The 56718-nt window shown below is 70.3% G+C and carries 53 protein-coding genes (1 of these 53 only partly in view); 24 read left to right on the top strand and 29 right to left on the bottom strand.

Annotated features, from left to right (window positions below):
• A protein-coding gene (locus QC180_RS07835; RefSeq protein ID WP_278261960.1) for an anti-sigma factor crosses the window boundary here: on the bottom strand, positions 1-370 show its 5' portion. Its footprint begins 68 nt before the window's first position; 370 of the gene's 438 nt are visible here — the first part of the coding sequence; its start codon is at positions 368-370; its stop codon lies off the left edge, out of view.
• A gap of 131 nt (positions 371-501) precedes the next feature.
• Here QC180_RS07835 and QC180_RS07830 point away from each other — a divergent pair, with 131 nt between their 5' ends.
• From QC180_RS07830 to QC180_RS07815, 4 genes are all read left to right on the top strand, one after another.
• A complete protein-coding gene (locus tag QC180_RS07830) occupies positions 502-963 on the top strand; it encodes a VOC family protein (protein WP_278261959.1) in 462 nt (153 codons plus the stop codon).
• A 39-nt stretch (positions 964-1002) separates the two neighbouring features.
• A complete protein-coding gene (locus QC180_RS07825; protein WP_278261958.1) occupies positions 1003-1593 on the top strand; it encodes a DUF4822 domain-containing protein in 591 nt (196 codons plus the stop codon).
• Between the two features lie 234 nt (positions 1594-1827).
• Positions 1828-3036 carry an LLM class flavin-dependent oxidoreductase gene (locus QC180_RS07820; protein ID WP_278261957.1) on the top strand — a complete coding sequence of 403 codons (1209 nt, stop codon included), beginning with the start codon at positions 1828-1830 and terminating at the stop codon, positions 3034-3036.
• Between the two features lie 10 nt (positions 3037-3046).
• The gene (locus QC180_RS07815; protein WP_278261956.1) at positions 3047-4405 is read left to right on the top strand and encodes an NtaA/DmoA family FMN-dependent monooxygenase; all 1359 of its coding nucleotides are present in this window, start codon (positions 3047-3049) and stop codon (positions 4403-4405) included.
• Positions 4406-4466: 61 nt separating this feature from the next.
• Here QC180_RS07815 and QC180_RS07810 read toward each other — a convergent pair whose 3' ends face one another.
• Together QC180_RS07810 and QC180_RS07805 are read right to left on the bottom strand one after the other, a co-directional pair.
• A complete protein-coding gene (locus QC180_RS07810) occupies positions 4467-5234 on the bottom strand; it encodes a class I SAM-dependent methyltransferase (protein WP_278261955.1) in 768 nt (255 codons plus the stop codon).
• Between the two features lie 43 nt (positions 5235-5277).
• The gene (locus tag QC180_RS07805; RefSeq protein ID WP_278261954.1) at positions 5278-6312 is read right to left on the bottom strand and encodes an LLM class flavin-dependent oxidoreductase; all 1035 of its coding nucleotides are present in this window, start codon (positions 6310-6312) and stop codon (positions 5278-5280) included.
• Positions 6313-6443: 131 nt separating this feature from the next.
• Here QC180_RS07805 and QC180_RS07800 point away from each other — a divergent pair, with 131 nt between their 5' ends.
• The gene (locus QC180_RS07800; protein WP_278261953.1) at positions 6444-7997 is read left to right on the top strand and encodes an FAD-binding oxidoreductase; all 1554 of its coding nucleotides are present in this window, start codon (positions 6444-6446) and stop codon (positions 7995-7997) included.
• Positions 7998-8003: 6 nt separating this feature from the next.
• On the opposite strand, the gene QC180_RS07795 is transcribed toward QC180_RS07800, so the two are convergent.
• From QC180_RS07795 to QC180_RS07755, 9 genes are all read right to left on the bottom strand, one after another.
• Positions 8004-8822, bottom strand: a complete 819-nt coding sequence (locus tag QC180_RS07795; RefSeq protein ID WP_278261952.1) for a cyclase family protein — start codon at positions 8820-8822, stop codon at positions 8004-8006.
• A gap of 29 nt (positions 8823-8851) precedes the next feature.
• A complete protein-coding gene (locus QC180_RS07790) occupies positions 8852-10537 on the bottom strand; it encodes an alpha/beta hydrolase (RefSeq protein WP_278261951.1) in 1686 nt (561 codons plus the stop codon).
• Between the two features lie 131 nt (positions 10538-10668).
• Positions 10669-11664 (bottom strand): ABC transporter permease, encoded by a 996-nt coding sequence (locus QC180_RS07785; RefSeq protein ID WP_278261950.1) that lies wholly within the window; start codon positions 11662-11664, stop codon positions 10669-10671.
• A 65-nt stretch (positions 11665-11729) separates the two neighbouring features.
• Positions 11730-11897 carry a hypothetical protein gene (locus tag QC180_RS07780; protein ID WP_278261949.1) on the bottom strand — a complete coding sequence of 56 codons (168 nt, stop codon included), beginning with the start codon at positions 11895-11897 and terminating at the stop codon, positions 11730-11732.
• Positions 11894-12160, bottom strand: a complete 267-nt coding sequence (locus tag QC180_RS07775) for a hypothetical protein (RefSeq protein ID WP_278261948.1) — start codon at positions 12158-12160, stop codon at positions 11894-11896. Before QC180_RS07775 ends, QC180_RS07780 begins: the two co-directional genes overlap by 4 nt.
• Before the next feature lie 117 nt (positions 12161-12277).
• A complete protein-coding gene (locus tag QC180_RS07770) occupies positions 12278-13243 on the bottom strand; it encodes an ABC transporter substrate-binding protein (protein ID WP_278261947.1) in 966 nt (321 codons plus the stop codon).
• Positions 13244-13268: 25 nt separating this feature from the next.
• Entirely contained in the window at positions 13269-14027 is a 759-nt protein-coding gene (locus QC180_RS07765; RefSeq protein ID WP_278261946.1) for an ABC transporter ATP-binding protein, read from the bottom strand.
• Between the two features lies 1 nt (position 14028).
• Positions 14029-14853, bottom strand: coding sequence for an ABC transporter permease (locus QC180_RS07760; RefSeq protein ID WP_278261945.1), 825 nt, complete (start codon positions 14851-14853; stop codon positions 14029-14031).
• Positions 14850-16124: an arylsulfotransferase family protein gene (locus QC180_RS07755; protein ID WP_278261944.1), complete on the bottom strand. Its 1275-nt coding sequence runs from the start codon at positions 16122-16124 to the stop codon at positions 14850-14852. Before QC180_RS07755 ends, QC180_RS07760 begins: the two co-directional genes overlap by 4 nt.
• A gap of 157 nt (positions 16125-16281) precedes the next feature.
• Between QC180_RS07755 and QC180_RS07750 the strand changes: the two genes are divergently transcribed.
• Positions 16282-17319, top strand: a complete 1038-nt coding sequence (locus tag QC180_RS07750; protein WP_278261943.1) for a LacI family DNA-binding transcriptional regulator — start codon at positions 16282-16284, stop codon at positions 17317-17319.
• Positions 17320-17326: 7 nt separating this feature from the next.
• On the opposite strand, the gene QC180_RS07745 is transcribed toward QC180_RS07750, so the two are convergent.
• A complete protein-coding gene (locus QC180_RS07745) occupies positions 17327-18598 on the bottom strand; it encodes a PucR family transcriptional regulator (RefSeq protein ID WP_278261942.1) in 1272 nt (423 codons plus the stop codon).
• 221 nt (positions 18599-18819) lie between these two features.
• Complete coding sequence (locus QC180_RS07740) at positions 18820-18987, bottom strand: hypothetical protein (RefSeq protein ID WP_278261941.1); 168 nt, start codon at positions 18985-18987, stop codon at positions 18820-18822.
• 260 nt (positions 18988-19247) lie between these two features.
• On the opposite strand from QC180_RS07740, the gene rph reads away from it, so the two are divergent.
• The 3 genes from rph to QC180_RS07725 all read left to right on the top strand — a co-directional run bounded on the left by rph (position 19248) and on the right by QC180_RS07725 (position 25537).
• On the top strand, positions 19248-21857 hold the full coding sequence (gene rph / locus QC180_RS07735) for a rifamycin-inactivating phosphotransferase (RefSeq protein ID WP_278261940.1): 2610 nt from the start codon (positions 19248-19250) through the stop codon (positions 21855-21857).
• Between the two features lie 71 nt (positions 21858-21928).
• Positions 21929-23212: an MFS transporter gene (locus QC180_RS07730; protein ID WP_278261939.1), complete on the top strand. Its 1284-nt coding sequence runs from the start codon at positions 21929-21931 to the stop codon at positions 23210-23212.
• A 33-nt stretch (positions 23213-23245) separates the two neighbouring features.
• Complete coding sequence (locus QC180_RS07725; protein WP_278261938.1) at positions 23246-25537, top strand: FdhF/YdeP family oxidoreductase; 2292 nt, start codon at positions 23246-23248, stop codon at positions 25535-25537.
• Positions 25538-25549: 12 nt separating this feature from the next.
• Here the strand turns inward: QC180_RS07725 and QC180_RS07720 are convergent, their stop codons facing one another.
• The gene (locus QC180_RS07720) at positions 25550-26164 is read right to left on the bottom strand and encodes a DUF1345 domain-containing protein (RefSeq protein WP_278261937.1); all 615 of its coding nucleotides are present in this window, start codon (positions 26162-26164) and stop codon (positions 25550-25552) included.
• Between the two features lie 55 nt (positions 26165-26219).
• Positions 26220-26954 carry a flavin monoamine oxidase family protein gene (locus QC180_RS07715; protein ID WP_347567309.1) on the bottom strand — a complete coding sequence of 245 codons (735 nt, stop codon included), beginning with the start codon at positions 26952-26954 and terminating at the stop codon, positions 26220-26222.
• Between the two features lie 376 nt (positions 26955-27330).
• On the opposite strand from QC180_RS07715, the gene QC180_RS07710 reads away from it, so the two are divergent.
• Both QC180_RS07710 and QC180_RS07705 read left to right on the top strand, forming a co-directional pair.
• Positions 27331-27969: a TetR/AcrR family transcriptional regulator gene (locus QC180_RS07710; protein WP_278261936.1), complete on the top strand. Its 639-nt coding sequence runs from the start codon at positions 27331-27333 to the stop codon at positions 27967-27969.
• Positions 27970-28079: 110 nt separating this feature from the next.
• On the top strand, positions 28080-29405 hold the full coding sequence (locus QC180_RS07705) for a flavin monoamine oxidase family protein (protein WP_278261935.1): 1326 nt from the start codon (positions 28080-28082) through the stop codon (positions 29403-29405).
• 2 nt (positions 29406-29407) lie between these two features.
• Here the strand turns inward: QC180_RS07705 and QC180_RS07700 are convergent, their stop codons facing one another.
• Entirely contained in the window at positions 29408-30196 is a 789-nt protein-coding gene (locus QC180_RS07700) for an SDR family NAD(P)-dependent oxidoreductase (RefSeq protein WP_278261934.1), read from the bottom strand.
• A gap of 181 nt (positions 30197-30377) precedes the next feature.
• Here QC180_RS07700 and QC180_RS07695 point away from each other — a divergent pair, with 181 nt between their 5' ends.
• Together QC180_RS07695 and QC180_RS07690 are read left to right on the top strand one after the other, a co-directional pair.
• Positions 30378-31700 carry a hypothetical protein gene (locus QC180_RS07695; protein ID WP_278261933.1) on the top strand — a complete coding sequence of 441 codons (1323 nt, stop codon included), beginning with the start codon at positions 30378-30380 and terminating at the stop codon, positions 31698-31700.
• Entirely contained in the window at positions 31697-33100 is a 1404-nt protein-coding gene (locus tag QC180_RS07690) for an outer membrane protein assembly factor BamB family protein (RefSeq protein ID WP_278261932.1), read from the top strand. The genes QC180_RS07695 and QC180_RS07690 overlap by 4 nt, the downstream gene beginning before the upstream one ends.
• Before the next feature lie 133 nt (positions 33101-33233).
• On the opposite strand, the gene QC180_RS07685 is transcribed toward QC180_RS07690, so the two are convergent.
• Positions 33234-34832 carry a GMC family oxidoreductase gene (locus QC180_RS07685; protein WP_278261931.1) on the bottom strand — a complete coding sequence of 533 codons (1599 nt, stop codon included), beginning with the start codon at positions 34830-34832 and terminating at the stop codon, positions 33234-33236.
• Between the two features lie 15 nt (positions 34833-34847).
• On the bottom strand, positions 34848-36515 hold the full coding sequence (locus QC180_RS07680) for an aldehyde dehydrogenase family protein (protein ID WP_278262554.1): 1668 nt from the start codon (positions 36513-36515) through the stop codon (positions 34848-34850).
• Between the two features lie 216 nt (positions 36516-36731).
• On the opposite strand from QC180_RS07680, the gene QC180_RS07675 reads away from it, so the two are divergent.
• Positions 36732-37928: a PucR family transcriptional regulator gene (locus QC180_RS07675; protein ID WP_278261930.1), complete on the top strand. Its 1197-nt coding sequence runs from the start codon at positions 36732-36734 to the stop codon at positions 37926-37928.
• A 221-nt stretch (positions 37929-38149) separates the two neighbouring features.
• Complete coding sequence (locus tag QC180_RS07670) at positions 38150-38641, top strand: DinB family protein (RefSeq protein WP_278262553.1); 492 nt, start codon at positions 38150-38152, stop codon at positions 38639-38641.
• Between the two features lie 6 nt (positions 38642-38647).
• Here the strand turns inward: QC180_RS07670 and ligA are convergent, their stop codons facing one another.
• The gene (gene ligA, locus QC180_RS07665) at positions 38648-40639 is read right to left on the bottom strand and encodes an NAD-dependent DNA ligase LigA (protein WP_278261929.1); all 1992 of its coding nucleotides are present in this window, start codon (positions 40637-40639) and stop codon (positions 38648-38650) included.
• A 122-nt stretch (positions 40640-40761) separates the two neighbouring features.
• Here ligA and QC180_RS07660 point away from each other — a divergent pair, with 122 nt between their 5' ends.
• Positions 40762-41139 (top strand): DoxX family protein, encoded by a 378-nt coding sequence (locus QC180_RS07660; protein ID WP_278261928.1) that lies wholly within the window; start codon positions 40762-40764, stop codon positions 41137-41139.
• Positions 41140-41152: 13 nt separating this feature from the next.
• Here QC180_RS07660 and QC180_RS07655 read toward each other — a convergent pair whose 3' ends face one another.
• The 3 genes from QC180_RS07655 to QC180_RS07645 all read right to left on the bottom strand — a co-directional run bounded on the left by QC180_RS07655 (position 41153) and on the right by QC180_RS07645 (position 43056).
• Positions 41153-41566, bottom strand: coding sequence for a low affinity iron permease family protein (locus QC180_RS07655; protein ID WP_278261927.1), 414 nt, complete (start codon positions 41564-41566; stop codon positions 41153-41155).
• Positions 41567-41660: 94 nt separating this feature from the next.
• The gene (locus QC180_RS07650) at positions 41661-42674 is read right to left on the bottom strand and encodes a DNA topoisomerase IB (protein ID WP_278261926.1); all 1014 of its coding nucleotides are present in this window, start codon (positions 42672-42674) and stop codon (positions 41661-41663) included.
• Positions 42675-42684: 10 nt separating this feature from the next.
• A complete protein-coding gene (locus tag QC180_RS07645; protein ID WP_278261925.1) occupies positions 42685-43056 on the bottom strand; it encodes a hypothetical protein in 372 nt (123 codons plus the stop codon).
• Between the two features lie 142 nt (positions 43057-43198).
• Between QC180_RS07645 and QC180_RS07640 the strand changes: the two genes are divergently transcribed.
• Together QC180_RS07640 and QC180_RS07635 are read left to right on the top strand one after the other, a co-directional pair.
• Positions 43199-43432 (top strand): hypothetical protein, encoded by a 234-nt coding sequence (locus QC180_RS07640; protein WP_278261924.1) that lies wholly within the window; start codon positions 43199-43201, stop codon positions 43430-43432.
• A 19-nt stretch (positions 43433-43451) separates the two neighbouring features.
• The gene (locus tag QC180_RS07635; protein ID WP_278261923.1) at positions 43452-43898 is read left to right on the top strand and encodes an SRPBCC family protein; all 447 of its coding nucleotides are present in this window, start codon (positions 43452-43454) and stop codon (positions 43896-43898) included.
• Positions 43899-43901: 3 nt separating this feature from the next.
• Here the strand turns inward: QC180_RS07635 and QC180_RS07630 are convergent, their stop codons facing one another.
• Positions 43902-44192 (bottom strand): hypothetical protein, encoded by a 291-nt coding sequence (locus QC180_RS07630; RefSeq protein ID WP_278262552.1) that lies wholly within the window; start codon positions 44190-44192, stop codon positions 43902-43904.
• 444 nt (positions 44193-44636) lie between these two features.
• Positions 44637-46124, bottom strand: a complete 1488-nt coding sequence (locus QC180_RS07625) for an FAD-dependent oxidoreductase (RefSeq protein ID WP_278261922.1) — start codon at positions 46122-46124, stop codon at positions 44637-44639.
• Between the two features lie 89 nt (positions 46125-46213).
• Here QC180_RS07625 and QC180_RS07620 point away from each other — a divergent pair, with 89 nt between their 5' ends.
• Complete coding sequence (locus QC180_RS07620) at positions 46214-47578, top strand: WS/DGAT/MGAT family O-acyltransferase (RefSeq protein WP_278261921.1); 1365 nt, start codon at positions 46214-46216, stop codon at positions 47576-47578.
• Positions 47579-47613: 35 nt separating this feature from the next.
• On the opposite strand, the gene QC180_RS07615 is transcribed toward QC180_RS07620, so the two are convergent.
• On the bottom strand, positions 47614-49005 hold the full coding sequence (locus QC180_RS07615; RefSeq protein WP_278261920.1) for a DUF1254 domain-containing protein: 1392 nt from the start codon (positions 49003-49005) through the stop codon (positions 47614-47616).
• Between the two features lie 147 nt (positions 49006-49152).
• Here QC180_RS07615 and QC180_RS07610 point away from each other — a divergent pair, with 147 nt between their 5' ends.
• From QC180_RS07610 to QC180_RS07600, 3 genes are all read left to right on the top strand, one after another.
• On the top strand, positions 49153-50064 hold the full coding sequence (locus QC180_RS07610; protein ID WP_278261919.1) for a helix-turn-helix domain-containing protein: 912 nt from the start codon (positions 49153-49155) through the stop codon (positions 50062-50064).
• A 63-nt stretch (positions 50065-50127) separates the two neighbouring features.
• Entirely contained in the window at positions 50128-50511 is a 384-nt protein-coding gene (locus QC180_RS07605) for a limonene-1,2-epoxide hydrolase family protein (protein ID WP_278261918.1), read from the top strand.
• Between the two features lie 129 nt (positions 50512-50640).
• On the top strand, positions 50641-52311 hold the full coding sequence (locus QC180_RS07600; protein ID WP_278261917.1) for an FAD-binding dehydrogenase: 1671 nt from the start codon (positions 50641-50643) through the stop codon (positions 52309-52311).
• A gap of 9 nt (positions 52312-52320) precedes the next feature.
• Here QC180_RS07600 and QC180_RS07595 read toward each other — a convergent pair whose 3' ends face one another.
• Positions 52321-52941, bottom strand: coding sequence for a TetR/AcrR family transcriptional regulator (locus tag QC180_RS07595; RefSeq protein WP_278261916.1), 621 nt, complete (start codon positions 52939-52941; stop codon positions 52321-52323).
• Positions 52942-53061: 120 nt separating this feature from the next.
• On the opposite strand from QC180_RS07595, the gene QC180_RS07590 reads away from it, so the two are divergent.
• Both QC180_RS07590 and QC180_RS07585 read left to right on the top strand, forming a co-directional pair.
• Entirely contained in the window at positions 53062-53373 is a 312-nt protein-coding gene (locus QC180_RS07590) for a hypothetical protein (RefSeq protein ID WP_278261915.1), read from the top strand.
• Positions 53373-53735, top strand: a complete 363-nt coding sequence (locus QC180_RS07585; RefSeq protein WP_278261914.1) for a M20/M25/M40 family metallo-hydrolase — start codon at positions 53373-53375, stop codon at positions 53733-53735. Before QC180_RS07590 ends, QC180_RS07585 begins: the two co-directional genes overlap by 1 nt.
• A gap of 7 nt (positions 53736-53742) precedes the next feature.
• Here QC180_RS07585 and QC180_RS07580 read toward each other — a convergent pair whose 3' ends face one another.
• Positions 53743-55542, bottom strand: a complete 1800-nt coding sequence (locus tag QC180_RS07580; RefSeq protein ID WP_278261913.1) for an acyl-CoA dehydrogenase — start codon at positions 55540-55542, stop codon at positions 53743-53745.
• Between the two features lie 73 nt (positions 55543-55615).
• Entirely contained in the window at positions 55616-56569 is a 954-nt protein-coding gene (locus QC180_RS07575) for a methylenetetrahydrofolate reductase (RefSeq protein ID WP_278261912.1), read from the bottom strand.
• Positions 56570-56718: the final 149 nt, after the last annotated feature.

The following is a 56718-nucleotide window of genomic DNA, read 5'->3' as shown; positions in this document are numbered from 1 at the left end:
AGGCCGAGTCGTAATCTCCGTAGTCGGTGCGCAGGGCATCGGTCAGCGTCGCCACCACATGCCAGCCGAAAGCGTCCTCGTCGATCGATCCGGGCGCGCGGGCCACCGTCGTCACGCGGGCGCCGAGCACCCCGTCGCCGCCGGTGAAGGCGCAATCGATGCGGGCGCCGGGCACCGCGGCCAGCACCAGGGCCGTGGCCACTTCGTCCAGGGCCAACAGCAGGTCGGTGACCTCGTCGAGGGCGAAGCCACCCACCAGCAGCACGGTCTCCGCGATCGCGTGCGCCATCGTCAATTGGTCGAGGTCGGCGGGAACCTGGAATCCGACCGTCCACTGCCGGGGTACGGGGTCGCGCTGTTGCTCGTGCACGCCTCCTCCCTTCCCCGGTCACCGGGGAGTACCCGGCGGCCGTCGTCGCTACTCCCGCTGCGCTTACCCCATGGGAGACGCGTCAATCCGGATGATATTCCGACGACGTCGATCGCGCCTAGGGTGGTGCCATGAGCCGTCACGTCCAGATCACGTTCGACGCCCACGACCCCCGCGCGCTCTCCCGCTTCTGGGCCGCCGCGCTCGGCTACGTCCATCCGGCACCGCCGGGAGTGGAACTGCCCGAAGGCGCCGATCCGCTCGCCGCCTGGGACGAATTCCTCACCCGCCTCGGCGTACCCGAAGATCAACACAATTCGAATTCCGCCATCGAAGATCCGGACGAACAGGGCCCTCGGGTGTTCTTCCAGCAGGTACCCGAGGACAAGATCGCGAAGAATCGCGTCCATCTCGATATTCGCGCCGCACCCGGATTGTCGGGCGCCGACCGCATGGCGGCGCTGGAAACAGAAGGCGAACGCCTGGTCGCGTTGGGGGCGACAAGGGTCCGCCGATTCGAGCCGAGTCCACCGATGAGCGCGGGATTCCTGGTGATGGCCGATCCGGAAGGCAACGAATTCTGTCTGGATTGACACCGGAAATCCGATCTCGGCCGCATTAGGCTGACGGCCATGACGGAGCAGCGAAAACTCAGCAGAAAGATTGCGCCCGTGATTCTCGCCGTGACCGCCGCCGCCCTCGTGGGGGCCTGCGGCAGTGACGACGACACCGATTCCGCCGCGACGTCGACCTCGGTCGCCGCCACGACGACGGGTTCGATGACCACCACCTCGCCGACGGCGACCACCTCGGGTTCGGCGGCCACGTCCGTCCAACCGGGGACACCGTCGGCCATCCTCTCCGAGACCGCATGGGAGACCACCTCGGCGACCGACGCCACGGGCACCACGGTGTCCCTGGACGACGACGCCGTCGAGAACTACGTCGGCTACGCCTATTACGAGCCCGACGGCACCTTCACCATGTACACCCTCGAGGACGCCCCGAAGATGCAGGGCGACTGGGTGGTGTCCGCGGACGGCAAGACCCGCACCCTCGTCGCGAAGAACGACGCGGGCGAAGAGCAGTCGCGCCGCGATGTGGAGATCGTGACGTTGACCGATCAGGAGTTCACCTACCGGGTCTACCCGAATCCGGACGACAAGACGGTGTACTACGACATCGTCCACACCCCGACCACCCACCAGAAGCCCGCCAACTGACCCTCCCCCGGCCATCCTGTTCCGGCGAACAGGGTGGCCGGGTGCTATTTCCGGTCGATCGAGCTGAACGCAACAGTTGACATTCCCGCCGTCGCCGCCGTTTCCGCCGCCGACCAGGCCCGATGCCACCGGGCCCGCTGTCGCGCCGATCCCCCGAATCCGCTGTCGCCGTATGCCGATGGCGGCGCCGTGTTGTACGGGAGACCATTCACCGCAGCACAGAAACGGCACACGATGGCACCGAATCCCCTGCATCTGGGTGTGGCGCTCGACGGGGCGGGCTGGCACCCGGCCGCGTGGCGCGCCCCGCACGCACGCCCCACCGAATTGTTCAGCGCCGCCTACTGGATCGATCTGGTCACCACCGCTCAGCGCGGCCTGCTCGACTTCGTCACCATCGAGGACAGCCTGCGCGTCCCCGGTGACGCGCACACCCCCACCGACGACGCGATCGACCGGGTGCGGGCCCGGCTCGACGCGCACCTGATCGCCGCGCGGGTCGCGCCGTTGACCCGGCACATCGGCCTGATCCCCACGGTGACCACCACCCACACCGAGCCGTTCCACGTGGCCGCCGCGCTGGCCACCCTCGACTACACCTCGCGCGGGCGGGCGGGTTGGCAGGCCAGGGTGTCGGGCAGCGCGGAGGAGGCCGCGCACTTCGGTCGACGCGAGATCACCGACCTGAGCCCCGCCGAGATCGCCGAGGTGCTCGCCACGGGAACCGTCCCGCCGCACGCGCGGGAGTTGTTCGCGGAGGCCACCGATGTGGTCGAGGTGGTGCGGCGGCTGTGGGACAGCTGGGAGGACGGCGCGGAGATCCGCGATGTGGCGACCCGCCGATTCATCGACCGCGACAAGCTGCACTACGTCGATTTCGAGGGCTCGCACTTCTCGGTGCGCGGTCCGTCGATCACTCCGCGGCCGCCGCAGGGTCAGCCCGTCGTCACGGCGCTGGCCCACGCGCCGCTGGTCTACGAATTCGCCGCCGCCGGTGCGGATCTGGTGTTCGTCACCCCCTCGCGTGACGCGGGCCCCACACCGATCCTGGCGCAGGTGGCCACCGCGAGCGCGGCGCGCACGGGTGAACCGTTGCGGGTCTACGCCGATGTGGTGGTCTTCCTCGACACCGAGGAGGGCACCGGTCAGCAGCGCCTGGAGCAGTTGAACGAGCTCTCCGGTGCCGAATTCGCCTCCGATGCCGCGATTTTCGCGGGCAGCGCCGAGGATCTCGCCGATCTGCTCGCCGCCTGGAGCGAGCAGGGCGTGCACGGGTTCCGGCTGCGGCCAGGTGTCGCCGTCGACGATCTGGCCGCGATCGCCGACCGGCTGGTCCCGGTTCTGCAGAGCCGCAACCTGTTCCGCACCGGCTATCCCGACGGCTCACTGCGTGAGCTGCTCGGACTGCCCGCCACCGTTCCCAACCGCTACGCGACAGTGTGAGGTCCCGTCGATGAGTACATCCCGTAAGCAGGTCATCCTGGGCGCCTACCTCGGCGGCGTCAACCACCACACCGCGTGGTGGCATCCCGAGGCGGGCAGCCAGATCGATTTCAGCACCTTCGAACACACCGCGCGCACCGCCGAACGCGGCAAGTTCGACTTCTTCTTCCTGGCCGAGGGCCTGGCGCTGCGCGAACGCGCCGGGCGGATCTTCGATCAGGACATCATCGGCCGTCCCGACACCTTCGGTGTGCTGGCCGCGATCGCGGCGGTCACCGAGCATCTCGGTCTGGCGGGCACCATCAACGCCACCTTCAACGAGCCCTATGAGTTGGCCCGCCAGTTCGCCACCCTCGATCACCTCTCCGGCGGTCGGGCGGCGTGGAATGTGGTGACCTCCTTCGACGCGTTCACCGGACAGAACTTCCGCCGCGGCGGATTCCTCGACCCCGCCGACCGCTATGTGCGCGCCGAGGAGACATTGAATGCCGTGCGTGCCCTGTGGGATTCGTGGCGTGCCGACGACATCGTCGCCGACAAGCAGAGCGGGCGGTTCCTGGCCCGTCCCGACGCGGGCGAGTTCGCCTTCCGTGGACAGCAATTCGACATCGCGGGCCGGTTCACCGTGCCGCGCAGCCCGCAGGGCAGGCCGGTGATCCTGCAGGCCGGGGTCTCCCCGCAGGGCCGCGATTTCGCCGCCGCGAACGCCGACGCCATCTTCTCCCCCTACGGCAAACTGCCCGAGGCGGCCGAGTTCTACCGCGACGTCAAGGCGCGCGCGGTGGCGGCGGGCCGTGCGGCCGAGGACATCAAGATCCTGCCGTCGGCGAGTTTCGTACTCGGCGACACCGAGGCCGAGGCGATCGAGAAGTACCACGCGATCCGTGACGAGCAGGTCACCGGGCAGACCGCTCTGATCCTGCTCGAGCAGATCTGGAACCGCGATCTGTCGGCCTACGACCCCGAGGGCCCGATCCCCGATATCGAACCCGATCCCGACGGGCCGCCGATCATCCAGGGACGCGCCTTCCTGCACCAGGACCGATTCGCCACCGTCCGCAAGCTGCGCGAGGTGTCCGAGGCGAAGAAGCTGACACTGCGCGAGACGGTGATCGACCAGTTCGAACGCGGCCCGATCGTCGGCACACCCGCGCAGGTCGCGGAGAAGATCGACACCTTCGTCCAGCAGGACGGTTCCGACGGTTTCATTCTCGGCTCCCACCTGGTCCCCACCGGCCTGGACGAATTCGTCGACCACGTGGTCCCGCTCCTGCAGGACCGCGGCGCCCTGCGCGCCGACTACACCGGCACCACCCTGCGCGACAACCTGGGCCTGCCCGACGTCCGCTCGTCCACCGTCCCCGCCTGAATCCCTTGCCGCGGTGGGCATCTGCTCCGATGCCCACCGCGCCCCTCCCTTCTCCGTCGGCCTAGCGAGGCGACTCTTCGGTGACTGGCAGGCGTCGGAGGACGATCAGTGGGGTGCGGTAGTGCTCGACCACGGTCCCGCCGAGGGCGTCGACGGCTCGGGCGGCCTCGTCGACCTCGAGGGTGGTCCAGTCGCTGAACGTGGTGAACAGGTCGCGGATCTGGCTGGTGTCCAGTTCGATCGACCACGCGAATTCGGCGGTGTGGACGGGGTGGAAGTGGCCGGTGCGGGTGAGTTCGCGGACCCAGGCGGCGGTGTCGGATTCGGCGGGTGTGGGTCGTGTCGACCCGGGGCCGCGTCGTGCGGTGATGGCCGCGACCCGGCGGCGGAAGGGTGTGACCGGTACCGAAGAGTCACCGAATACGGTGCGCCACACCGCGAAACGACCGTCGGGGACGAGCGCGCGATGCACCGTCGGGAGGACCGTGTCGAGGTCGAACCAGTGCACGGCGGTCGCCGCGACGGCCAGGTCGAAGGCCACGGGTTCCAGCGGGACCGTCTCCGCGGTGGCGACGTGGACGGTGACCGAGGGCAGGCGCTGCCGCAACCGATGGGCCAGGGTGGCGCCGGGTTCGACGGCGGTGACGGTCGCGCCTTCCCGCACGAGCGGCGCGGTCGCCAGCCCGGAGCCCGCACCGAGGTCGAGCACGCGCAGGCCGGGGCGCAGCACGCCCAGGGACCGCAGTCGCTGCCATAGTTGTTCCGGGTAGGGCGGGCGGGCACGGTCGTACACCTCGGCGTGCGTGTCGAAATGGCGCGGGCCGAGCATCGAAGCCTTCCTGGTCCGGTCGCGGTGTCGGGGCGCTCGGAGCTCAGGCGGCTTCGTCGACGGTCGCCGGTGTCCAGCCCAGTTCGGGGCCGATCAGGGTGGCGGTGTCGTGCAGGATCTGCTCGTAGTCCTCGCGGTGGAATTCGTAGGGCAGTTCCAGGCGCAGCTCGCTGGTGTGGGCCAGTACGGGGTCGGCGTGCAGCTGCTCGAGGATCTGCTCGGCCGTGCCGACGACATCGCGGGCGAACAGCACCCGACGCTCGCCCTGGGGGCCGAGAGTGCGGTCGTGGCGGCTCGCGGCGTAGGCGCGGTAGCGCTCGCGGGTGGCGCGATCGGCGCTGTCGAACGGCACGATCACCCGGCCGATGGCGACGCGCGCGGGGCGGTCGGGGGCGATGCGGCGGCGGTAGTCCTCGATCAGCGTCCGCTGGGCGGTGCCGAAATCGTCGCTGGGCGTGCCGTGCAGGATATTGCCGCTGAGCAGGTTCAGCCCGTTCTCCGCCGCCCAGCGCACCGACCGGGTGCTCGCGCCGCCGTACCAGACGCGGTCGGCCAGCCCGGGGCTGTGCGGTTGCAGGCGGGGACGTTGGACATTGCCCGGCGAGTGGATGACGGTGTCGTCGTCGCCGAGGTACTCGCCGCGCAGGTTCTCGATCAGCCTGCTCACCCGACCGTAGGACAGGTCGAAATCGCGCCAGTCGCCGTCGAAGACGAGGTGCCCGATCAGGTCGGCGTGCGGGGGCACACCCGCGCTGAAGCCGGGTTGCAGCCTGCCCTGGGAGAGCACGTCGGCCAGCGAGAGGTCCTCGGCCAGCCGGAACGGGCTCTCGTAGCCGATCGGGATGACCGCGGTCCCCAATTCCACCCGGCGGGTGCGCTGGGCGGCCGCGGCCAGGAAGACCGCCGCCGACCCCACACCGTGTTCGAGGTGGCGCTGCCGGATCCAGGCGCCGTCGAAACCGATCCGCTCACCGAACTCGAACAGCCGCAGCGTGTCCTCGAGCCCGTGGTAGGGGTCTTCGTCGAGGTAGTTTCCCGGCGTCAGGAACGCCAGACCGCTGATCCGCGGAGTGCTCATCGCCGCCACCCTCGCACTGTCCGCATCGCCATCCCTCGATGGAACCCCAGGGCCGGGCCGACGACCAGAATTGCGCTCACCCCGAACACAAGTGGGCTAGTGTCCGATCCGATTCGGCTGAAAGGATTCCGGTGACCCTGTCCCGTCGACGATTGATCACCGCGGCCGCCGCGGGCGGTGCGCTCGCCGCGCTCGGCATACCCCGTGCCCGCGCCGGTGACCAGGTGCTGGGCGCGGGCGACACCGACTACCTCCCGCTGAGCCTGCGCGGCTACAACCGCCGGTTCCAGGCCAGGCCGGACCGGATCTACGTGCCGACCACCGCCGAGGAGGTGCGCACCGCGGTCGCCCGCGCCGTCGCGGAGAACTCGACGATCGCGGCCCGCTCGGGCGGGCACTGCTTCGACGACTTCGTCGACCATGCCGCGACCCGCTCACTCATCGACCTCGGCAAGCTCACCGCCGTGGACTGGGACGAGCGGCACCGCGCCTTCTCGGTGGGCGCGGGCGCCGATCTGGGCAGCGTCTACGACGCGCTGCACCGCTGGGGTGTGACGGTGCCGGGCGGGATCTGTCTGGGTGTGGGTATGGGCGGGCACGTCACCGGCGGCGGCTACGGCCCGCTGTCGCGGCGATTCGGGCTGGTCGCCGATCATCTGGCGGGGGTGGAGGTCGTCACCGTCGACGCCGACGGCTCGGCGCGCACGGTGACGGCCGTCAAGGACGGGCCCGAGCACGATCTGTGGTGGGCGCACACCGGCGGCGGTGGCGGCAATTTCGGTGTGGTGACGCGCTTCCTGCTGCGCTCCCCGGACTCCGACGGCTCCGATCCCGCGCACGCCCTGCCCGTGCCGCCGCGCCGGATGCTCAACGCGCGGCTGACCCTGCCGATCGCCACGGAGGACTCCTTCGTCCGGTTCCTGAGCAACTATCTCGGATTCTTCGCCCGTCATCGCGCGCCCGGTGACGATTTCGCCGGGCTGTACGCGCCGCTGATGTTCCACACCACCGGCACCGCGGCGGCGGAGATGCTGATCCTGCTCGACGCCGACGCGCCCGACGCCCGTGCGCGTTTCGACGAGTTCGTCGCGGCGGTGTGCGAGGGCGTGCAGCCCGGCGCGATCGTCCTGCCGGTCACCGAGCTGTCCTACTCCGACACCGTGCGCCAGGTGTATTACGCGAAGGGCGTGAACTCCACGCGCGTGAAGGTCAAAGCCGCCTACCTGCGCAATCCCTACACCCCCGACCAGCTGCGGATCTTCTACCGCTATCTCACCGATCCGGCCTTCCTCGGCGAATCCCAGCTGGAGTTCCTGCCGTTCGGTGGCGCGATCAACGCGGTGTCCGCCGACGCGACGGCCATGCCCGCACGGGATTCGTTCATGAAGATGCTCATCCACGCGTCCTGGCGGCTGCCGCACGACGACGAGCGCTACCTGCGCTGGGCCCGCGAGATGTATCGCGAGGTGCACGCCGGGACCGGCGGTGTGCCGGTGCCGAACGAGAACTACGGCGGCAGCTACATCAACTATCCGGATCCCGATCTGGCCGACCCGGCCTGGAACACCTCCGGATTGCCCTGGCACGCTTTCTATTACGGTGAGAACTACCCGCGTCTCCAGCGGATCAAGGCGACCTGGGATCCGCGTGACACCTTCCGGCACGCCCTGTCCATCGGCAGCTGACGACGCTCAGGTGAGCGCGAGCACCCGGCACGGCCCGCCCGTGCCGCCCACGTGTTTGGGCGCGCCCACGACCACGGTCGCGCCCGACGGCGGCACCGAGCCGAGAGCGGCCAGCATCTCCACGCCGTAGCGGCCCGCGCCGAGCAGGGCGGTGTGCGCGCCGTAGTCGGGATCGGCGCCGCAGTCGAGGCTGAGCGTGTCGACGCCAGCGCCGACGATGTCGCATTGCGTCACCAGGTATTCGACGGCCTCGCCGGAGAATCCGGGGGCGTGCGGTCGGCCCCGGCCGTCGAGGTTGAGGAAGGTCGCCGGGTCGGCCAGGCGGTGCTCCCAGCCGGAATACAGGGCGACGAACGCCCGTTCGGGGATCTCGCCGTGGGTGGCGCGCCAGGTGTCGATGTCGGCGACGGTCACCACCGCGTCGGCGTCGGCGGCCGCCTTGGCGCTGATGTCGAGGACGACCAGCGGGGCGACCAGGTCGGTGGCGGCCAGCGCGTCGGTGGTGGCGGCGCCGGGGATGCGGTGCACCGGGGCGTCGAGGTGGGTGCCGGTGTGCTCCCAGTAGCCGAGGGCCAGCTGGCCGAAACCGCCGGAGGCGTGCCAGGCCACCGGCACCATGGTGATCGGCGGATTACCCGGCCAGACCGGCAGTTCCGGCGTGAGCGTGTGGGTCAGGTCGACGACACCGCCGGTGCGGGGCGCGGCCGCGGCGGGCGCGGGCACCACCGCGGCGGCCGCGGCCAGACCCGCCAGCCCGAACAGGGCGCGGCGGTTCGGGCGCGGCGCGGCCTCGTGGACGTGACGGACGATCTCCGGGGCGCACATCGGCTCAAGATAGCCGAGCGGGCCGATGTTCAGTCCTCGTTCCGCAGCACGCCGCGCAGCCGTTCGGTGTCGGCGGGGGTCCAGCCGGGGGGTTGCAGGATCGCGGCCCAGGCATCGGCGATGGCGGCGTGGAAGGTGTGGCCGTGGCCGTCGGGGACATCGGTGGACACCGCCATGTCGGCCGACACCTGCAGGAACGTGATCACCGGAATCCAGCGGGTGCCCGCGAGCACGTCGGGTCCGCGCGGTTCGCGCAGCCAGTCGGGTTCCTGGAACAGCAGCCGCGGGGTCCACCAGGTGATCGGATCGGAGGCGTGTTGCAGGTAGACCACCCGGGGAGCGGGCCACGGCCGGTCCGGACGCGCCAGATCGGGTGCGTCGGCGACGAATCGGACCGTCCGGCCGTCGCGGTAGACGGGCAGCCACTCCGGGGAACCGGGGTCGCGGCGGGCGGTGGCGTCACCCCAGACCGGGTTGGTGGCCGTCGGGCCGACGAACAGCACGCCGTCGGTGCGCGCGGCCATGTCCTGGATGCCGGAGAAGGCCGCCTCACCGCCGAAGGAGCCGAGGCTCTCGCCGAAGACGACGAGTTTCGGGCGGCGGTCCGGCGGCAGCGTGTCCCATTCGGCTTTGACGGCCTCGAACAGGGCCTGGCCCGCCTGCCTGGCACGTTCCTGGTCGACCAGGAACGATAACCAGCTCGGCAGATACGAGTACTGCATGCTCACCAGCGCGCTGTCGCCATTGGCCAGGTATTCGATGCCGGAAGCGGTCGATTCGTTGATCCAGCCGGTGCCGGTGGTGGTCGCCACGCCGAGCACGGACCGCTCGAAGGCGCCGGTCCGCCGCAACTCGGCGACCGCGAGATCGGCTTCGGCGCGGACGTTCTCGGCCGAGGCCAGGCCGGTGTAGACGCGGACCGGTTCGCGCGCGGGTTTGCCGCTGAAGGCGGTGAGTTCGGCGGCGGTCGGTCCGTTGGCGACGAAGATGCGGCCCTGCCTGCCGAGTGAGTCCCAGCTCACCAGCGAGCCGGGGCCACCCGAGCGATCACGCGACTCCGGTTTCGGGGTGTCCTCGGAGATCTCCTCGTTCACGGCTTTGAAGGTGTTGTTCAGTGCCGCCATGGCCACGTCGGCGACCACGCCGTTGAGTACCGCGATCGCCAGGGCCACCACGATGATCCCGCCCAGCAGCGCGGCCACGCGCGGCGGCAGCACCCGCGCGAGCAGCCTGCCGACCCCACGCACGGCGGCCCGGGCGACCCGCGCCACCACGAGCAGCACCAGGAAGACGACGGCGGCGATGACCACCAGCACCGGGTAGGCGTGCCACGGGAGATCGGAAACGCCCATGAGCGTGCGCAATTCGTTCTGCCACCCGGCATACCAGAACAGCACCCCCACGGTGCCCGCGACCGCCAGCAGACCCAGCCCCCACCGCACCGGCCGGGGCGGACCGGGCAGGGATCGTTGCAGCAGCCAGCCGATCAGCGCGGCCACGGCGACCCCGAGGCCATAGCCGACCACCGCGGCGGCACCGGAGACCAGGCCCTGGAACAGGGGTCCGCGCGGCAGCAGCGAGGGAGTCAGCGAGAGCCAGGCGAACAGCACCGCGCCGATCGCGCCACCGAAACCGACACCGCTGCCCCGGGCTGCCGTCGTCCGCGCCGCATGGCGTTCGCGTGCCGGTTCGTCGTCGACGCTCGCGGTCGTCATGAGCCGCTCCCCGGCGCGACCCAGGGTGAGTTCGATCGTCTCGATATTCTCGCGACCCGGCGCATTTCTGCACTATACGGCCAGGAACAGCGGTAATCCGGAATCTCAACGACCGCGTCGTCCAGGTCCGATCAGCGGTCCGTCGCGGCGCGTGGGTCACGACGGAACCGCACGACCACGGCGGCCATCACCATCAGCACGAGCAGCGGCAGCCACAGACTGGTGAGCGGCGCGCCACGCAGCATCACGCCCTGGGCGATCATGGTGAAGTAGGTCAGCGGCAGCAGGTAGCCGATCCAGCGCACCCCGGCGGCCATGGCGTCGAGCGGAAAGATCATGCCGGACAGCACGATCTGGACCAGCAGGAACACCAGAGTCACCTGCACGACCCGGCCCGTCGTCCGCGCCACGGACGTGATCAGCGCGCCCAGGCACACCACCAGGAACACGAAGATCGCCGCGCCCACCGCGAACACCAGCACGCTGCCGGTGAACGGCACACCGAACAGCAGCAGGCCGAACACGGTCACCGCGATCAGTTCCAGGGCGGTCAGCAGGAAGTACGGCGCGATCTCGCCCAGGACCACCCCGCTCCGGCCGCCCGCCGCCGACTCTTCGGGAGCGCCCGTCTGCCGCCGCAGCCCGATACCGGTGACGATCAGGCCGACGAAGGTGACGATGAGCCCGATGATCGCGGGCACCAGCACCCACGAGGTCTTCAACTCCGGGTTGAACAGCACCTCGGGCCGGACGGCACCGCTGATCTTGTTGAGCACCGCGATGCTCGACTGCGCGGCGAACAGGTCGGACCCGTCCACCAGCGCGACCGTCGTGATCGCCGACCCCGACGCCACGAACGCGACATCGACCTCGTCGTCGCGCACCCTCCGCTCGGCCTCGGCCCGGGTGTCCTCCGGCGCGGTCACCACGACCTCGAAGAACTCCGGCAACGCGGGCCCGGTGGTCGCGGCCAGCGGCCCGACCACCGCCGCCCGCACCGCCCCAGGGAAGAACCCGGCCGCGCAACCGAAGACCACCAGCGCCAGCACCGGCAACGCCACCAGGACGAGCACCGCCCGGCGGTCGCGCCGCAGCTCTCGCAGCTCCTCGAGGATCCTCGCCCGCATCGTCGGATCGTAGACGCGACACCGTAGTCGCCCGCCGCACCGCGCCGGGCGATCGCCCGAACAGCTCAGCCGGTGCGGGGACGTGGGGTGTGCCGACACCGCCTGCCCGCGCGGTAGGAGGAGCGGTCCTGAGCGAGCCACCAACTGACGGCGGCCACGGCGTATCCGGCGACGACCGAGCCGATGGTCAGGGCGGCGAGGGTGCCGAGCAGGAGCAGGGCCATCGCGCTCATCGGGGGTCGCCCTGGTTCGCGGGGCGGTTGTGGGGGCGGTCCGAGCGGGCGCGGCGGGCGGCGTCGGCGAGGTCGATGATGTCGTAGGCCATCGCGCAGCTCTCCCACATCAGGTCCCGGCCCGAGGTGGTCGCCGCGGCCCGGCGGATTCTGCGCTGTCGGGTGAACACGGCCGCCTGGACCTCGGTGGCGAGTTCACCGAGTGCTCGGAGGTCGGCAGCGGCCGTGTCCAGCCAGGCATTCACCGATGTCTGCAACTTCATTGTCGCCACCCCGCCCGGATGTGTTGAGTGAACATTTGTACACTGAATACATCGAGGCTATCCGGTAACGCCGGTACCGGCAACTCCCCCGCCCGAAAACCGGCGGCGGACGTGAGGTTAGCCGTTCGCGGGCAGGAAGCGATAGTCCAGGACGGTGGCGTAATCGGGCAGGGTCGTGCTCGCGGGAATCTTGCCCTGGCCCTTCGCCCAGACGCCGAGTTCACCGAGCTTCGTGGCCAGGTCCGGGGTGAGCTGGAGCGTGAAGTCGAACTGCGGCAACACCGTTCGCAGCAGGCCGGGCTCGAGCTGGGTGGCGGTGGCCACGGCCGTGATCGCCGGATCGGACAGCTCGCGCAGGTCCCGGCCCGCGTCGTCGAGGGCGGCGAAGAACGCCGAGAGCGCCGCGGACTTCGTCGTGACCGCGCGCTCCGCGGCCAGATACAGGCTGTGCTGGTGGTAGCTGCCGCCGGTCAGCTCGACCGCGTCGGCGCCGAGCGCCTGCACGACCTGGGCCTGATACGGCTGGAAGATCGACACCGCGTCCACATCGCGACGGGTCGCGGCGGTGACCGTCGCCGACGGCGCCACCTGGACCAGCTCGGCCTCGATGCCGTTGTCCGCCAGGGTGTTCGCCGCGAAGTAGGCCGCGCTGGTGCCGATGGGCGTGCCGATCTTCTTCCCGGCCAGATCCGCCACCGTGGTGATGCCCGCGTCGCGGCGGGCGATGATGCGCGAGCCCTCCCAGCGGGCGCCGTCGCCCACCACGCGCAGCGACGGTGACTTGCTGAGCACGGCGGCGCTGGGCACATCGGCCGCGGTGGCCACGTCGAGCTGACCGGCCGCGACGGCCTGGAGGGCCTCGATCCCGGACGGGAAGTTCACCACCTCGACCTTCACCCCGTGCTTGCCGAAATAGCCCGCCGCGGCGGCGACGGGCACCTGGGCCCACGACGGGTCGACCACGAAGCCGACGGTGAGGGTGTCCGGGTCGTCGGCGGCGCTGTCGCCGCAGGCCGCGGCGGTGAGCGCGAGGGCGGTCGCGGTGATCGCGGCGGTGACGATCCGCGTCAGAGATGTCTTCACAGGGTGTTCCTCGGGGGTGATGGGTTCAGCGGGTGGACTCGGCGATACCGAGCCGGTGGTGCAGTTGCTTGCGGATCTCGCTGTAGCCGGGCAGGTCGGCGAGGGTGTCCGCGGGGCGGGGGCGGTCGAGCGGGTTGGTGATGCGCTCGGCGAGGTGGCCGTCGGTGATCACCTCGACGGTGTCGGCGAGGCGGATGGCCTCGTCGACGTCGTGGGTGACGAACACGATGGTGCGCCGCGCGCGCGTCCACAGGTCGGTGAGCAGGTCCTGCATCTTCAACCGGGTCAGGGCGTCGAGGGCGGCGAAGGGCTCGTCCATGAGCATCACGGCGGGTTCCCCGGCGAGCAGGCGGGCGATGCTCACCCGCTGCCGCATGCCACCGGAGAGTTCGCTGGGCCGCCGGTCGGCGATCGCGCGGGCCAGTTCGACGTCGTCGAGCAGGGCGGCGACCCGGGCGGGTCGGTCGGCCGCGCGGACGCCACGGGCGCGCAGGGCGAAGCCGATGTTGTCGGCCACGCTCATCCACGGGAACAGCACGTCGCGCTGGAAGGCCACGCCGCGGCGCGGGTCCGGCGCGGTCACGGCGACACCGTTGTCGGTGACCGTGCCCGAGGTCGGGGTGATGAGTCCGGCCAGGCAGTGCAGCAGCGTCGATTTCCCCGATCCCGAGGCGCCGACCAGCACGGTGAACGAGCCGTCCGGGATGGTCAGGGAGATGCCGTCGAGGGTGGGGGCCGGGTTGCCCGGGTAGTGCACGACCAGGTCGTCGGTCCGGATGGGCATGTCAGTGTTCCTCCGCGGCCCAGCGGGTGAGCGGGGCGGTGGTCGAGGCGATGACCAGGTCGGCCAGGGCGCCGAGGACGCCCAGCACGATCAGGCAGGCGATCAACCGATCGGCCTGGGAGAACAGCTGGGCCTGGTAGATGCGGTAGCCGAGTCCGGCGGTGGTGCCGCTCATCTCGGCCACGACGATGAGCACGAACGCCATCGCGGCGCCGACCCGCAGCCCGGACACGATGTCGGGCGCCGCTTCCGGCAGCACGATCTCGAGCAGGGTCTGCCGTCGGCGCGCGCCCAGGCAGCGGGCGGCGCGCAGGTAGTCGCGCGGGGTGCTCGCCAGACCGGCGTGGCTGTTGATCCACACCGGCACGAACACACCGAGCGCGATGACCAGTGCCTTGCTGCCCTCGCCGAGGCCGAACCAGAGGATGGCCAGGGGCACCAGGCCGATGGTGGGGATCGGTGAGAGCAGGCGCAGGACGGGCTGGAGCAGCTGCCGTCCGAGTGTGGTGTTCGCGGTGACGACGGCGGCCCCGATCCCGGCGACGGCGCCGAGCGCGAATCCGCCGACCGCCCGACGCAGGCTGGCCAGCACGTCGGCGGCGAGGAGGTCCTCGCGCCAGAGGTCGGCCCCGGCGCGCAGGATCTCGGGAACGCTGGGCAGCAGTTCGCGCGGGAACTGCCCGGAGGCCACCAGCAGGGTCCAGGCGAGCCCGGCCAGGATCAGCCCGGCCAGTGTCCAGCCGAGCGACCCGCCGCGCGCGACCCACGCCGACATCGGCAGCCGTCGCGGCCTCGCGGCGACCGGCTCGCGCACGGTGCTCGTCATGCCGGAACCCAGGCGAAGGGCACCGAGTACGCCCGGTAGACCAGCGGGGTCAGGGTGAGCCGGTCGACGCCGGGCACCCGGGGTTCGCGCACCTCCGGCTCGCCGCCGACCCCGTAACCCACGTACGGGCTGTGGTACTCCCAGACCACCGCGCCCTCGGGCGTCACCTGGAAGATCCGGCCCTGCATGCCCTCGGTGATCAGGGTGTTGCCGTTCGGGAGCCGCTGGGCGTTGCTGACGAAGGAACTGAAGAACGTCCATGACGGCCGCTCGGAGTCCTCGGCGGTGTACTGCCAGACGATCTCGCGCGTGATCGGGTCGATCTCGAGCACCCGCGAGCCCGCGTAGATGCCCAGGGGCGCGGGCGGATATCCCGCGCCGCCCTGATTGTCGAAGACCAGGATGTTGCCCGCGCCGGGCAGCCCCTCGGGGATCAGGTGCGGGTTGTGCTGACCGGAGATCTGGTCGACCGGGCGCGGCACGGTGTGCGCGTTGATCCGCTGATGCTGGGCGCCGGGCGCGTCGTCGAAATAGGGACCGAGCCGCCAGAGCACCGCGCCGGACACCTTGTCGATCAGCGCGATCACATTCGCCTTGCGGAAGCTGACCAGGATGTTGTCGGGATGGAAGACACCGTCCGGGTCGGCGTCGTGCCAGCGGTTCGGGCCGAGCGGGGTGGCGCTGTTCATCTCGAGATAGCCCCACGGATCCTCGGGGTCGCGGGCGGCGGTCTCGCGCAGGGCCCGGCGGCCCTCCTCGGAGAAGCCGAACTCGTCGAGATGGTCACCGGCGAGCCACTGCCAGACGATCTCACCGTCCGGGTCGACCTCGTAGAGTCCCTGGTCGCCGACGGTGGCGGGCAGGTCGAGTTGGGCGACGACGCGGGGCACCGTGACCAGCAGCAGCCGGTTGCCGTTGGGCAGCAACTGCCAGTCGTGGTTCTGTCGGGCCGCCCCGCTCGGCGCCTGACTCCCCCATTCCCAGACCCGCTCGCCGGACCAATCCAGTTGTCCGACAGTGCCGTTGGCGTAGATGCCGCCGCGCCCGTCGCCGCTCTCGCTCAGCTGCACCCCGAGATCGCCGAGCCTGCCGCCGTTGAGTGCCGGGTCGATGAGCCGCGGCGGCACGCCCGCGTAGGGCCACTCGCGCACGACGGTGCCGTCGAGGGCGAGCAGCCGGGTGACCGAGTCGGCACCGGTGAACAGCACCAGGCTGTCGTGGGCGGCGTCCGGTTCGTAGTGGGTGACTCCCGTGAGTCGTGCGTAGGACATGTCGTCTACTCCACCTGTCGGTTGTTGCGCCCGTGGGTCGCGTCGGTAACGGATCTAATCGATTAGCGTAGAGACGCACACGGAGCGGAACAGGGTAGGAATCGCGATGAACGAAAACCTTCGGAACCGGCGGACCGGCGGGCAGACTCGCCCGGATGTGACCGCCAAACGCCCCACCCTCGCCGATGTGGCGGCCCGCGCCGGAGTCTCCACCGCCGTAGTGAGCTACGTGCTCAACGACGGCCCGCGTCCCGTCTCGGAGGCATTGCGCGCCAAGGTGATCGCCGCGGCCGACGAGTTGCGCTACCGCCCCGACCGACTGGCCAGAGCGCTGCGGCGGCCGCGCCGGTGGCGACAGATCGGACTACTGGTGCCCGATCTGACCATGCCGCTGTTCGCCGCCATCGTCGGCCGGGTGGAGATCGAGGCCAGGGCCCGCGACCATCTGACCATGATCGGCAACACCGGCTACGACCCCGATCGCGAGACCGAGTTCGCCACCGCGTTCACCGAGGTCGGCATCGACGGGCTACTGGTGGCCGGGGCGGTGGATCCGGCCGGGACCAGCGCGATCTGCGCGCGAGCCCGCATGCCCGTGGTGTGGGTCCACAACACCCGCACCCCGGTCGACGCCCCGCTGGTGCGGGCCGATCACGAGGCGGCGGGCAGACTCGCCGCCGAGCATCTCGCCGACGTCCACGGCTGCCGTGACCTGGTCTTCGTCGGTGGCTTCACCGCCGCCGACGTCCGCTACGGCGACCGGGAGACCGTCGCGCAGCGTCATCGCGGATTCGCCGCGGTCGCCGGGGCGGCCGCGCCGGTCGTGCGCACCGATCTCACCGCCGCGGGCGCCTACGAGCGGGTCAGCGCGTATCTGCGGACCCGCGCCCGGCCGCCGGAGGGGATCGTCGTGGGCACCAACGCCCAGGCCGAGGCCACGCTGCGGGCGATCACCGACGCGGAACTGGCTGTCCCGGAACAGGTCCGGGTAGTCGGCTTCGACACCTCGGCGGCGCGACAGTTCGGGCAGCTGACCCTGGCCTCGGTGCAACAGCCGATCGAGGACATCACCCGGCACGCCCTGGACCGGCTGCTCGGTTCCCCGGCGGACTCGGTGCCCGCGCCGGAGCCCATGCCGATCGTGCTGTCCCCCGGGGAGTCCTGCGGCTGCGCCGGGTCACCGTCGGGGCACTGACGACGGATCAGCCCGCGCGCGAGCGGGTCTCACGGTCGGCGCGCACGGTCCGGTCGCGTCCGGAACCGCGATGCGCGCGGATCAGCAGGGCCGCGCGCAGATAACAGAGTCCGGTGATGTCGTTGAGATCGAAGCCGGTCAGCTGGCCGATGCGTTTGAGCCGGTAGTCGACGGTGTTGGTGTGCACGAACAATTCGCGCGCGGTCTGGGTGCGCCGCATATTCGAGGCCAGATACACCTCGAGTGTCTGCAGCAATTCCGGATGGGATTCCAGGGAATCGACGACCGAACTCAGATAGTCGCGGGCCGGTCCCTGCCGGGTGAGCTGATATTCGAAGGCCAATTCGTGCGGCCGATAGACTTTGCTCTCACCATCGAGCCGGTGCACTATTTCCACGAGCTCGTGGACCTGTTCGGCGGCACGCGGAATATCGGCGGGCGCGGCGGGCATCGTCACCGCCCGGACCGGCACCTGCGCGGCCGTGGACAGCGCGGTGATCAGCTGGTCCAGTTCCGGTTCGGAGAATTCGGAGGTGGGCAGCAGCAGGGTGCCGCCGTCGACGCTGAGCAGCGAGAGCACCTTGCCCACGCACTGATTCGCCAATTCGGCCTGCACGCGACGCAATTTGCGGCGGGCGACCACATTCGCGTCCAGCGACGGGTCGAGTTCCTCCGGATGCGGTGGCAGGGCGAGCGCGATGACGTGATAGCGCTCGGCGACCTCGATCCCGCACTCCCTGGCCATCGTGGAGGTGTTCTGGCCGCCGAGCAGCGCGGAGGTGAGCGTGTGCACGGCGGTGTGGTGCTCGCTGACCACCGAGCGCAGTTCGCGGACGTAGGCCATCGAGACCGCCGAGGTGATCATGCTCTGCACGTCGGTGAGCCTGCGGGCTACGCCGACGACGGTGTCGTGGTCGTGGTTGGTGACGTGCGCGGTCACCAGGTCGAAGCCGAGTTTGAAGCCCTCGTGCACGGCGGTGTGGATGGTGTCGATCGGGATGCCCTCGCGCGCCCACCCGGCGGCGGCGGCTTGGATGCGCTCGAGGCGCCCCGGTAGGTCGCGACCGTCGAGCACGCCACCGGTGAGCTCCAGACACACCCGGGTCACGGCGGTGACGTCACCGTCGAGCACTTCGCCGGGCAGTGTTGCGCAGGGCACGACATTCTCGATGAAATGTCCGACCATCTGGCGGGAGATCGTCCGCACGTCCTTCAGCGGAGTCGATACCGGACGACCAGCAGCGGTCAGGAACGGAGCAATGGATCGTGAGCCTGCCATGGTGAATCCTTCCCACCCAGATCAACTGGGCAAGGTCCCAACCTACCGTGTGCGACACAGCGCCGCCTCGCCTTTGCTTGTGACGAACGGCAACGTCGATCCGGGATCGATTAGGGGTTCCTACAAAATCGGGGCCACCCGGCGACGACGAATCGCGGCGGGACCGCGCAATCCCGCGCACAGGGCGGTTCGCCACCGCCGGGGGCACTCCGGCTGACCCGTTACAGGCAGAAGCTCAGTTCGATGGGGCCGACCGGGATGGGCAGGCATACCTCGACCGAACCCGCGACGGGTTCGGGCGCCGCCGCGGTGGCTGTTCCGGCGCTGAGCGCGCCCGCGGACAGGACCAGGGCGACAACGGCGAGCGGACGGGCAGTTCTGGATTTCATAGCATAGACCTCGATTGCATTGTGTGACACATCCCCATCTCGGGGACATCTCGATCAGATCACAATGGACACGTCGAGCGGTGAAATCTCTTGAGTTTCTGACTTTCTCCGCACTATGCGCGGAATCGTCATGGATACCTACAACACCGACGACCCCCTCCCCCTTTCAGTTTATACACGATTCCGGGTGCTCATGACGCACCGATTTCTGGTCCATAATCGCTCGCGTCGTCACGGAACCACCAGGTGAGGAGCAAGGGATGAGCTATGTGCTGGACTTCGGAGAGGTCGATCGCGGCCGGGTCGCGCTCGTGGGCGGCAAGGGCGCGAACCTCGGCGAACTGGCACGCGTCGATGGCGTCTCGGTTCCGGCGGGTTTCTGTGTGACGACCGAGGCGTTCGCGCGGGTTCTCGCGGACGCGCCGGAACTCGGCGAGTCGCTCGCGGCGCTCGCGGAGCTGGCCCCCGAGGACCGTGACGGCATCGCCACGCGCAGTGCGCGGATTCGGCGGACGATCGAGACACTGCCCGTCCCCGAGCAGGTGGCCGCCGAGATCCGCGCGGCACACGCGCGTCTCGGCGTCGAGGGCGCGTACGCGGTGCGTTCGAGCGCGACGGCCGAGGATCTGCCCACCGCGTCGTTCGCCGGTCAGCAGGACACGTATCTGAACGTCATCGGGCCCGCGGCGATCCTCGCGCACGTCAGCCGGTGTTGGGCCTCACTGTTCACCGAGCGCGCCGTCACCTACCGGCTGCGAAACGGGTTCGGGCACAGCGCGGTTCGGATGGCGGTGGTGGTGCAGCGGATGGTGTCGCCCCGGGCGGCGGGCATCCTGATGACGGCCGACCCGGTCACCTCCGATCGGCGCGTGGTGTCGGTGGACGCGGGATTCGGGCTCGGTGAGGCGCTGGTATCGGGGCTGGTGAACGCCGACAACTACCGGGTGCGTGACGGGGTGATCGTCGACCGGACGGTGGCGAGCAAGAAGCTCGCCGTCGAGCCGGTGCCGGGCGGCGGGACGCGGGTGCGGGAGATCGCCGCGGCACGGCGCGAACAGCCGGTACTCGCCGACGCCGAGGTGTTGCGACTGGCCGAGCTGGGCCGCCGGATCGAGGCCCATTTCGGGAGCCCGCAGGACATCGAATGGTGTCTCGACGGTACGGAGATCCGTGTGGTGCAGAGCAGGCCGATCACCACCCTGTTCCCGATTCCGGTGGCGGCCGACGACGGCAACCACATCTACATCTCCGTCGGGCATCAGCAGATGATGACCGACGCGATGAAGCCGCTGGGAATCTCGTTCTGGCAGTTGACCAGTAGTGCCCCCATGCGCGACGCGGGCGGCCGGTTGTTCGTCGACGCCACCCGGATGCTGGCGTCCCCGGCCGCGCGCACCGCCCTGGTCCGGGGGTTCGCCACCTCCGATCCGCTGATCGCCGACGCGCTCGAGACCGTGCTCGCCCGCGACGGATTCCTGCCCGAGCTCCCGGAATCCGAGGCCGTCCGCCCGCCCGCGGGCACGGTCCCGGCCGACCCCGACGACGAGCCCGATCCGGCGCTCGTCCAGGAGCTGATCGCCAGCAGCGAGCAGTCTCTGGCCGCGCTGCGAGCGAAGATCGGCACGCTGACCGGTCCGGTGCTGCTCGAGGTCATCCGCGACGACATCACCGAATTCCGGCGGGACCTGTTCAGCGCGCAGAGTATCCGGCTGATCATGGTGGCCATGGGCGCCACCCAGTGGCTCAACGACCGGCTGTGGGAATGGCTGGGCGAGAAGAACTCCGCCGACGCGCTCACCCAGTCCGTACCCGGCAATGTGACCTCGGAGATGGGACTGGCCCTGCTCGACGTGGCCGACGTACTGCGGCCCCATCCCCAGGTCGTCGCCTATCTGCGGCAGGTCGAGGAGACGGGCACGACGGGCGATTTCCTGGACGAACTGGGCGCGCTCGCGGGCGGCCCGGCGGCCCGCGCCGCGCTCGCGGGCTTCCTCGAACGGTTCGGCATGCGCTGCGCCGGGGAGATCGACATCACCCGGCCGCGCTGGCACGAGGAGCCCACCACGCTGGTGCCGATCCTGCTCGGAAACATCCGCAACTTCGCGCCCGGGGCGGCCGAGCGGCGGTTCCAGGACGGGCTGCGCGAGGCCGAGCGGGAACGGCACCGCCTGCTCGGCCTGCTGCGCGCCCTGCCCGACGGCACGCGCAAGGCCGCCGAGACCGACCGGATGATCGGGCGGCTGCGCGCGTTCTCCGGCTATCGCGAGTACCCGAAATACGGGATGGTGAGCCGGTATTCGGTTTACAAGCAGGCCCTGCTCGGTGAGGCCGACCGGCTCGTGACCGCCGGTGTGCTGCGGGCGCCCGACGACATCTACTACCTGCGCTACGACGAACTCGCCGAGGTCGTCCGCACGCGGCGGGCCGATCCGGCTCTCCTCGCCGAGCGACGGTCCGAGTTCCGGAGGTTCCAGACGCTCACCGCGCCCCGGGTGCTGACCTCGGACGGCGAGGCGCTCACCGGCACCTACCGGCGCACGGATCTGCCCCCGGGCGCGCTGGCCGGGACGGCGGTCTCGGCGGGGACGATCGAGGGACGGGCCCGGGTGGTCACCGATATCGCGCGGGCCGATCTGGACCCGGGCGACATCCTCGTCACGGCCTACACCGATCCGAGCTGGACCCCGCTGTTCGTCGCCGTCGCCGGACTGGTGACCGAGGTCGGTGGGCTGATGACCCACGGCGCGGTGATCGCCCGCGAGTACGGCCTGCCCGCCGTGGTCGGTGTCGAGCACGCCACCGAGCGGATCCGCGACGGCCAGCGCATCCGGGTCCACGGCACCGAGGGCTACGTCGAGATCCTCGGGTAGCCGGGGCAACCGTTTCGCTCGCGCGGAGTCCGTGCCCTGTGCCGGGGTGCGGTCTCTGCGACGATGGCCCGATGAGCACCGCCACCCGACCGGGTGTGATCACCGCAGGCACGCTGGTTCTGCTGTCGTCGCTGTACTTCGCGCAGGGCCTGCCGTTCGGCTTCTTCACCCAGGCGTTGCCGGTGGTGCTGCGCGAATCCGGCTACTCGCTGGTGGTGATCAGCGCCTCGGGAGTGCTGTTCCTGCCGTGGGCGCTGAAATTCCTGTGGGCGCCCTACGTCGACCGGTACGGCACCCGGCGCACCTGGCTGCTGGTGCTGCAACTGTCGGCCGCGGCCGTCGCGGCGGTGCTGGCGTGCCTGGATCTGTCGTCGTCGCTGCGCTGGCTGTTCGCGGGCATCGTGGTGGTGAATCTCCTGTCGGCGACCCAGGACGTGGCGACCGACGGACTCGCGGTCCGGCTGCTCGGCCCGCGCGAACGGGGACTCGGCAACGGCATCCAGGTCGGCGCGTACCGGATCGGGATGATCGTCGGCGGCGGTGCGCTGCTGTGGGTGTTCGCGCTGGCGGGCTGGCGGCTGGTGTTTCTGGCCATGGCGGCGCTGATCGTGCTCACCACGGTGCCGGTGTGGCTGCTGCGCGAGCCGGTGGCCGATCGTGCGGCGAGCCCGCGACCCACCGAACTGCTGGGCACCTGGTGGTCGCGGCTGCGTCGTCCCGGTGTGCTGACCTTCATCGCGCTGATCGGCGCGTTCAAGTTCGGCGACTCGATGGCCTCGGCGCTGACCGGCCCGTTCCTGTCCGACCGTGGGCTCGACCTCGGGCAGATCGCGCTGATCAAGGGCGTGCTCTCCTCGGCGGGGGCGCTGGCGGGCGCGGCCTTCGGCGGCTGGCTGGCCTACCGCTTCGGTCGCCGCAACGCGCTGCTGGTCGGCGGGATCACTCAGACCGCGAGCATCGCGCTGTATCTGGTCGCCGCCCTCGGTGTGGGTGGCTTCGAACTGCTGGTCGCGGCCGGGCTGGCCGAACACGTTTTCGGTGGCGCGGCGACGGTCGCGGTGTTCGCGCTGATGATGGACGCGTCCGATCGCGAGTACGCGGGCAGCGATTACACGCTGCTCGCCTGCGCGATCGTGGTCGTCCAGGGTGTCGCCGGGATGGCGGCGGGCATCGTCGGCGAGGCGGCCGGATATCCGGCCCTGTTCGGCACGGGTCTGGTGCTGTCCGGGCTCGGCTGCGCGGTGTTGGTCGTGGGCCTGTCGCGCGGTCTGGGGCCCGCCGGTCTGCACCGCGTTCCCGGGTCGGCGGACGAGGATTCCGGCACCCACGCGAGTACTATTCCCTCTGGTGCCTGAAAGAGATTTTCGACCGTCGTCGAAGGGATTGTCATGGCCATCGATTCCAGCAATCGACTCGACTCCGACGACGGTCCGGAATTCTCGCCCTATCACCATCCGGCCGCGGGCTGGGGCGCCGCGAAATCCGTCACCGAGTTCATGATCGGGAAAGAGAAAGAACCGATTCTCGGTTCGCGCGCCATCCTGAAGATGAACCACGAGAACGGCGGGTTCGACTGTCCCGGCTGCGCGTGGCCCGATTCGATCAAGGGCATTCATCTGGATATCTGCGAGAACGGGATCAAGCACGTCACCTGGGAGATGACCCACAAGCGGGTGGGTCCGGAATTCTTCGCCCGGCACAGCGTCTCGGAACTGGCCACCTGGAGCGATCGCGAACTCGAGGACCAGGGCAGGCTCACCGAGCCGATGAGCTACGACCCGGCCACCGACCACTACGTCCCGATCAGCTGGGCCGACGCCTTCGCCCTGGTCGGCACGGCGCTGCGCGAACTCGACGACCCGAACCAGGCCGCCTTCTACACCTCCGGACGCCTCGGCAACGAGGCCACCTTCCTCTACCAGCTGATGGCCAGGGAACTGGGCACCAACAATCTGCCCGACTGCTCCAACATGTGCCACGAAGCCAGCGGCCGCGCCCTGCAGGCGGCGCTGGGCACCGGCAAGGGCACCTGTGATCTCGAGGACTGGGAGACCACCGACGCCCTGTTCATCCTCGGCGTCAACGCCGCGTCCAACGCGCCGCGCATGCTGACCGCGCTGGCCGAGGCCGATCGCCGCGGCGCGCAGATCGTGCACATCAACCCGCTGGTCGAAGCGGGCGCGACCCGCACGATCATCCCGCACGAGTTCCTCAACATGGCCACCTTCCACGCCACCAGCACCTCCACGCTGAACCTGCAGCCGCGCATCGGCGGCGACTTCGCGCTGCTGCGCGGCATGGCCAAGGCCGTCCTCGAGGAAGCCGACACCGATCCGCACGCCCTGGACCAGCAGTTCATCGAGCGCTACACGCACGGTTTCGAGGACTATCGCGCGGCGGTGGCGGCCACGCCGTGGTCGCTGATCGAGCAGCAGTCCGCGCTCACCGAGGCCGAGGTGCGCAAGGCGGCGCGGGTGTACTGCGACGCCGATCGCAGCATCATCAGCTGGTGCCTGGGTGTCACCCAGCACGAACACGGCGTCGACACCATTCGCGAGATCGTGAACCTGCTGCTGTTGCGCGGCAATCTCGGCCGCGAGGGCGCGGGTCCGTCGCCGGTGCGCGGGCACAGCAATGTGCAGGGCAATCGCACCTGCGGCATCGACAACAACCCGCCCGCGCGCTTCCTGGACCGGCTCGACGAGGTCTGCGGGATCACCTCGCCGCGCGCCGACGGCTACGACGTGGTGGGCACCATCGAGGCCATGCAGGCCGGAAAGCTGCGGGTGTTCATGGCGATGGGCGGCAATTTCGCCCTCGCCGCCCCCGACACCGCCTACACCTTCGACGCGCTGCGCAAGTGCGATCTCACCGTGCAGGTGAGCACCAAGCTCAACCGCAGCCACCTCGTGCACGGTACGCGCGCGCTGATCCTGCCGTGCCTGGGGCGCACCGAGAAGGACATCCAGCGCGGCGGCCTGCAGCAGACCTCGGTGGAGGATTCGATGGCCATGGTGCACCTGTCGAAGGGGATGAAGAAGCCCGCCTCACCGCATCTGCTGTCCGAGCCCGCCATCGTGGCCGGGATCGCCAGGGCGGCCCTGCCCGACAGCGCGACCCGCTGGGAGCACTATGTCGAGGACTACGACCGCATCCGCGACACCATGGCCCAAGTCCTCGACGGTTTCGAGGACTTCAACCGGCGGGTGCGCCTCCCGCTGGGTTTCCGGATCAAACAGCCCGCGCGGGAACTGATCTTCTTCACCCCGAGCGGCAAGGCCGAGTTCCGGGCGGTGCGCCTGCCCGACACACTCCACGAGCCCGGCACGCTGTCCCTGGCGACGGTGCGCTCGCACGACCAGTGGAACACCACGATCTATTCCGACGACGACCGCTACCGGGGCATCAAGAATCTGCGCACCCTCGTTTTCATGAATCAGGACGATATGCGCGAACGCGGCCTGTCGGAATTCGACGAGGTCGATATCACCAGCATCGCGCGCGACGGCAGCAGGCGTTCGGTCCAGCGGTACAAGGTGGTGCCGTACAACATTCCGCGCGGCTGCGCGGCCGGATATATGCCGGAGCTCAATGTGCTGTGCGCCATCGGCGATTTCAGTACCCAGAGCGATCAGCCGATCATGAAGAACCTGAAGGTCGTCATCGAACGCTCGGCGTAATCGGTTCCGACATCACGTTTTTCCGGTCACCACACCGACCGCGACACCGATCACCGCGGCGTTGTAGAAGAATCCGAGTACCGAGTGGACCATCACCTGTGCCCGGATCGCCCGACCGGTGGTCTCCACGTCGGAGACGGCGAACGACACTCCGATCGTGAACGAGAAGTACGCGAAATCCAGCAGATTCGGGCGTTCGGTGCCGGGGAACTCGAGGACCCGGGCGGGCACGCGGCGGTAGTAGGTGCGCGCGTACTGTTCGGCGAATCCCAGATGCAGCAGGAACCAGGCCAGCAGCGCCGCCGTCGCCGCGACCCCCTTGGCGACGGGCCCGAACTCGTCGTCGACGTCGGCGACCATCGAGACGACGGCGGTGAGTCCGATCGCGCTGGTCAGGCTGGTCACGAGCAGGGCCGTCCAGGTGCCGGGGATGGTGTCGAGCCAGTCGGCCGGGTCGTCGGCGCGTCCGTTGCGCAGCAATCGCAGCAGCCACAGGCCGACGTAGACGGCCGCGAGGATATTCCAGACCAGCAGGATGCGGCCGGGCTCGCCGGACCACACCACTGTCAGCCCGACGATCACCAGCGCCGCTTCGAACGCTCGGCCCACCAGCACCATCGCCTTCATCCGCGTGATCTTCCTCCGTGGTCCCGGCGATGTGGGAACGACAGGCCGTCGGCCCTCAGGAACCGGGCTGGTCGAGGATCGCCGCGGCGGCCCGCAGCCCGGATCGCACGGCCCCGTCCATGTACCCGTTCCAGACCTCCGAGGTCTCCGCGCCCGCCCAGTGGACGCGCCCGACCGGTTCGGCCAGCGCGGCACCGTACTCGGTCCACACTCCGGCTCCGAGCCTGCCGCCGTAGCAGCCGCGCGTGAATTCCTCGGCCATCCAGTCCTGTTCGAGGTAGTCGACGGGTTCGGCGGCCTCGGTGCCGAACAGGGCGATCAGGGTGGCCAGGGCGGCGGCCCGGCGGTCGGTCGCGCTCATGCGGGCGGCGGTGCGGGCGTGCGCGCCTTCGAAGAAGCCGACGAGCACGCCGCACGAGCCGTCCGGCGGCGAGTTGTCGAGAGTGACGCTGAGCGCGCCGTCGAGATCGAAGGCGAAACCGCTGAGGCCGTGGGCGCGCCAGAACGGGGTCGGGTAGGCGACCTGGACTTTGATCACCGAGCCCATCGGCATCTGCTGGGTGAGCCCGTCCCGGGCGGCGGGGAGCGCGGGTGTGTAGCGCAGCCGTCCGGCCAGCGTCGGTGGAATGGCCACGAGGACGTGCGCGGCGGCGAGCGTGCCGTCCGGCCAGCCGACGCGCACGCCCGCGTCGTCCTGGGTGATCGAGTGGACCGGCGCGTTCAGGGTGAGCACGTCCGGGCCGAGGTCGGCGGCGAGCCGCTCGGCGATCTGATGGGTGCCGCCGACCACGCGCAGTTCCTGGGCGCCGCCGGTGACACCGACGAGGACGTCGATGAGGCGACGTCTCGGCGGGCTCCGCGGAGAACAGGGCCGGGATCACCGCACCCCAGAACGCCAGCGCCTCGGCGTCGTCGGTGGTGGCCCGCAACTACTCGTCGACGGTGCGGGTGGAAGCGGGACGGGTGCAGGCCGAGTTGGAAGCGCTGGCCGCGACGGTGTCGCTGTCGGCGCCGTGGACGTCGCCGGAGGCGGCCGAACTGGACCGCGGTCATGTCCGACACCTTCCTCACAATTCAGTCATACGTATGACTGTAGAATAGGTCACGTCGGGTGGGTGTGCAACAGTTGTCGCGATATTCGGGCGCCGCGGGCAGGAGGAGATCGGGTGGTTTACGTCAAAGCTTCCGAGCGGGAGGAGCAGATCGTCGCGGCGGCTGTCACCGTGCTCAGCGAGGTGGGGGTGCCCGCGACGACCCTGCGCGCGGTGGCGGCGCAGGCGGGGGTGCCGCTCGGGACGTTGCAGTACGTGTTCCCCAGCAAGGACAAGCTGTTGCGCGCGGTGATCATCCGACTCATCGATGACATCGCCGCGACCCTGAAGGCGCAGGGCGTGCTGGACCGAGGGGTCGAACACGCGCTGCGGCGCGGGGTCACCGGATTCTGGGAACACCTGGTGGACAACCGTGCCGGGCTGCAGATCATGCAGTACGAGCTGATGACGTATTCGCTGCGCAGCGAGTCCGACGGCAGTCTGGCCCGGCTGCAGTACGAGCGCTACACGGCCGCGGTCACCGAGTTCTGCGAGCGGGCCGCGCTGGCCGCGGGCGAGCGCTGCGCGGTGGGATTCGAGACCATCGGCAGGCTGACCCTCGCCCAGATCGATGGGCTGATCCTGCAGTACGCCGCCAACCCCGACCCCGACCGGGCCCGGCGCGATCTGGACCAGGCCATCGAGATGCTCGTGCTGTTCGCCGACCCACAGCCGGTCGCGCGCGGCAAACGCCCGCGTACCCAGCCGGAATAGCACCGCGTTGCCTCACCCCTTGCGTCGCCCGTCACACTCGACCTATCGTAAGTCATACAGCCGTATGACTTGATGGAGTCCGATCGGCCCCGATTCGCATCTGGAGTGAGATGACTCAGCAGAATCCGAACCCGCAGGTCGTCGTGGTCGGCGCGGGCATGTCCGGGCTGGTCGCGGCCCGCGCGCTGCGTCGCGAGGGCGTCGACGTGGTGGTTCTCGAAGCCGCCCCGAGGCCGGGCGGCCGCGTCCTGGCCGAGACCACCGTGCTGGGCTCGCGTGTCGATCTCGGCGGTCAGTGGATCGGCCACGGGCACCACCGTTTCGCGGCGCTGGCCGCCGAACTCGGCACCACCGTCTATCCGATGCGCACGCCCACGTTGCCCTCGATCGTCGAGGGCGACACCACGGTGGCTCCTGTCGGTCCGACGGCACTGACGGCCACCGCGGTCCTGGCGGCCTGGGAGATCGCGTCGCGGGTGGGCGTCCCGCGCTCGTGGCGGGACCGGACCGTGGACGAGTGGTTGGCGCGCGTGCCGGGCCGTCGGGCGCGGCGGCTGCTGGCGGTCGTCACCGCCGTGGCCACCACCGCCGACATCGATCGCGTCTCGATGCGCGCGCTGCTCGACATGGTCCGTTTCCAGGGTGGGTTGCGCGGGATGCTCACCACCTCCGGCGGCGCGCAGGACAGCCTCGTCGTGGAGGGCGCGGGCACGCTGGCCGAACGGCTGGCCGCCGAACTCGGTGCGCGAGTGGTGCTCGACAGCCCGGTCACCGCGCTGCGCCGCGACGCGAGTGGTGTCACCGTCGAGTCGGCGTCCGGAACCTATCGCGCGGCGAAGGTGATCGTCACCGTGCCGCCGCCGACGGCCGCGCGCATCGAGCACCATCCGCCGCTGCCCGCCGCGCGAATCAGCTTGCAGGACAACACCTGTATGGGCTCGGTATACAAGGCGATCGCCGTCTATGACCGCCCGTTCTGGCGCGAGCGCGCCGAGGCGGAGACGATGTCGCTCACCGAACCGGGCTCGGCCTTCTTCGACACCTCCTCCCCCGACGGACCCGGCCACCTGTGCGTCCTCGTCGCCGGGGCCGAGGCCCGCGCGCTCGACGACCTCACCGCCGAGGCCCGTCGGGCGCGCATCCTGGGCGCGATCGCCGGGCGGCTCGGACCCGAGATCCGCACGCCGCGTGGCTGGCACGAGAAGTCCTGGCACCGCGACGCGCACGCGGGCGGCGGCTACACCGTGCTGCCGAAGCCGGGCTACACCGACGGCCATTTCCCCTTTCCCGCAGCACCTTCGGACAATCTGCACTGGGCGGGCGCGGAGACCGCGAGCGAGCACGCCGGATACATCGAGGGCGCCATCGAATCCGGGGAGCGGGTCGCCCGCGAGGTCGTCGCCGCGCTCGCCCCGGCCGAATCCGCCGGTCGCTGACGCTAGGGCAGGATCGAGTCCACGTAGCCACCGTCGACCCGCAGCGCGCCGCCGGTGGTGGCCGAGGCCAGCGGCGAGCTCAGATAGACCACCATGTTCGCGATCTCGGCGGGTTCGATGAGCCGCTGGATCAGCGACTGCGGGCGGTGTTCGCGCATGAACTCGCGCTGCGCCCGCTCCCAGGGCACCGAGCGGTCGACCAGCTGGTACACGAAGTCCTCCACCCCGGCGGTGTGGGTGGGCCCGGCGATCACGGAATTGACCGTGACGCCGGTCCCGGCCGCGTCCTTGGCGAAGCCGCGCGTCACCGCGAGCAGGGCGGTCTTGGACACGCCGTAGTGGATCATCTCCCGCGGGATGACCACCGCCGAATCGCTGGCGATCTGGAGGGCGCGACCCCAGCCGCGCTCGATCATGCCGGGCAGGTAGGCCCGGATCAGGCGTACGGCGGAGAGCACATTGGTCTCGAAGAAGTCGCGCCACTGGTCGTCGGTGATCTCGCGGGCGGGGACCGCTTCGAAGATGCCGAGGTTGTTGACCAGGATGTCGACGGCGGGCAGTTCGGCCAGCAGGTGGTCGGTGCCGTCGGCGGTGGTGACATCGGCGACGACACCCAGCGCGTCGGCCCCTTCGGCGCGCAGCCGGTCCACCACCGCGTCCACGCGCGCCGCGGTGCGGCCGTTCACCGCGACCCGGGCGCCGCTGTGCGCGAGCCCTTCCGCGATGGCCAGCCCGATGCCCTGGGTGGAGCCGGTGACGAGCGCGGTCTTGCCGGTCAGGTCGATCTCCACGAGCAACTCCTCCGCCGTTGTCGGGGTTCACCGCGGGTGCGGTAGGTCGCCCGCGCGAGCCTACCCGTGCCCGCGTCGTCGACGGCCGATCCACGAGGGGCGCCAGCCCGCAGATTGTTAGCATGGCTCGGTTCCGGCCGGGGTCGCCCAGCGGACACGACGTGGACGGGAAGGTACCTCGGTGCGGGACAGGACTCGACGCGACGACGAGGCACGCGAGCCGTCGAGCGCGGTGACCGCGTGGACGGTCGGCTTGCTGTGTGTGTCCGTGGTGGCCTGCGGGGTGATCGCCGGTGGACTGCTGCACGAGACCGAGCCGGAGCTGACGACCGCGCCGCCGACGAGCACCCGGGTCACCACCGAGGCCGCCCGGCCGCAGTCCTATCGCACGCCCGAGGTCGTCTTCCCGGTCGAGATTCCCGGCTGCGACCAGGTCGAACCACCCGGCGAGGACGGGCTGGTGGGGTGGGCGGGCTCGGCGGAGTCGGGCTACGACGATCCGGATTTCCCCTGGTACTCCGGGCCGAAGGCGACGGCCATGTCGGCGGCGGCGCGTGCGGCGTTGCCCACCGGGGTCACCGTGGACTGGGACTCGATCGACCGGTCGCTGGTGTTCCAGCCCATCCTCGGTGAACCCGACGACCCGCTCGGTGGTTTCGCCCGTGCCGCCGCGGCGGTGCGTCGGGGCGAGCGCGGCGGATCGCTGTCGCTGTCGGTGCGCGCCGACGGGTGGCCGCTCCCGCCGTGCCGGGCGGGCGATCTCGATGAGCGGCGGGTGCTGGCGGACGCGACCGTCGACCTGCACGACACCTGGTCCGAGACCGACGGGGTGCGCACGCTGTCCCGCAGTGCGACAGCCTATTTCGCCGACGGCGGCCGGGTGAGCGCCTACGTCACCGATGCCGCCGACCACGACGCCCACCCCACGGGGGCGGTGCCGATCGACCGTGACGAACTGGTCGCCCTGGTCACCGCGCCGGGGTTGCGGGCGAGCACGCCGGTGCCGCCGGGGAGTCCGGAACCGCCCGAGGCGTGCGCGATCACCGTCGATCGCTCCGATCCGATCTCCGAGGACGCGGCGCGGCGCCTGGGCTCCGCCCTCGCCGATGTCGCGCTCGACGGCCATGTCCTGGACCGACCGCTCACCGATCTGCGACCGCCCGGCTACGACTCCGGCGGCGTGTGCCAGGTCGTCCGGGTCGACACCGATGGACTCGCCTCCCGGCTGAGCGTGTCGATCACCACGGGTTCCGTGCCCGAGTCGACCGACGGCACCGTCTCCCGCACTCTGCCGGACGGGTCGGTCGTGGAGACCCGCGAGAACGCCTACAGCACATGGCCCGCTGACGGTCCGCGGGCCGAGAGCTCGCGCTCGGTGACCGTCACCCGGCCCTCGGGGACGCGGATACGGCTGAGTTCCTCCGCTGTCGCACCGGCCGAACCGCTGTCGCTCGAGCAGCTCGAGGCGATCGCGCTCACGCCAGGATTGGAGGTCACCCCGTGACCCTCGCACCCGGAGTCCGGGGTCTCGTGCTCGCCGCCGTGGCCGCGGTCGTCACCAGCGCGGGTGCCGCGGCGGTCCTGCTGACACCGCCAGACCCGCTGCGCAAGATCACCGGAACCGTCGATGCCGCACCGGGTCTGGCGTGGTCGATCGATGCCGCCGCCCTGTCCGGGCGTTCCTTCGCCGAGTTCCGCTCCCCCGTCGACGCCACCTCCGTCAACCTGGGCAGCGCGGGGTTCCTGCCGGTCGGTGACACGCTGGTGACGGTCGTCGGGGTCTCCACCGACGACTCGGTGCAGCTGCGCGACGCGGTCATGTACGGCATCGACGCCGCCACCGGAACGACCACCTGGCAGGCACCGGCCGACGGTCTCGGCGGGTGCGCGGCCGTCCCTCTCGACGGTGAACTGCTCTGCTTCGCCGACGCGACGACGGGCCCGAGCGAGGTGGTCGGCTACGACCTGTCCGATGGCACGGTGACCCGCAGCCCGGTTCCGTGGCAGCCGTTCGCCCTCGCGGTCGCCGATGATCATCTCTTCGTCGCCGAGGGTGATGTCGAATCCGATGATGTGCGCGTCCATTCCGGCACGCTGGCCGACCCCGACAGCCGCTGGACCCGCTCGTTCGCCATGGGCACCGCCTGGGAGGACCTGTACGGGGGCAACGCGCTCGATGTCACGCACGGCCAGGGCCTACTCGCCCTCGGCGCCGACCTCGCCGGATTCGATCTCGACACCGGCGCCCCCACCTGGACCGCCGATCTCGACGGCTGTTCACGGGTCACCACCACGACCCCGGCGCTGGTCGAACGGATCCGCACCCGCTGCGACGGCTACCGCGTCAGCGGTGTCGACCTGCTCGACCGCACCGGCCGCATCCTGGCGACCACCGAGCGCGGCGCCGTCCACGGCCTCCTGATCGACGAACCCGCCGACGACACCATCCCGGTACTCCTCGCCGACACCGCCTACGACCGCCGCGACGGCAGCGTGCGCTGGACCAACCCCGACCTGGTGTACTCCTCCCCCGACTACAAGGACGTCCCCACCGAATACGGCACCGCCGCCGCCGTCCTCGGCGACCTGGCCGTCCTCGCCGACCCGACCACCCAGACCACCTCCGGCCTGGACCTACGCACCGGCGAAACCCGCTGGCGCGTCCACACCGAACGCCAGGGCACCGTCGCCCTCCGCGACGGCGACGACATCCTCTTCACCGACGCCCTCGGCCTCTGGTCCGTCGACGCCCACACCGGAAAAACCCACTGGGACATCCCCTTCCGAGCCGTGAACCCCGACCCCGACGCCTTCGCGGGCACCACCGCCCTCGCGACCACCGGCAACGACCACCTCACCGTGGCCACCGGCCGCACCATGATCGGCCTACGCCCCTTCGACTGAACACCGCCCCCTGCCCGCGTGTCGATGTCGGTTGACGCCATGTCCGGCGACACCCGGCAGTTCATCTGTAGCGCGGCTCGGAGTGAGCGAACGAGACCGGCATCCGGTGATGTCCGGCTCGTTCGACGGGTGGTCAGCGGTGGGTGGCGAGGATGGTGTCGGCGGCCTTTTCGCCGATGACGACCGAAGGGGCGTGGGTGTGGCCGCGGATGATGGTGGGCATGACCGAGGCGTCGGCGATGCGGAGGTTGTGGAGGCCGCGCACGGTGAGGTCGGGGGTGACGACGCTGGCGGGGTCGTTGCCCATGCGGCAGGTGCCGACGGGGTGGTAGAGGGTGTGGGCGTGCCAGGTCAGGGCCTCTTCGAGGGTTTCCTCGAGGGTGGCGAGTTCGCGTTTGGGCTGGAGGAAGCCACCGAGTTTCGGGCCGAGGGGTGCGGCGGTGGCGATGCGGTGGGCGATGCGCAGGCCCGCGAGCAGGGCGGTGCGGTCGGCGCCGTCGGGGTCGGACAGGTAGTTCGGGTCGACGATCGCCTTGGCGAGGGGGTCCGGTGAACCGAGGGTGACGGTGCCGCGGCTGCGTGGGCGCAGCAGGATCGGGCCCAGGGCGACGCCGTGGCCGGGCGCGATGCCGATGCCCTCGTCGTAGAACGGGGCGGGTCCGAAAATGATCTCCAGGTCGGGCAATTCGAGGTCGGGGCGGCTGCGGACGAAACCGTAGGCCTCGCCGACATTGGAGGTCAGCATGCCGCGACGGCGCACCAGGTAGTCGACCAGCTGGCGTGGCTTCTCGGCGTCGAAGAGGGTGTCGGAGTCGGCCGCGAAGCCGAGCAGGCTGATCAGGTGATCGGTGAGGTTGCGGCCGACCTCGGGCAGGTGGTGGCGGGCGGTGATACCGAGCGCGCGCAGCTGTTCTTCGTCGCCGATGCCCGAGAGTTGCAGCAGCTGCGGAGTGTTGATCGCGCCGCCACAGAGCACGACCTCCTTGCTCGCCCGAACCGTGTGCAGCGCGCCCTCGCTGCGGTATTCGACGCCGACCGCGCGGGTGCCGTCGAACAGCACCCGTATCACCTGGGCGTCGGTGCGCACGGTCAGGTTGGCCCGTTTGCGGGCGGGTTTGAGGTAGGCATCGGCCGTGCTCCAGCGCGCGCCGCGCTGCTGGGTGACCATCGTCCGAGTGAAGCCTTCCGGCTGCGCGGTGTTGGCGGGCTCCTGCTTGAACCCGGCGTGTTCGGCCGCCGCGAGGAAGTCGGCGGTCAAGGTCCGGGGGCTGCGCTGGTGCGAGATGTGGAGGGGTCCGCCGCGGCCGTGCTCGGGTTCGGTGGCGCCTTCGACGGATTCGATGCGCGCGAAATACTCGGCGACCTTCGCGTAGCCCCAGTCGGGACCGGCCAGCCGCTCCCACTCGTCGTAGTCGGCGGCGAAGCCGCGCACCCACATCATGGCGTTCATCGACGACGAGCCGCCCAGCAGCTTGCCACGCGGGTAGAAGATCCGGCGGTTGCCGAGGGCGGCCTGCTCGGTGGTGAGATACGACCAGTCGCACTCGGTTTGGAACAGTTTGGAGAACGCGGCCGGGATGTGGGCGAAAGTGTTGGTATCGACCGGTCCGGCTTCCAAAGCGACGACCTGGTTGCCGGACCGCTCGCTGAGGCGGGCGGCGACGACCGCCCCGGCCGAGCCGGTTCCCACGACGACGTAATCGACCGTTTCCGGAGTGGGCGCAGAAATCATCGAAGGCTCCTGTGGTCAGCCGCGCAGCGCGGAGGCGAAGATCGCGGGCAGGCGGGACCAGCGGGGGTCGACGGCGAAGTCGGTGAGCCGTCGTCCGGTGGTGCCCGCGGTCCGATTGGTGACGAACCACGGCGGCTTCGGCGACAGCGCCCACTCACGGTGCAGCACCGAACGCGGCGCGGGCCGGAACGGGCCACGCACCACGGTGCGTTCGATCTTGTCGATCAGCCAGGCGTTGTGCACCACGCCGATGCCGCTCTGCACGTCGTCGAGGGTGTGGCCGGGGAAGGCACCCCAGCTCGCGGTCGGGGTGAGGTAGCCGACGGCGGTCCAGGCGTTGATGGCGACGGTGCCGTAGCGCAGGTCGGCGACGATCTCGTCGAACACCGGGCCGAGCGCGGCGATGGTGTCGGGGTGGGCGATCACATTGACGCCGAGCGTGCCGAGGAAATCGTCGTTGGCGGCGACCACGGCGGCACGGGCGAAATCGGCGCCGCTGCCGGGGATCTCGACGACACCGAGGACGGGCGCGAAGTACTCGCGCGAGAGCAGCACCTCGTCGGAGGTGGCGCTCAGGCCGGTCACCAGGGTGCGATTGCCGTCGGGGCCGAGCCGTTCGGCGGCGGGGTAGGTGGCGCGGGCGTCGGCGGTGCGGTCGGCGCTGCCGGGGTAGTAGGCGGGCCTGCCCGGAGCCCGGTCGAAGGCCTTGCGCAGGGCTTCGAGGAACTGCGCCTTCTGCGGCCAGTCGGCGGCGATGATCACGGCCTGGGCGGCCACGCAGTTGTAGCCGCCGTTGTGCAGGCGCTGGGTGGCGATGTGTTCGGCCTGGTAGGTCAGATCGGCGTCGCTCCACGTCCCGGGCAACACGATCGTCGGGGACACGCCACCGAGCTCGCTGCTGATCGGCGTGCTCAGCAGCGGGGTGCCCGCCTGCTTGCGGGCGGCGCCCTCCGGGCCGGTGCCCCAGACGATCGCGTCGTGGGTGGCAGCGCTGCCGGTCATGTGCACGTGGGCGACCGAGGGATGGTTGACCAGGTACGCCCCCGCCGCGGGGCCGCCGGTCAGGACGCGCAGGACGTCGGCCTCGATCAGCGGCGCGAGGACCTTCTCCAGCACCGGGCGCAGCGCGTCGGTGACGGGGTTGAGTTTGAGCGCGACCACCCGGTTGTGCGCGATCAGCTCGTAGACCGTGTCCAGGGGCGCGATGGAGGTGATGTTGCCCGCGCCGAGCACGGCCCCGATCCCGCCGGTGCGGGCCGGATCACGTTGCGCCAGACCGGCTTCGGCCTTGGCCACCGCGCTGCTGACACCGCGCCGCAACCACACCTCGGCCCGGAAACCGCTGAGCAGCAGTTCGTCGTAGAGGCTCGTGGGTAGCACCTGGACGGTCACCCGGTCGCCCGCCTGTCCGAAGGTCGCGCCGTCGAGCGGGCTCGTGCCCGCGGCCAACGCCCGCAGGGTGTCGGCAAGTACCCGCAGGGCGGCGGCCAGGGCGTACGGGCCCGACATCCATTCCTCGCCCACCAGGCTGGAGTCGGGGTCGATGCCCTTGATGCCCACGGCGGCGTCGACCCACTCCTGCGCGTGGCGGCCGGTGCGTTCGCGGGTGCGGTCGAGCAGCTCGGCGCGCTGCGTCAGCGACCGGCGGGCCCAGGCCAGCTCTCCCGCGGCGAGCTCGGTCATCGCGGCGTCGACCGCCGCCTCGGCGGCCACCTGTTCTGTCTGCACTGCGCCCCACTTCCGCTGACGGGAACCCGGCCGTCCGGATCCCTCCTTCGCAGTGTGACTGTGCTCACGATCAAAAGACATGTGTGCCGGTCGCCGATCAACCGCTGCGTTTTGTGCGCCCGCACAACCGCGGTGTGGTCCGCGCCACTCTCGCGGGCTAATCTGGTCCACATGACCACGCACGCGCCCGTCACCTCACCGTTGGCCGCCGACCTGTTCGGGGCGATCGAGGACCTGACCGACGAGCTGGTCCGGCGGATTCTCGCCACCGACCCCTCCTACGCCGGTGCCGGTCTGCTGACCGAGGAGCAGTTGCGCACCACCTGTCACAACAATCTCACCGCGATCCTCGGCGCGCTCGCCGGAACCCAGCCGCTGCTGCTGCAGTCCGCGCGCGAGGCCGGTCGACTCAAGGCCGAGCAGGCGATTCCGGTCGCGGCGCTGCTGCACGCCTACCGGCTCGGCGGCCGGATGATCTGGGAGGAACTCACCGCGCGCTCGTCCGGTCCCGGCGATGTGCGGCTGCACGCGCTGGCGACGCAGCTGTGGGAGGTGATCGACCTGTATTCCGATGCCGCGGTGGAGTCCTACCGCGACACCGAGATGCTGCTGGCCCGCGCCGACGCGCAGGCGCAGAACCGATTGATCCGCACACTGTTCGACGATCACTCGCGCAGTCCCGGCCGCGTTCTGGACGTGCTGCGCAGCCTCGGTCTGCCCGAGCACGGCACGTTCTGTGTGGTGGCCGTCGACGCCGATCCGACGACGGTCTCGCCGCCCGCGCTCGGTAACGCGTTGCGCGAGTGCGGTGTTCGTTCGGTGTGGGATGTGCGCATGGACGCGGTGATCGGGCTGGTGAGGGCACTGTCCCCGGTCTCGATCGACCGGGCGGGAGAGCGGCTGGGAACGCTCGTCACCGAACGGGTCGGGCTCAGTACGCCGTTCGGCTCGCCGCACGCCATCGCCGCCGCGGTGACCGAGGCGCGCCAGGCGTGCCATTCCGTGCCGCCGGGGGCGAGCGGGGTGGTGCGCTATGGCGAGCAGCCCGTGGCGCATCTGCTGGTCACCGTGCCAGACGCCGCTCGCCGCGCGGCCACCCAGATCCTCGGACCGGTGCTGGCGCTGCCCGCCGCCGAGCGGGCCGATCTCGTCGCGGTGCTCGACGCCTGGTACCGCCATGGTGGTTCGGCGGTCGCGGTGGCCGACGCCCTGCACTGTCACCGGAATACGGTGCGCTACCGGTTGCGCAAGATCCGCGATCTGACCGGGCGCGACACCACCGATCCCCGCCAGTCCGCGGAGCTGTATCTGGCGTTGCGGGCGTACACATTGGTCGATGCCGAGCAGACGGCCGGTCACGAGCTCTGACGCCTCGAGGGTTTCCGACCCTTGCCACCGCGCGGATCGGTGCGCCGTCGGCGCCGGTTCCAGCAGGACTTCCGGATCGCCCGGGTACACGGGCATTCCGGTGCGGATCGGCGCGGTCAGGTCGACCGGGCGCCCAGCGGGAGCATACGCAGTTCGTCGTGTCGGGGCGGTTGTGTCGGACCCCGGTGGCAGCATCGCTGTCCGTGACCGACGACCGACCGATGCCGCCCCTGAACGCCGACGAACGCACGACTCTCGAATCGTGGCTGGACTTCTATCGCGCCACGCTGGCCCGCAAATGCGAGGGCCTCACCGACGCGCAGCTGCGCATCGCCAGCGTGGAACCCTCGTCGCTGACCCTGCTCGGCCTCGTCCAGCACCTGGCCGAGGTCGAACGCAACTGGTTCCGCCGGGTCCTCGTCGGTGAGGACGCCCCGCCGATCCACGACCCGGCCGCCGACACCGCCGGGCACGACGGCGGATTCGCGGTCACCGAGAAGTCCACCGGTGCCGCCGCGCTGGCGACCTGGCGCGCCGAAGTCGAGCACGGCCGCCGCCATTGCGCCACCCGCGAACTCAGCGACACCAGCCCGTTCCTGGACAGCCAGGTCACCCTGCGCTGGATCTACACGCACATGATCGCCGAGTACGCCCGCCACTGCGGTCACGCCGACCTGCTCCGCGAGCGGATCGACGGGGTGACGGGCGTCTGACCGTGATTAGGTGACGTTGGCGGCGATCAGCAGCTCCCAGATCTCGCCCTGGTCGACCACCTCCACGCCGAGCTTCTCCGCCTTGGTCAGCTTGCTGTCGCCCACCCCGGCGCCGGTGATGAGCAGGTCGGTATTGGCCGAGACCGAGGACGCGGTGGTCGCGCCCGCCTGCTCACACAGCCGCTGGAAGGTGGGGCGGGCGACCTTCTCGCCGGAGCGGGGGTCACTGATCGCGCCGGTGACGACGACCGTCTTGCCCGCCAGCGGCGCGCCCGCCGCGACGACCGGCGGCAGGTCCTCGGCGCGCACGTCCAGGTTCACGCCCGCGGCGCGCAGGCGCTCGAGTTCCGGACGCAGCCGGGTCAGGTGGGTGACCAGCGAGGCGGCCACCTTCGGGCCGATGTCGTCCACCGCGACGAGACGTTCCTCGCCCGCGTCGGCGACCTCTTCGAGCGAGCCGAAACCGGCTCGCGCCAGGCGGGCGGCCGTGCCGTCGGAGGCCATCGGGATGGCGAGGCCGATGAGGGCGCGGCGCAGGCCGACCTGGCGGCTGGTGTCGATCGAGTCGATCATGCGTCCGGCCGACACCTCGCCGATGCGGTCGAACTCGAGCAGGCGTTCCTTGGTGAGGGTGTAGAAGTCCGACGGGTTCTCCAGGATGCCCGCCTCGGCCAGGCGTTCGATCCAGACCTGCCCGATCGCGTCGATGTCGGCGGCGGCGCGCGAGGCCCAGTGGATGAGCCTGCGCACGGTCTGCGCCGGACAGGAGACATTGGTGCAGAACAGTTCCCGGCTGTTGCCCTGTTCGCTGACCGGGTGCGCGCAGGAGGGACAGTTGGTCGGCGCGATGATCTCGCGTTCCTCGCCGGTGCGCGCGGCGGCGTCGAGGACACCGGCGACGAACGGGATCACATCGCCCGCGCGGCGCACCAGCACGGTGTCACCGATCTTGATGTCGCGCGCGCGGATCACCTCCTGATTGGCCAGTGTCGCCTTGGTGACCGTGGTGCCGCCCACGAACACCGGCTCCAGCCAGGCGACCGGGACGATCTTGCCGGTCTTGCCGACATCCCAGACCACATCGGCGAGCAGCGTGGTCTTCTCCTCGGCGGCGAACTTGAACGCCAGCGCGCCGCGCGGTGAGTTCGATCGGGTTCCGGCGGCGGCGTAGGCGATGCGGTCGGCCAGGCGCAGCACCGCGCCGTCGAGGTCGTAGTCCAGGTCGTTGCGGGTCTGCTCGATCGCGGTGATGGCCTCCTGGGCCTGCTCGGCGTCGTCGCACACGCGCATCCGCGCGCCTTCGACGCCCAGCGCGCGCAGCCCGTCCCCGAGGTCGACGGTGCCGCTCTCGGCGGGCATGTCCAGGTCGAAGCCGAAGAACTGCAGGCGACGCTCGGCCACCGTCGCCGGGTCCTTCGCCCGCAGGGTGCCCGCCGCGGCATTGCGGGGGTTGATCAGCGGTTTGTCCGGATGGGCGGTGTTGTAGGCGAGGAAGGTGGAGCGCAGCATGACGGCCTCGCCGCGCACCTCGACGCGGCCGCCGACCTCGATGCGGTCGGGGATGCCGTCGACCAGCGCGCGCACCAGCGGGGTGACGTCGTCGCCGGTGGTGCCGTCGCCGCGGGTCACCGCGCGGACCAGCCTGCCGTCCTCGTAGACCACCGACAGCGACAGCCCGTCGAGCTTCGGCATGACCACCACGGGCTGGCCGGGGAACCGGTCGAAGAACGCGGCGACCTGCTCGGGCTTGGTCGACTTCTCCAGCGACAGCATCGGCCGCGCGTGCCGGACCGGCGCGTGCAGCACCGTCGGCGCGCCGACCTGCTCGAGCGGGTTCGGATCGGGCGCGAGCTCGGGATTCGCCTCGATCAGCCCCCGCAACTCGTCCTCGATCGCGTCGTACTCCGCGTCGGCCACGACCGGCGCGCCGTCGTAGTAGGCGCCGCGCAATGCCACGATCCGCCCGGCGAGTTCTCGGATGCGTTCCCCTGTTTCCACGACACGGGACGCTACCGGTACCCACCGACATTCCCGCGCAGGGGAAACCTTCCGGTCGATGGCGCCCGTCGGCCGTAAAATCGGGTCAGACGCACCATCCCACTTCCGAAGGGGTGTTCGACATGTCCGTGCTGCTGTGGATCCTGGCAGGCCTGCTCGCCGCGGTATTCCTGCCAGCGGGGGTGATGAAGCTGGTCACGCCGTACGAGAAACTCGTGGCCGACCCGCGAATGGGCTGGGCGAAGGACTTCTCACCGGGGATGGTCAAGACCATCGGCGCGCTCGAGGTCGCCGGTGCGGTGGGCATCATCCTGCCGGGCCTGTTCGGTATCGCACCCGTGCTCGTCCCGCTGGCCGCGGTCGGCTTGGGGCTGGTCGCGATCGGCGCGATCATCACCCACCTGCGCCGCGGCGAGGTCCCGAACGTGTTTCCCCTGGTGGTCTTCGTCATCATGGCGGCGATGGTCGCCTGGGGACGTTTCGGCGCGCACGCCTTCTGACCGGGAGGCGCGGTCACTGACTACTCTCGCGGTCCTCGAGACCGATCGCGTCCGCGAGTTCGGTGCGCTCGTGTTTGAGGCCCGGATAGTCGGTGGCGAGTTCGGTCAGCAGGCCGTCGAGTCCTTCGGCGATGGCGTTGAGCTTCTGTTGGATCGCGTCGTCGGAGCGGGCCTGGGTGTTCTGTAGCAGGGCGACCAACAGGAACGTGACGATCGTCGTCGCCGTGTTGATCACCAGTTGCCAGGTGTCGACGCTCGGGAAGACGAACACCGACGGCGCCCACACCAGCACCAGCGCCAGACAGGCCGCGAAGAACCACGCCTTGGAGGCGAAAGTGCTCGCCACCGAGGCGAACCGGTCGAACAGCGGCACCCGGGACGTGACCTCGGACGGCATCTCCGCCCCGTGCTCCTCGATGTCGGGCATGACGACGCCTACCTTTCCGCGCAACAACCCTTCTGTCGCGGGTAATGCCCGCCTCGGCCCGGTCGAAACGATGAGCCGATCGCTGGCAGTGCCGTCAACCCGGAGCACGCCGCACCAGCCGGATGACCGCGCGATCCACGATCCGTCTGCGCTCGTCCCGGGAGCGCCGCCGTTCGGCGCGAGTGAGGGCGGCGGCGATGGTGCTGTCGGCGTCGAAGGCGCGCAGCACGCGCGGGTCGATATAGGAATCGCGGGCGACCGCCGAGGTGTTGCCCAGGGTCTCGGCGACCTCGGCGATCACTTCCCGCTCGACCCGCCGACGCGCCCGATCGCCGGTGGGCCGGTCGACACGGGCGAGAGCCTCGGCCGCGTGCACGGTGGCCTGCCAGGTGCGCAGATCCTTGGCGCTGCATTCCATTCCGGCGAGGTCGCGGAACCGGGCGTTGATGTCGTCGGCGTGCAGTTCGCGGTAGCCGCCGTCCTCCCGGTAGACCAGCAGACGCGAGGAATCCGCCCGGACGCGGCGCAGTGAGCGGACCGCGCGGGCGAGTGCGGGATCGTGGATCTCCACCTGGCGTCGCGCGCTCCCTTTGGCGACGTAGTCGAAGACCATGTCGTCGCCGTGCACGCGGACCTGGTCACGCAGCAGGGTGGCGATGCCGCGCGTACCGTTCTCCTCCGCGTATTCCTCGCCGCCGACGCGGAAAACCCCTTGATCGATCAGCCCGATCGACACCGCTTCCACCCGGTGTCGCACGAGCCCGGATCGGCCGAGGTCGGCGTCGACCTGTTCGCGCAGGCGTGGCAGCCGAGTCGCGAAGCGGAGGACGCGGTCGAACTTCTCCTCGTCGCGGTCGCGTCGCCACTGGTCGTGGTAGAGGTACTGGCGACGGCCCGCCGCGTCGGTGCCGACTGCCTGGAGATGGCCGTTGGCGTGCGGACAGATCCACACCTCGCGCCAGGCGGGCGGGATCGCCAGGGCCGTGATGCGCGCGAGCACGTCGTCGTCGGAGATACGCACGCCCGCGTCGTCGGTATAGGAGAATCCGCGGCCCCGGATCCTGCGGTGGATGCCGGGGCCGTCGGGGGCACTGTGCCGTAGTCGCACCGTCCGTCCGTTACTCCGGTGGTTCCGGGGTGCGGATGTCGGCGGGGACGGAACCGCCTGCCACATCGGCGGAGATGCCGAGTTCTTCCTCGTAGTCGCGGGTCGGTGCGGGTTCGTTGCCCTCGGTGTCGAGGTCCGTGGACGCCTGACCGGCGGCCTGGGGTGCCGAGCCGGGGACGACGTCGGGTTGCTCCTCGGCGAGGCGTTCGTCGAGTTTGCGGGGGTGGGATTCCTCCCACGGGGTCATGCCATATTTGGTGGCACCGGTCCAGTGCTCGGGCGGGTCCATGCCCGCTTCGAGCGGGTCCTCGCGCAGCTGGTCCTCGTCGGTTTCCTCGCTCCGGTCCAGGCCCGCCGGATCGGTCGCGTCGGGTTCGGTCATCGACTGCTCCTTCCTGATCGATCTCACCGGGCGCATTTCCCCGAAGTCCGGGTGACAAACGGCGCGGGGCCGCGGATTCCGGGACGCGGGAGGGGGTAAGCGCGTCGTGACCATCCGATCGACCGAGGAGAGGTGATCCACCATGGCCGTCTGCGACACCTGCGGCAACGACTACGCCCGCGCCTTCACCGTGAGCCGCGAGGGCGACAACTGGACCTTCGACAGCATCGAATGCGCCGCCTCGAAACTGGCACCCAGCTGCGCGCACTGCGGCTGCCGGGTACTCGGGCACGGCCTGGAGGCCGACGAATCCGTGTACTGCTGTGCCAACTGCGCCCGTCGCGCGGGCCAGGACGCCCTCGTCGACAGCGCGTGAACGCAAGGAGGTGGGCTCGATGGCAGAGGTGAGCAAGGAGATTCCCGTGGCGGCGGAGGAGGTCTTCGCCGTCCTCGCCGACGGCTGGTCGTATGCGAGCTGGGTGGTCGGTGCCTCGCACATTCGCGATGTCGACGCGGACTGGCCCGAGGTGGGGTCGAAGATCCGGCACAGCGTGGGCCCGTGGCCGCTGACGATCCAGGATTCGACCTCGGTCCGCGCCCTAGACCGGCCGCACAGCCTCGAACTCGACGCGCGATTGTGGCCGCTGGGCGCGGCGATCGTGCGACTGGACGTGCGTGCGACCGGCCCCGCCACGTGCGAGGTGATCATGAACGAGTGGGCCGTGCGCGGCCCCGGCACACTGCTCCCCGACCCGCTGGAGACGATGCTGTTGACACCGCGCAACCGGGAATCACTGTCCCGGCTGGCGGATCTCGCCGTCGGCGGCTATCTGCGCCACTAACTATCAGGGATTGGTCGGCGGCTGCGGGGTGGTATTGCCCAGGTCGCCGACCAAGCGGCGGCCGAGCAGGGCCTTGCCCTGTTCGGCGCCCTTGCGGCTCTCGTGCTCGGCGCGGCGGAAGAACTCGGCGAGTTCGCTGTCTCCGGCGCGCTCGGCGTCCTGGGCGTATTCCTGCATGCGTAGGACATTGCTCAGGCAGTTCTCGACGAACCAGATGAGGTTGTATTCCTTGTCCTTGGTGCCGGTCCGCGTGCCGGATTCCTCGCTGTCGTCCTCGCCGAGCGCGGCGGACAGTTCGCCGCGCAGGCGTTCGACGGCGGCGTCGTCACCGGTATCGGCGGCGGTGGTGATGTCCTGCCGCAGCTGGGCGATGATGTCGCGGGTAACCATGAATTCCTCCTCGACCGTGTCGGGGCGCCGTTCGACGCCCACATCGTCGCGGTACCTCGTGAGGGGCAGCCGAAACAGTTCGGCCGTCTGCTCGGTGCGGCGCAGTGCCTCGGCGACCGCGGCCAGCCGCCACTGCGCCTGAGGCGACAATCCGGCCGCGCACGTGCACAGTTTGCGCAGCGCGGGGTCCTCCAGGCGCCCGATCAGCTCGTGATCGTGCACGACGGTCGCCGCACCCACCCCGGCATCGCCGAACTCCGCCGGTAGACCGAACGTGGTCGGAAACTGCATGGTGCCTCCTCGGTATCCCCCGAACGCCGACTTCCCCACCGAGGCAAGATCAAACAGTCAGGTGGCGCGGCGGGGCAGGGGCGCGGTGGCCGGGCCTTCGAGAACGGTGCCGTCGGGAGCGAAGCGCGAGCCGTGCAGCGGGCAGTCCCAGGTCTTCTCGGCGTCGTTCCAGTTCACGATGCCGCGCAGGTGGGTGCACACGGCCGAGACCGACTCGCTCACCCCGTCGACAGTGCATCGTGCGGTCGGCTGCAGTCCGTGCCGTTCCACCCGGCCCTCGCCTTCGCGCGGTGCGAAGCCGTCGCCCGTGCCGAAGGCGGTGAGCCACCCGGTCGACAGATGCCGTGCCACCGCGGCATTCGCCTGCGCGCCCGCCAGCAGCGTGCGCACCGCGCCGGTCCGCCAGGTGTCGTAGACATCGGCCCACTGCGGTGACTCGCCGCCGATCCGCCCGGCCAGCACGAGGGCCGCCGCGACACCATTGGTCATCCCCCACTTCGCGAAACCGGTCGCGCACCGGACGTTCTCGGCACCCGGCTGCACCGAACCGACATACGGCAGCTCGCCGATCGGGTGGTAGTCCTGGGCCGACCAGCGGTCGAGCAGTCGCGCTTCGGGGAACCACCGGCTCGCCCAGTTGAGCAGCTCGGCCACGTGCACCGCCTCCGAATCCGCCCGGCCCACCTCGTGACCGCTCCCGCCGACCAGCAGGACCGTGCCGTTCTCGGCGGGAGCCCAGCGCACCGACCGCGTCGGTGAACCCGCGCTGAGGAACATCTCCTCCGGCACCGGGCCCGCGGTCTCGAAGGCCGCCAGGTAGGACCGCTGCGCGATCAGCCGCGCGGCCAGCCCCTTGCGGTCGAAGATCGGCGATCCGGTCGCCACGATCACCCGTGCCGCCGACACATCGCCCTGCTCGGTGCCGATCACCCAGCGATCGCCGTGTCGCCGAAGGTGTTGGGCGCGGGTCGATTCGAAGATCGGGACGCCGTGGGCCTCCACGTCGGCCGCCAGCGCGGCCAGCACGGCGACCGGATCGACCTGGGCCTGTTCGCGCAGGCGCACGCCGCCGTGCGTGGGGAACGGCGCGTCGAGCTCGTCGACGAACTGGGTCGGCAGGCCCGCCGCGCGGGTGGCCTCGTATTCGGCGCGCACCGCGTCGGCTTCGGCGGGGTCCTGCGCGTAGGTGATCGAGGGGACGCGCTGGGCGGGGATCTCGTGGGCGTCGCAGAAGTCGAGCAGCCAGTCGAATCCGGCGCGGTTGGCGTCGATATAGCGCGACAGCACCGCGATGCCGTGCCGCCGCGCGATCGCCTGCGCGCGGGTGCCCTGCAGCATCGTGATCTTCGCGCTCGACGCCCCCGTCGTCACCGCGCCGACCTGCCGCGCCTCGAGCACAGCCACCTCCCGGCCCTGCTCGGCGAGCAGCAGCGCGGTCGTCAACCCGACGAGCCCGGCGCCCACCACCACGGTGTCGACCGAGAGATCGCCGGTCAACGGCAAGCGGCTGGGCAGCTCGGCATCGGTGCACCAATACGAGGTCATGCCCGTCGCATACCCCGCCACAGCGGGGCAAACAGCGCGCGGTACGGCCTAGGGTGTCGGGGAGGAGCACCGAACCGAAAGGCGCCGCCATGGGATTGATGTCACCGATGGATTCGATGTTCCTGCTGATGGAATCGCGCGAACATCCCATGCATGTCGGCGGGCTGTCGCTGTTCAGCGCCCCGGAACGAGATCCCGGCGGTGCGGCGCGGCGGCTCTACGAGGACCTGACCGCCGGGGGCGACGAGCTGTCGGCGACTTTCCGCCGTCGACCGGGACGCCTGCTGGCGGGCTTCTCGGCGCTGCAATGGGACACCGACGACGACGTCGACATCGACTACCACGTCCGGCTGCTGTCGCTGCCCGCGCCGGGACGGGTGCGCGAACTGCTCGAACTGGTCTCGATGCTGCACGGCGCGCTGCTGGACCGGCACCGGCCTCTCTGGGAGGCCTACGTCATCGACGGGCTGGCCGACGGTCGCATCGCCCTCTACGTGAAGACCCATCACGCGTTGATGGACGGGATCAGCACCGTCCGCACCTGGCAGCGGGCGCTGGCCTCGGAGGCTGACGACCGAGGCTGTGTGCCGCCCTGGTACCGCGTACGACGCCCGGCGCCCGGTCCGCCGTCACTGCTGACCAGGTCGCTCGAGCTGGGACGGACGGCACGCCGGATCGGCGCGAGCGTCCCGCAGGCGGTGACCGGCGCCTACGAGCTGGCCCGCGACTATCCGCAGCCCCGGCCCTTCCAGGCCCCGGACACGATGTTCAATGTGCCGATCACCGGGGCACGCCGGTTCGCCGCGCAGTCGTGGCCGCTCGAGCGGCTGCGCGCGGTCGCCACACGCACCGGCGCCACGCTCAACGACGTGGTGCTGGCCATGTGCGCGGGCGCGCTGCGCGCCTATCTCACCGCCGCCGACGCGTTGCCCGACGAACCGCTGATCGCGATGGTGCCGGTCTCGCTGCGTGCCGCGGGCGAGAGCACCACCGAGGCGGGGAATTCGGTGGGTGCCGCACTGTGCGATCTGGCCACCGACAGCGCCGATCCCGCCGAGCGGCTCGCCCGCATCCGCGCGGCGATGACCCGGGCCAAGGCAGGCATGGCGAAGCTGACATCGCTGCAGATGCTCGGGGTCTCGGCGGTCAATGTCGCGGGTCTGGCGCTGCCCGCCCTGCCGATCCCGCTCCCCCGCTCCGCGCCACCGTTCAATATCGTCATCTCGAACGTGCCCGGTGCCGAGGAACCGAGGTACTGGAACGGTTTACGGCTGGAGGCGGTCTATCCAGCCTCCATCCCGCTCGACGGCCAAGCGGTCAACATCACCACCGTCAGCTCCGGCGGCGCCATGCACTTCGGCATCGTCGGCTGCCGCCGCACCGTCCCCCGCCTCCAACAGCTGCTCACCGGTCTCGACCAAGCCCTGCTCGACCTGGAGAACACGACGGTCTGACACCGAGCTCGACCGGGTGGGCTGAGTCAGCCGCCTCAGTGGCGCCGGAAATCCGGCAGTTGCCAGGTGCCGTCGAAGGCCGAATCCTCGGGGCCGTAGATGCGGAAGTAGGCGAACCAGCCTGCGCCGGGGACGGTTTGGACCCAGCGGTCGGTCGGGGTGTTCGGTGGTGGGGTGGGGCCGAAGTAGAGGGTGAGGGGTTGTTCGGTGTCGATGTCGGCGAGTTCGAACATCGAGCGCAGGGCCGCGCGGTGCTGGGGCGCCTGGATCTCGCTGCGGGTGCGCGCGTCGTAGACGGTGATCGACCAGAACAGCTTCGCCGGGACCGGCTGGGGCACCCGCAGGCTGTAGAAACCGCCGCCGTCGAGGTAGTCGCCGTGGACGTCGCGCAGGCCGAGCCAGTACAGCGAGCCCGCCCCCGGATGCCGGGCGAACATCGCCGGGGACTCGATCTGCGCCTGGTAGAACCACTTCTCCCTGGCGTAGAGGTCGACGTAGTCGCCGGTGTCGAAGGTGCCGTTCTCCGGGCGCAGGACCGCCCACTCCCACCGACTGTCCGGCCACACGACCCGGTCGGGTCGGCGATCGGCGAAGGCCTGCGCGCACAGGTGCAGGTGCCCGCGCCGGGCCGCGTCGGTGAGGATGGCGGCCTGGCGTCGATCCGGCGCGAATGGCGCGTCGCGGGTGATGCCCAGCGCGGCGAGTTCGCCGTACTGGTAGCGGTAGTCGGGGTTCGGCGGTTCGGTCTGCAGGATCTCGTGCAGGACGTGCCAGTAGTCGAGCCCGGTCTCCCAGTACACCGGCGAGAAGTCCAGTCCTCGGTGCACCGAGAGGTCCACCCAGTCGAGGGGATTCGAGTCCGGGTCGTGGCCGAGCGGATACACCCGCACCTGCTTCATCCGCTCGATCGCACCGTCGATATCCGCGCCCTCGGGCAGGGCCCGCACCAGCACCAACACCCGATTCGTCGTCGCCGAGCCCGCGAAATGGTCCTCCGGGATCGGGCCGTCGTAGCTCGGTGGCAGCAGCACGTGCCGTCCGCCCGCCGCGCCCGCCGGGCCGGGCAGACCCAGATCGAGCACCCACAGCTGATTGAGGTCGTTGGCCGTCCCCATCAGCGGTCCGGGCGGAATGTCGATGACCATCGGCCCGTCGGACAGGTCGATGGTCAACCCGGAATACGGCGTATCGGAATTCGCGGTGAACACGTACTGATCGGGCGTGCCGACCAACAGCGCCATCACCTGATTAGGCACCGCCCCCGCCGCGATATTTCCCCGCCACGTCGCCTCGAGCGACACCGTCGGATAGAAGAACCGGTACATCGCCAGCGCCCGGTTGTAGTCCAGCTCGTCGTAGGCCCTGGCGATATCGCCCCGCGTCGGGTAGCCGTTCCAGTACCCCGTCATCACGACCGCCCTTTCCACGCGCGGTTGCCTCCTGCCTCCGTGACGGTAGGTCCGGAGCGGGAACGCCACCTCACCCGCTGCGGATGAGATTCGCGCGACGCGGACGGTGGCCCGAGCGAGAAACAGTGCAGCTATTCGTCACCGGCGATGCATATAGTGACGTGAGTGCTGACTGCAGGAGGTGCGGTGCCGACCGACAAGGCCGAGTCCGGGGAACTGTCGCCGCCGACCCAGCGGGTGGTGTCGGTGCTGGAGTTGCTGGCGGCCGCGCCGCGACCGCAGACCTCCGCCCAGATCGCCGACAGCCTCGCCCTGAGCCGCTCCACGGTCGGCAATGTGCTCTCCGCGCTGCGCGCCCGCGCCTGGGTGAACCGGCGCGCCGATCTGACCTACGAGGTCGGCCCCGGCCTGCTGCGGGTCGCCGACCAGCAGCAGAGCAAGCTCGCGGGCGGTGATCCGCTGCGCACCGCGCTGCACGAGCTGGCGAACGAGGTCGACTGCGGGGTGGCGCTGATCCGCGTCGACGGCGCGGAGATCCGGTTCGTCGCGGTCGTCGAAAACCGCGGCCGGATTCCGGCGGGGATCGCGGCGGGCACCCGGCTGCCGCTGATCCCGCCCGCCGCCGCGACGGTCGTCGCCCACTCCCCCGAATCCGTCCGACGGTCCTGGCTCGCGGCGGCGGACCCCGAGGAGCGCGCCGACTACGAACACCTGCTCGCCGAGGTCCACACCCTCGGTGCCGCCGTGTGGGGCGTCGACGCGAACAGCCTCGCCACCCTGGACATCCTGGCCGACGTGGTCGAGCACCTGGCCCACGATCCCGCCAGCAGCGCGCTGCGGGACCGCATCTTCGCCCTGCTCGGCGGCATCAGCGGCAATGCCTACCGCGCCGAGGAACTCGCGAGCGACGCGCCGCTGCCGATCAGCTACCTGTCGGCACCGGTCCTCGAGGTGGACGGAACGCCCCTGGCCGAAGTCCTCATCGGCCCCCTGCGCACCGCCGTGCCGAAGCCGGAGCGCGACCACTACCTCGCCGCGCTGACCGCCACCGGGAGGTCCCTGCGCGAACACCTCTGAGCACCACAGCCCGACCCCCGGCCGCGGTGACCAGCCAGGTCGGCACCCACGGAAGGAATCATCATGTCCCCCAGTACCGATCCCGCCGCGATCGTCACCGAGTTCTGCGCGCGGTGGGCCGCCGCGGGTGCCGACGAACTGGCCGAGTACTTCACCGAAGACGCGGTGTACCACAACATTCCGATGCAGCCGATTACCGGGAAGGCCGCGATCACCGAATTCCTACGCGGTTTCCTCGACACGTTCGGCGGTATCGAATTCACGATCCATCGTCAGTTCGTCGACGGGACGACGGTGTTCAACGAGCGGACCGACCGATTCAGCATCGACGGCACCGTCATCGACCTGCCGGTCGCGGGAGTGTTCGAGATCGAGAACGGCCGAATCCGTGCCTGGCGCGACTATTTCGACATGACCGTGATCACCGCCGCCACCCAGAATTCATGATCTGACGCCCATCGCGACGATCCCCGCGCACCCCCCCCTGTTACGATGCGTTTCGACATCTGATGCAATAACGTATCCGATACAGCTAGGTAGCCGAATGCTGCCGGGTGAGGGAACGGAGGTCGGCGTATGGAGGCCGATGTCATCGTCGTCGGCGCGGGGCTCGCCGGGCTGGTCGCGACCTATGAGCTGACCCGTCAGGGCAAGCGGGTGCTGGTGGTCGATCAGGAGAACGCCGCCGATCTGGGCGGGCAGGCGTTCTGGTCGTTCGGCGGGATCTTCCTGGTCGACAGTCCCGAGCAGCGCCGCCTCGGCGTGCGGGATTCCCTGGACCTGGCCTGGAGCGACTGGTCGGGCAGCGCCGCCTTCGACCGGCTCGACGACGAGGACCGCTGGGCACAGCGGTGGGCTCGCGCCTACGTCGAGTTCGCCGCGGGCGAGAAGCGCCGGTATCTCACCGATCTCGGCATCTCCTTCCTACCCTCGGTCGGCTGGGCCGAACGCGGTGACCTGCGCGCCGACGGCCACGGCAACTCCGTGCCGCGGTTCCACATCGCCTGGGGCACCGGCACCGGCGTCGTCGGCCCGTTCGTCGAATCCGCGCTCCGGGCGGCCGAGACGGGGCTGGTGCGGTTCCGCCACCGTCACCGCGTGGACGAACTGGTGCGCACCGACGGCGCCGTCACCGGGGTGCGCGGCGCGATCCTCGCCGAGGACGACACCGCACGCGGCGTGCCCTCCAACCGCGAGGTCGTCGGCGAGTTCGAGTTCTCGGCCGCGGCGGTGGTCCTGGCGACCGGTGGCATCGGCGGCGACCACGACATCGTGCGCCGCTACTGGCCCGAGCGGATGGGCACCCCGCCCACGCGCATGATCACCGGCGTCCCGGCCTACGTCGACGGCCGCATGCTCGACATCGCCGCCGAGGCCGGGGTCCGGCTCGTCAATCGCGACCGCATGTGGCACTACACCGAGGGCATCCAGAACTGGAACCCGATCTGGCCCGAGCACGCCATCCGCATCCTGCCCGGCCCGTCCTCGCTGCGGTTCGACGCCCTCGGCCGCCGCCTACCCGCCCCCTACCTACCCGGTTACGACACCCTCGGCACCCTGCGCTACCTGCGCACCACGCCCGAGATCGCGCCCTACGACCACTCCTGGTTCGTCACCACCCAGCGCATCATCGCCAAGGAATTCGCGCTCTCGGGCTCCGAGCAGAATCCCGACATCACCCAGCGCGACCGCAAAGCCCTGGTGCGGGAACGGGTCTTCGGCAAGGGCGCCCCGGCGCCGGTGGAGGCGTTCAAGAACAACGGCGCGGATTTCGTCGTCGCCGACACCCTCGAAGAGCTCGTGGCGAAGATGAACGGACTCACCGACGAGCCCCTGCTCAGCCCGGCGGTCCTGCGCGAACAGATCCTCGCCCGAGACCTCCAGGTGGACAACGCCTTCAGCAAGGACGCGCAGATCCAGGGCATCCACAATTCCCGGCGCTACCTCGGCGACCGGCTCATGCGCACCACCGCACCCCACCGTCTGCTCGACCCCGCCGCCGGACCGCTGATCGGCGTCAAACTGCACGTGCTGACACGAAAGACCTTGGGCGGCATCCAGACCGACCTCGATTCCCGCGCCCTCGGCGGCGACGGCGCCCCGATCCCCGGCCTCTACGCCGCGGGCGAGGCGGCGGGTTTCGGTGGCGGCGGGGTGCACGGCTACAACTCGCTGGAGGGCACCTTCCTCGGCGGCTGTGTCTTCTCCGGTCGCGCGGCGGGGCGGGCGGCGGCGACCGAGGTCTGACGCGTCGGATCAGGGCCGCGGCGTGGTGTCGGCCACCGTGAGCCGGGTGATCAACCGGCCGAGCCATTCCCGCGCCGCCGCCTGATCGCGATCGAGCAGCAACTGCACGGTGACCCCGTCGTAGGCCGCCACCACCGCGTGCGCGGCCTCGGCGATCGTGCCCATCGAGGTGGGCAGCGCGAACCCACCACCGGCCAGCTTGGTCTCGATGGCGGTGCGCAGATCGGCGCGATGGGCCACCAGCCGCTCGGCGAGTTCCGGATTGCGCGCGGCGTGGGTGAGGAAGTCGGTCTTGACCAGCAGCCAGTCGCGATCGAGCAGCAGGGTCGCGGCGAGTCGGTCGACGAACTCCGACAGATCGTCCGGGTTCTCGACGCCCACCAGCGCCCGACGCACCTGCTCGGTGATCAGGGTGGCCCGCTGGTCGTAGAGGACGAAGAACAACTCGTCGAGACTGGCGAACTGCGAGTAGAACGCGCCGCGGGTGTATCCGGCGGCCGAGCAGACGTCCTCGATGCGGGTGAGACCGAAGCCCTTCTCGGCGAACACCCGGAAGGCGGCGTCCAGCAACCGTGCCCTGGTCTCGGCGCGGCGCTTGGTCACCCGGGCGGGCTTGTCCGTGTCGGGCATGGGCACGAGCCCACCCTACAACGCGCGAGCGGTCCCGAATTCCAGCATCCGTTCAGCTACCATCCGGGAGTCGATCCGCAGTCCCTCATCGCCCCGCGCCGCCCAGAATCGAAGTAGCCGATGACCGAGGACTCGATCTATGCCGAACTGGATTCGCGAGCCGAAGCGGTCGCCGATCAGGTCGTCGCCTGGCGTCGCACGCTGCATCAGCATCCCGAACTGTCCAATCGCGAGGTGAAGACCGCGCGCTTGGTCGCCGATCATCTGAACACCCTCGGGCTCGACGAGGTGCGCACCGGGATCGCCGGGAACGGGGTCGTCGGTGTGCTCAGAGGCGGCCGCCCCGGCCACGCGGTGATCGCCTTGCGTGCCGATGCGGACCGTTTCCCGTCGCCCACGCCTGTGGGCACGACTGCCACACGGCGATGCTGATGGGTGCCGCGACGGTGCTGGCCGGGGTGCGCGATCGGCTCGCGGGGACGGTCCTGTTCGTCTTCCAGCCCGCCGAGGAGGGTCCGCCGGTCGACGAGCAGGGCGGCGCCCGCGCCATGCTCGCGGCGGGCGCGCTCGACAACCCTTCGCCGACCATGGCTTTCGGTTTCCACGTGGTGCCGATGCCCAAGGGGTATGTCGGCTATCGGGTGAGCAACCAGTTCGGGGCGTCGAGCCTGATCAAGATCACGATCACCGGGCAGCAGGTGCACGGTTCCACGCCGTGGATGGCATCGATCCGATGCCCGCGGTGGGGGCGGTGCTCACCGGGATCGGCCAGTTGTACCGCGCCCGCGTCCTGAGGGCCGGTCAGAACCATTCGGGACGGCAGTCCCTGGTGGTGGTGTCGAGGCTGTCGAGCAGGTCGAATTGTGGTCCGGTGCGCGGAAGTTCGACGCGGAAGAAGTAGCGGGCGGCCTGGCGCTTGCCCTCGCGGAAGGCGTCGGTCCCGTCCCCCAGCGCCAGGAACTGTTCGAGCCAGATCCAGGCCAGCACCACGTGACCGACGGCCTCCAGGTAGGTCGAGGCGTAGGCCAGGGCGGTCGCGGGATCGCCGGTCGACCACAGGGTGGCGGTGGTCGTCGCGATGCGGGCGGCGGTGCGGTCGAGCTGGGCCGCCAGCTCGGCGGCCTCTCCACCGGCGGCGCTGGCCTTCGCGGTGGTCGCCCCGATGGTCTCGAGCAGCAGGGCGAGCCCGGCGCCGTTGTGCATCACCACTTTCCGGCCGAGCAGGTCCAGGCCCTGGATGCCGTGGGTGCCTTCGTGGATGGGGTTGAGCCGGTTGTCGCGGTAGAACTGTTCGACGTTGTATTCGCGGGTGTAGCCGTAGCCGCCGTGCACCTGGATGGCCAGATCGTTGGCCGCCAGACACCACTGCGACGGCCAGCTCTTGGCGATCGGGGTCAGCACGTCGAGCAGCAGCCGGGTGCGAGTGCGGTCGGCTTCCCGCTCGGCGGTGTGTTCCTCGTCCAGCAGCCGGTAGCAGTAGAGGTTGAACGCCAGCGCGCCTTCGACATAGCTCTTCTGCGCCAACAGCATGCGCCGCACATCGGCGTGCTCGATGATCGGCACCTGCGGCGCGGACGGGTCCTTCACGCCGAGCGCGCGCCCCTGCGGACGGGTGCGCGCGTAGTCCAGCGCGTGCAGATAGCCGGTGTAGCCCAGCGCCGTGGCGCCCTGTCCGACACCGACGCGGGCCTCGTTCATCATGTGGAACATGTAGGCGAGCCCGTGGTTCGCCTCCCCCACCAGATAGCCGACCGCGCCCGCCGCGCCGCCGGGGGTGTGTGTGCCCTCGCCGAAGTTGAGCAGGGTGTTGGTGGTGCCGCGATAGCCCATCTTGTGGTTGAGCCCGACCAGCACCACGTCGTTGCGTTCCCCGAGCGCGCCGTCGGTGTCGACGAGGAACTTGGGCACGATGAACAGCGAGATCCCCTTCACCCCGGCCGGGCCGCCGGGGATCTTGGCGAGGACCAGGTGCACGATGTTGTCCGACAGTTCGTGCTCGCCGCCGGAGATCCACATCTTCGTGCCGGTGATCCGGTAGCTGCCGTCGTCCTGGGGGACGGCCCGGGTGGTGATGTCGGCCAGTGACGAACCCGCCTGCGGTTCCGACAGGCACATGGTGCCGAAGAATCGGCCCTCGACCATGGGCCGCACGAAGGTCTCGATCTGTTCCGCGCTGCCGTGTGCCAGCAGCAGGTTCGCGTTGCCGACGGTGAGGAACGGGTAGGCCGCGGTGCCCACATTGGCGGCCTGGAACCACGCCGTGCACGCACCGGCGACGACCGCGGGCAACTGCATGCCCCCGATCTCGTAGTCCATCGCGGCACCGATCAGCCCGGCCTCGGTGAAGACCTTCAGCGCCTCGCGCACCTCGGGGATCATGTGCACCCGCTCGCCGTCGAAACGCGGTTCCTCGGCGTCGCTCTTCTTGTTGTGGGTGGCGAAGTGCCGGGTGGCGATGGCCTCGCTGAGCTCGAGCACCGCGTCGAAGGTGCCCCGATCGTGGTCGGCGAAACGCGGCCTGCTGGTCAGCGAGGTGACGTCGAGCCAGTCGTGGAGCAGGAATTCCAGGTCGCGGCGCGACAGCAGCAGGGAGTCGGTCATCGTGTCTTCCTCTGTTCGGCGGAGGCGGACAGCCACCCGGACGGTGCGGGACCGTCCGGGCGGCGAGCGTCGCTCAGCGCACCGCCAGCGGTGCCTCCGTGACGCCGTACCCCAGATTGGTCAGCACCTCACCGGTCGCCTTCGCGAAGTTCAGCGTGATGAAGTGCAGGCACGGTGCGCCTTCGCGGATGAGGCGTTCGGCCATCTCCGTGGCCAGGGTAATGCCTTCGGCGCGGACCGCCGCCTGATCCGGCTCCGGACCGGACCCCGCCGCGCGAAGCAGCCGGTCCATGACCGCGGCGGGCAGGGGACGCCCGCTCAGTTCCTCGGCGCGCGCCACCGTGCGCAGCGAGGTGATGGGCATCAGTTCCGGGATGATCGGTTTGGCGCCCTCGATCGGGTCCAGCGCGCTCACCCGGTCCCGCAGCCGCAGGTAGTGCTCGACGTCGAAGAACATCTGGGTGATCGAATACTCTGCGCCCGCACGCAGTTTCGCCACCAGATGCCGGGTGTCGTGCGCCAGGTCCGGGGAGCGGTGGTGGCCCTGGGGGAACGAGGCGACGCCGACGTGGAAGTCGCCGAGATCGCGCACGATCCGCACGAGTTCCTCTGCGTAGTCCACGCCCTCGGGGTGTTTCGTCCACGGCCCCAACGGATCTCCCGGCGGGTCACCGCGCAGCACCAGCAGATTCCGGATACCGGAATCGGCGTAGGAGCCGACCAGCGAGCGCAGTTCGGCCACGCTGTGGCCGACGGCGGTCAGATGGGCGACGGGCAGCAGCGTCGTCTCCCTGGCCAGGTCACCGGTGATGCGCACGGTGCGGTCCTTGGTGGAGCCGCCCGCGCCGTAGGTCATGGACACGAAGGCCGGATGCATGCGTTCGAAGTCGCGCACGGTCCGCCAGAGCCGGGCCTCGCCCGCGCTGTCGCGCGGCGGATTGAACTCCACCGAGAACGGCACCCCGCGCCCCGAGTGGGTGCGCAGGCTCTCGGCCACCGAGTATCCGGCGGCGGGTTGTCTGGTCATCACTGTTCTCCTGGATCCCGCGTCGTGCTCGGCTCGCGGCCGATCAGAGCAGGTTCCAGTCTTCGAGGCCCTGGTAGAGCGGGACACTCTGCGCCAACTTCGACACCCGACCACGCAGCGTCTCGATATCCGACGTACCCGCCAACGCC

This window comes from Nocardia anocheti (assembly GCF_029675105.1).
In the GTDB taxonomy this organism is placed as follows: Bacteria; Actinomycetota; Actinomycetes; order Mycobacteriales; family Mycobacteriaceae; genus Nocardia.
The sequence above is the reverse complement of the archived record's forward strand: the minus strand, read 5'-3'. Positions and strand labels throughout refer to the sequence as shown.

What these genes read in the sequence shown, in the direction of transcription:
- rph (WP_278261940.1), top strand. Translation starts at nt 19,248, where the DNA reads ATGAGCTATGTGCTGGACTTCGGAGAGGTCGATCGCGGCCGGGTCGCG.
- QC180_RS07675 (WP_278261930.1), top strand. Translation starts at nt 36,732, where the DNA reads ATGACCACGCACGCGCCCGTCACCTCACCGTTGGCCGCCGACCTGTTC.
- QC180_RS07745 (WP_278261942.1), bottom strand. Translation starts at nt 18,598, where the DNA reads ATGGCAGGCTCACGATCCATTGCTCCGTTCCTGACCGCTGCTGGTCGT.
- QC180_RS07635 (WP_278261923.1), top strand. Translation starts at nt 43,452, where the DNA reads ATGGCAGAGGTGAGCAAGGAGATTCCCGTGGCGGCGGAGGAGGTCTTC.
- QC180_RS07620 (WP_278261921.1), top strand. Translation starts at nt 46,214, where the DNA reads ATGGGATTGATGTCACCGATGGATTCGATGTTCCTGCTGATGGAATCG.
- QC180_RS07730 (WP_278261939.1), top strand. Translation starts at nt 21,929, where the DNA reads ATGAGCACCGCCACCCGACCGGGTGTGATCACCGCAGGCACGCTGGTT.
- QC180_RS07765 (WP_278261946.1), bottom strand. Translation starts at nt 14,027, where the DNA reads ATGCCCATCCGGACCGACGACCTGGTCGTGCACTACCCGGGCAACCCG.
- QC180_RS07785 (WP_278261950.1), bottom strand. Translation starts at nt 11,664, where the DNA reads ATGCGGGCGAGGATCCTCGAGGAGCTGCGAGAGCTGCGGCGCGACCGC.
- QC180_RS07625 (WP_278261922.1), bottom strand. Translation starts at nt 46,124, where the DNA reads ATGACCTCGTATTGGTGCACCGATGCCGAGCTGCCCAGCCGCTTGCCG.
- QC180_RS07585 (WP_278261914.1), top strand. Translation starts at nt 53,373, where the DNA reads ATGGGTGCCGCGACGGTGCTGGCCGGGGTGCGCGATCGGCTCGCGGGG.
- QC180_RS07780 (WP_278261949.1), bottom strand. Translation starts at nt 11,897, where the DNA reads ATGAGCGCGATGGCCCTGCTCCTGCTCGGCACCCTCGCCGCCCTGACC.
- QC180_RS07685 (WP_278261931.1), bottom strand. Translation starts at nt 34,832, where the DNA reads ATGATTTCTGCGCCCACTCCGGAAACGGTCGATTACGTCGTCGTGGGA.
- QC180_RS07720 (WP_278261937.1), bottom strand. Translation starts at nt 26,164, where the DNA reads ATGAAGGCGATGGTGCTGGTGGGCCGAGCGTTCGAAGCGGCGCTGGTG.
- QC180_RS07820 (WP_278261957.1), top strand. Translation starts at nt 1,828, where the DNA reads ATGGCACCGAATCCCCTGCATCTGGGTGTGGCGCTCGACGGGGCGGGC.
- QC180_RS07760 (WP_278261945.1), bottom strand. Translation starts at nt 14,853, where the DNA reads ATGACGAGCACCGTGCGCGAGCCGGTCGCCGCGAGGCCGCGACGGCTG.
- QC180_RS07670 (WP_278262553.1), top strand. Translation starts at nt 38,150, where the DNA reads ATGCCGCCCCTGAACGCCGACGAACGCACGACTCTCGAATCGTGGCTG.
- QC180_RS07830 (WP_278261959.1), top strand. Translation starts at nt 502, where the DNA reads ATGAGCCGTCACGTCCAGATCACGTTCGACGCCCACGACCCCCGCGCG.
- QC180_RS07795 (WP_278261952.1), bottom strand. Translation starts at nt 8,822, where the DNA reads ATGTGCGCCCCGGAGATCGTCCGTCACGTCCACGAGGCCGCGCCGCGC.
- QC180_RS07805 (WP_278261954.1), bottom strand. Translation starts at nt 6,312, where the DNA reads ATGAGCACTCCGCGGATCAGCGGTCTGGCGTTCCTGACGCCGGGAAAC.
- QC180_RS07740 (WP_278261941.1), bottom strand. Translation starts at nt 18,987, where the DNA reads ATGAAATCCAGAACTGCCCGTCCGCTCGCCGTTGTCGCCCTGGTCCTG.
- QC180_RS07790 (WP_278261951.1), bottom strand. Translation starts at nt 10,537, where the DNA reads ATGACGACCGCGAGCGTCGACGACGAACCGGCACGCGAACGCCATGCG.
- QC180_RS07600 (WP_278261917.1), top strand. Translation starts at nt 50,641, where the DNA reads ATGGAGGCCGATGTCATCGTCGTCGGCGCGGGGCTCGCCGGGCTGGTC.
- QC180_RS07580 (WP_278261913.1), bottom strand. Translation starts at nt 55,542, where the DNA reads ATGACCGACTCCCTGCTGCTGTCGCGCCGCGACCTGGAATTCCTGCTC.
- QC180_RS07755 (WP_278261944.1), bottom strand. Translation starts at nt 16,124, where the DNA reads ATGTCCTACGCACGACTCACGGGAGTCACCCACTACGAACCGGACGCC.
- QC180_RS07655 (WP_278261927.1), bottom strand. Translation starts at nt 41,566, where the DNA reads ATGCCCGACATCGAGGAGCACGGGGCGGAGATGCCGTCCGAGGTCACG.
- QC180_RS07575 (WP_278261912.1), bottom strand. Translation starts at nt 56,569, where the DNA reads ATGACCAGACAACCCGCCGCCGGATACTCGGTGGCCGAGAGCCTGCGC.
- QC180_RS07775 (WP_278261948.1), bottom strand. Translation starts at nt 12,160, where the DNA reads ATGAAGTTGCAGACATCGGTGAATGCCTGGCTGGACACGGCCGCTGCC.
- QC180_RS07590 (WP_278261915.1), top strand. Translation starts at nt 53,062, where the DNA reads ATGACCGAGGACTCGATCTATGCCGAACTGGATTCGCGAGCCGAAGCG.
- QC180_RS07825 (WP_278261958.1), top strand. Translation starts at nt 1,003, where the DNA reads ATGACGGAGCAGCGAAAACTCAGCAGAAAGATTGCGCCCGTGATTCTC.
- QC180_RS07725 (WP_278261938.1), top strand. Translation starts at nt 23,246, where the DNA reads ATGGCCATCGATTCCAGCAATCGACTCGACTCCGACGACGGTCCGGAA.
- QC180_RS07815 (WP_278261956.1), top strand. Translation starts at nt 3,047, where the DNA reads ATGAGTACATCCCGTAAGCAGGTCATCCTGGGCGCCTACCTCGGCGGC.
- QC180_RS07660 (WP_278261928.1), top strand. Translation starts at nt 40,762, where the DNA reads ATGTCCGTGCTGCTGTGGATCCTGGCAGGCCTGCTCGCCGCGGTATTC.
- QC180_RS07645 (WP_278261925.1), bottom strand. Translation starts at nt 43,056, where the DNA reads ATGACCGAACCCGACGCGACCGATCCGGCGGGCCTGGACCGGAGCGAG.
- QC180_RS07705 (WP_278261935.1), top strand. Translation starts at nt 28,080, where the DNA reads ATGACTCAGCAGAATCCGAACCCGCAGGTCGTCGTGGTCGGCGCGGGC.
- QC180_RS07680 (WP_278262554.1), bottom strand. Translation starts at nt 36,515, where the DNA reads ATGACCGAGCTCGCCGCGGGAGAGCTGGCCTGGGCCCGCCGGTCGCTG.
- QC180_RS07605 (WP_278261918.1), top strand. Translation starts at nt 50,128, where the DNA reads ATGTCCCCCAGTACCGATCCCGCCGCGATCGTCACCGAGTTCTGCGCG.
- QC180_RS07640 (WP_278261924.1), top strand. Translation starts at nt 43,199, where the DNA reads ATGGCCGTCTGCGACACCTGCGGCAACGACTACGCCCGCGCCTTCACC.
- QC180_RS07810 (WP_278261955.1), bottom strand. Translation starts at nt 5,234, where the DNA reads ATGCTCGGCCCGCGCCATTTCGACACGCACGCCGAGGTGTACGACCGT.
- QC180_RS07595 (WP_278261916.1), bottom strand. Translation starts at nt 52,941, where the DNA reads ATGCCCGACACGGACAAGCCCGCCCGGGTGACCAAGCGCCGCGCCGAG.